Here is a 55,303-nt window from a genome sequence, read left to right as displayed (position 1 = left end):
CGGCATGATGACTGGCTGTAACACCATGGCTGGTGCCGGAAAGGACATGCAGGGTGCGGGTGACAAGGTCGAGAAGACCGCCGACAAATGCAGCGACGGTAAGTGCTAATCGGTTTTGTTTGATCTGTTTGGTTGGTCTTGATTGATCTGCGGCGACCGCCGCGTGCCTATGAAGGAGTGAGTTTATGAAGCGTGCAATTGCATTGTTGGTGCTGTCGATGTTGTCGGTTGGAATGCTGGCGGGTTGCAACACCGTCGCAGGTGCCGGCAAGGACGTGCAGGGCGCTGGCGAGAAGGTGGAAGACGCCGCGCGCAAGTGATCCACTTGCTGCATCGGTGAACAAAAACGGGCCGAAAGGCCCGTTTTTTTTGTGGATGACGCAATGGCGCGCGGCGCTATGTGCGGGTGCAGGCACCTCCGTCGCACGCCGTTGCGATGGCAACCGTTCATCGCGGTGAGTGCGCGCTCGACATCTTTTGACCTGTGCCGAACGCGGCCAGAATCAAGCTGGCACCACGGTCAATCGCGGCCGCAAGCAGCGGAGAATCGCAATGAACACTGACATCATTTCCGGCAAGTGGACCCAGCTCAAAGGCCAGATGCAGGCCAAGTGGGGCGACCTCACCGACGACGATTTCAAGGTGGCCGAAGGCAATGCGGAATACCTGCAAGGCAAGCTCCAGGAGCGCTATGGCTGGGACCGTGATCGCGCCCAGACCGAGGTGCGCGCCTTCGAGAAGTCGCTGCGCGACGACCGCTAAGGCACGCCGTGCCCGCTCGCCCATCGGCTGAGCAGCGTGTGCAAGGGACGGGCCGCACTGCGGCCCGTCTTTCGTTGTACGCGGCAACGGCGCCAGGCGCTAACGGATGCCCTGGCGCGGAACCGTTAAACTTGCAGGCTGATTCCCTGGCCTATGCAGATGACCACTCGCGTTCTTACCGGCATCACTCCCTCCGGCACACCGCACCTGGGCAACTACGTCGGTGCGATCCGCCCGGCCATCCAGGCCAGCACGGCCACCGATGCCGAGAGCTTCTACTTCCTGGCCGACCTGCACAGCCTGATCAAGGCGCAGGACCCGGCGCGGACGCAGCGCTCCACGCTGGAAATCGCAGCCAGCTGGCTGGCATGTGGCCTGGATCCGGACAAGGTGTGGTTCTACCGCCAGTCCGATGTGCCGGAGACCACCGAATTGATGTGGCTACTGACCTGCGTGGCCGGCAAGGGCATCCTCAACCGCGCGCATGCCTACAAGGCGGCGATGGACAAGAACCGCGCCGAGGGCGAGGACGAAGACGCCGGAGTCACCGCCGGATTGTTCATGTATCCGGTGCTGATGGCCGCCGATATCCTGATCTTCAATGCGCACAAGGTGCCGGTGGGGCGCGACCAGATCCAGCACATCGAGATGGCGCGCGATTTCGCGCAGCGCTTCAACCATGTGTATGGGCAGGACTATTTCACCCTGCCCGATGCGGTGATCGATGAGCAGGTGGCCACCTTGCCGGGCCTGGATGGCCGCAAGATGAGCAAGAGCTACAACAACACCATTCCGCTGTTCGCCCCGCGCGAGGAATTGCGCAAATTGGTGTTCTCGATCCTGACCGACTCGCGTGCGCCGGGCGAGGCCAAGGACACGCAGGGCTCGGCGCTGTTCCAGCTGTACCAGGCCTTCGCCACGCCGCAGGAAACCGCTGCGTTTGCACAGGCCTTTGCCGATGGCATCAGCTGGGCCGATGCCAAGCAGCAGCTGTTCGAACGCATCGATCTGGAGATCGCACCGCTGCGCGCACGCTATGAGGCATTGATGGCCGAGCCGGCCAAGATCGAGGCGACGCTGCGTGCCGGCGGTGCGCGCCTGCGTGCCCGTTATGCCACGCCGTTGCTGGCGCAACTGCGCGATGCGGTGGGCTTGCGCGATCTGTCCAGCCAGGCCAGCGCGGTGGGTCCGGCGACGGCGGTCAAGGCTGCATTACCGGTATTCAAGCAATACCGCGAGAGCGATGGCCAGTTCTATTTCAAGTTGCACGACGCGGCCGGCACCTTGCTGTTGCAGAGCGATGGCTTTGCATCGCCGCGCGAGGCGGGCCAGCTGATTGCGCGCTTGAAACAGGCCGAAGACACCACCCAGCTGCAACTGCCGGGTGTGCAGCTGCCCGCCGATGCGGCGCCGGTGCTTGCCGCATTGCGCGCGCTGCGCGAGGCGTGATTGTCGCCGCTTGACGTGGTCCACAGCGGCCCGCTGCGCACGCGTCTACACTTGAGGCTGCGCATGGCAATCGTGTGGTGGGCATGACAGAACCCGTCGAGCATGGCATCCAGACCATCGACACCGGCTTTGGCGGCGCGAACTTCGATGCCGCCTACCTGATCGTCGACGAACAACGCGGCGCATTTGTCGATTGCGGCACCAGTCTGTCGGTGCCGCACATGTTGGCGGCGTTGACTCATGGCGGGCTGACGCCGGCGCAGGTGGAGTGGTTGATCCTGACCCACGTGCACCTGGATCATGCTGGCGGCGCCGGTGCCTTGCTGCAGCACCTGCCCAATGCGCGCGTGCTGGTGCATCCGCGCGGTGCGCCGCATATGATCGATCCGGCGCGTCTGATTGCCGGCGCCACCGCCGTCTATGGCGCCGAAGCGCTGGCGCGCAGTTATGGCGAGATCCTGCCGGTGCCGGCCGAACGCGTGGTGCAGGCACCGGACGGGCACACGCTGCTGTTGGGTACACGTGCGTTGCAGTGCATCGACACGCCCGGGCATGCGCGGCATCACCTGTGCCTGTGGGATGCGCGCAGCCGCAGCTGGTTCACCGGCGACACCTTCGGTTTGTCGTATCGCCAGCTCGATAGCGCGCAGGGCGCCTTCATCCTGCCGACCTCATCGCCGGTGCAGTTCGAGCCCGACACCATGCTGCAGTCCATCGCACGGCTGATGGCAATGGCGCCAGAGGCGATGTATCTCACCCACTATGGTCGCGTGACCCATCCGCAGCGATTGGCGCAGGCGCTGGTGCAGCAGATCCATGCGATGACCGAGATCGCGCACGGCTGTGCCGAGCGTGCCGACCGCCATCGCTGCCTGGTGGCCGCATTGACCGCGCTCTACCTGGAGCGCGCACGCCAGCATGGCTGCCCATTGGACGATGCCGCGGTGGAGCACTTGCTGGCCACCGATATCGAACTCAATGCGCAGGGATTGGCCTGCTGGCTGGACCGGCCGGTGCGCGCGGGCTGAGGCAGCGTATGGCGTGTGGTTGCGCTGCAAGTGGCGGCAACCGCGTGCGAATCACTGCGCAGCACGCTTGCCCATATCACGCAGCAACACAGCGCTACGGTTTTGCGCGCGCGCTTTGTAAACTGTCGGTCATCTTTGAGTTGCAAGGCCACGCCGTGAATCCGATGCGCATCCTGCTGTTGTCCGCCTGCCTGTTTGTGGGAGGCGTGGCGCAGGCCGCCAACGATCTGCCCGGCGGCGGGATCGATGCCGAAGCGCTGTCGCGGCATGTGCGCCTGCTGGCGTCCGACGATTTTGAAGGGCGTGCACCGGCCAGCACCGGCGAGCAGCGCACCGTGGATTATTTGGTCGAGCAATTCAAGGCCGCAGGGGTGCAGCCCGGTGGCGAGCAGGGCGGGTGGACCCAGGCGGTGCCGCTGGTGCGTGCGCAGGTGGATGGGCCGGTCCGCGCGACGTTGCATGTGGGCGGCAAGGACCAATCTCTGGTCAACGGCACCGATGTGACCTTGCAGAGCCTGCGGCCGATCGACACGGTGGCATTGAAGAATGCACCGCTGGTGTTCGTGGGCTACGGCATCAGCGCGCCGGAACGGCAGTGGGACGACTACAAGGGCGTGGACCTGCGCGGCAAGATCGCGGTGGTGCTGATCAACGATGCCGACTTCGATACGCCGCAGCCGGGCGCGTTCGACGGCAAGGCGGTGACCTACTACGGCCGCTGGACCTACAAGTACGAAGAAGCCGCGCGCCGCGGCGCGGCCGGTGTGTTGATCGTGCACGAGACCGCGCCGGCCGCGTATGGCTGGGCCACGGTGCAGAGCTCCGGCCTGTCGCCGCTGTTCGATATCGAACGCAGCGATGCCGACGCCCGCGCGCAGCACGTGTCGGTACGTGGCTGGATGCAGCGTGCGTTGGCGGAATCGTTGTTCCAGCGCGCCGGCCTGGATTTCGAGCAGGCCAAGCAGCGTGCGCAGCAGCGCGACTTCGCACCGATCGCGCTGGGCGATGCGCGCCTGTCGGTAGACTTCAAGCTCAAGCGCGAGCGGGTGGTGACCCACAACGTGGTGGGCAAGCTCACCGGTAGCCAACATCCGGATGAGACGGTGATCTTCTCCGCGCACTGGGATGCGTTTGGCGTTGGCAAGGCCGATGCAAGCGGCGACACGATCCGGCGCGGTGCGGTGGACAACGCCACCGGCGTGGCCAGCGTGCTGGAACTGGCGCGCGTATTCGCCGCCGGCCCCAGACCGCAGCGCACGCTGTACTTCATTGCGTTGACTGCCGAAGAGAAGGGCCTGCTGGGTGCCAACTACTACGCGGCACATCCGCTGGCGCCGTTGGACAAGACCGTGGCGGTGCTCAACATGGAGATGTTCAGCCCGAATGGCCCGACCCGCGACATCGCCTCGTGGGGCCGTGGGCGGGTCTCGCTGGAGGGCGATCTGGAACAGGCGGCCAAGGCGCGTGGGCGCACGTATTCGCCGGACCCGAATCTGGAAGCGGGCTTCTTCTACCGCGCCGATCATTTCGCGTTTGCCCGCATGGGTGTGCCGGCGATCACCGCAGGCCCGGGCCTGGACATGCTCGACGGTGGTGTGGCTGCCGGCAAGGCGCTGCGCGATACCTACTTTGCGCAGTGCTATCACCAACCCTGCGATCGCTGGACCCCGCAATGGGATGCCAGCGGCCATGCGGCCGACACCACGCTGGCCTATGACGTGGGCGTGGCGCTGGCCAACAACCGCCAATGGCCGAGCTGGCAGGACGGTTCGGAATTCAAGGCGATCCGCAGCAAGAGTGATGCGGCGCGCAAGTAAGCGCGCAGTGGTGCGGACATTGCGCCGTCGACCAGCCGAGCGCAATTCGAATGCCCGGTGTTGCGGTCAACCCTCAGGTGTTGAATGGCTGCCGACGGACCTGCTCGAGGAGCGGCTAACAGAACGGGCTCATCGCGGAATCGTGTGGGTGTGTTCGGCGAGTTGATGCAGCCTCGGTCCTTGGAAGTAAGCACTTTGTTGCGATGTAAAGGTGACGCGCCTTGTACCGACTTGAGGGAGTAGATTCAGGCATGAAATCTGGCCGCACCCTAGGTGATCTGTTCTCCTTCTCCGTCTTTGTGGCGCCGAGCACGCTCACGGGTGTGTTCGGCGATCCGAAGGTTCGGATCGTGAGCTTGCATGACCGAGCAGGTGCGTCGGGCCGGGATGCATGCACCACAGGCCATCGGGATCGACGAAATCGCTATCCACAAGGGCCGTGACTACCGAGTGTGGTCAGCGACCTGAAACGCGGCCGGCCGATCTGGTTCGGCGGCAGCGGTCACACGGAGGCAAACATAGGCCAGTTCTTCGCCGATCTGGGGCCGAAAAATCCGCGTCCATCGGGCTGGCGGTGATGGATATTTGGCGCCCGTTCCGGGGCCTCGGTGGGCAGAACGCCTGAGGAGCGCCCATCGTGTCGATAAGTTTCACATCATGCGCCACCTGTCCGATGCGTCGGATCAGATCAGGCGCGACGAGTACAAGCGCTTGCAGGGCATGGAACGTGGCTACATCAAGGCCAGCGCTACACCCAGCCGTCGGGCCGGTAGAACCTGACCCTGGATGAGCGCGAGGCGCTGGCGAGGCTGCTGGCGGCCTACAAGTGCCTGAACACGGCGTACGGCTGAAGGGGTCGTTCGGCCAATTGTGGAGCTACCGCAGCGAACGCGGTGCCAGGGCGTTCTTTGAGCGCTGGAAGCAGGGCCTGCGCCGGAAACGACTTAGCGCTGTACCAGACGTTCGTTTGGCGGCCCGGGCTGGGTCACAGTGGGGACCAAGTGCCGTTGGATTGCTGAGCAGCACATGATTGAGATCGCCATCGTAGTGGCACCGCAATCATGAGAAAGGACGGATCTGCGTGGTCCAAGCCTTAGCGCGCAATATCATGCAAGAGAGGCCATTCTCGGCACCATCCCTGCGGCATTCCGTAAGCGCTCGGGCAGTCCCAACCGCTTGCGGCGAAGGCTGTTATTGACGCGCGGGTCCCTGCTGGGCACGTTTGAAGGCTTTGCTTTCCTCAAGGCGACGTGTTTGCTCGTCACGTTTGCGGAACAGCTCAGTCAGAGCCGATGGCGCCTCAATCCTGGCCGCAGTCAGGCAGTTGCTTCGCGTGGTGTCGAAGTACAGCGAGACGGCAGATCCCTGCAGATAGAAGCCGTAACCGACAACCGGATGCAAGTCTTCTGGGCCAGGGGATGCCACAACCTCTTTGAACTGGAACCGTTGCCGTGCCTGCTCGCGCTTCACGCAACCGCCCTCGAAGGTCAAAAGTACCGTTGGGTTCGTGTCAGATTGCGGAGTTACTGCAGTACTTAAGCGGATGTTTCCGAAAGTGCTTGTCTTTGCCGGCAAATATCCTCCCTGTGCCTTGTCAGCGGATGCCACCGACACATTTGCACCCACTTCGGCGAGCAAGACGCCTGCTCCAGCGTTTCGGGTTGCTGCCAATCTTTCAATGTAGTTAAGTGCCTGCCCCTGGGTGGAAGCCGTTGAAGCAGGACGGTCCTTGTCCACAGCTGATGCTCTGTTCTGCATGAGCAGCGCGATCACAACTGCAGCCATAACAAGTGCGTTCTTCCGCGCGGCTGGGCCGTTACCAGGGGTAGCGTGCATCGTAGTCATCCTCATAGAATTTCCTGTACGTCTTCCCGGACGAATTAGTGTTGCCATCGCAAAAGGCATTGCCGATATCAATCAGCGGCGAGTTACCGGCGATCAATGGTTCTATGACGGAGGCGTTCTGCGCGATCAGGGGCACGTCGAGGTATCCGGCTGTAGCCTGATAAATCTCGCTACTGGCCTTGAAATTGTTGGAGGCCGCTTGCGCTTCCCACACGCATAGGCGTTCAACGTACTCGGTCTTGGTGAGCGGAGGGGTTACGTTGGGAATACCCGCAGCAAAATGACCCAGCTCATGGGCCAGGATACCTGTGGTCTTCGGTGCCCCGGAATAGCTTGGTGCATCCGCGTCGCAAGAGTATGGCTCAACGTAGATTGAGAGCGATACCGGGTCTAGTCGGGATGGACTGCCGTAGTAGCGACCTTTGGTATGGCTAGCAAGCTGGCCAAGCAGAAGTTGAGAATTCCACGCCATGATGTCGATACAATCGCCCAGATTTGTTGGCGTGTATACCTGGGCATGTCCCGGGCTGGCTGTATAGCTGAGTGCAACTCCAAGCAGCAGCATCCATTTGCGCATGAGACGACTCCAGCGTTATCAAATTACAAATATCTGACACGGTGTGAATTCACTATATCCAGGAAATTTCATCATCGGATTGGTCGAATGGCCGGTTGGTGCGGCGTGTGCCGCATACGGGATTGATGCACCGAGATTAGCTAATCTCAATAATTAAAACGTAATGCGGATATTAACCGCTGTCAACTCGCACTAAAAATCCGGTGCCACCCTGCCTTCCTGCCGCCGCTACCGGAGAAAACTTTCATCGCACCCAAACTGATCCGCGAAGACCAAACAAAACGTAGCGAGCAGTCGTTAGATAGGCGTGGATGGCGCGTTCAGAACCGCAATGGACGAGTGGTACATGCCGCACCGAGCACCGGCCACGCCCGTCTGGTGGTGAGCGCAGTCGTTTTGTGAGCTGTTCTAAGGCTTGCCGGATTGCGCTGCGCGTTGCCCGCCGCACCCTTGGCGCGCGCGCCGCTGCACGGATAGCGTTTGGCCAGCGCCTGCAGGATCAGGCCCGGAGCGGGCTCTTCCAGACGCTTCAACGGCAGCGCCGCAAGATCGGCAATGATCGCCTGCAAGTCTGGCGGGCCGGCCTTGCCTGCGGGCATGCACCACTTGGTGCGATAGCCGGTGCTGGCGACGCCGAGTACGTACGCGCCAGCGCGGCTGGCCGAGACCATGACCTTGAGTTCGGGCTGCCCGGGTGCGTCGATTTCCGGTGCCAGCGAACCGTCCAGTCCGGCATCGATCAGCGTCTGCCCGGTGAGTTCCCAGGCTCGGGCGTGCGCGCCGCTGCAGTGGTGGAGAGCAGGCTCAGGGCGGCCAGAGCCAGCAAGGTGATGCGACGCTGCATAAGCATTCCATCGTGATGAGAGTCGGTAGGCACCATAACGTGCGCGGCAGGCGAGCGCATGCGGCACGAGGGCGTGTGCAGGTGCTCTAGAATTGAAGCTTCCGCTGCACTTGGCCTGTCCGATGTCTTCCTCTCACAACGCTGCCGCGCCTGCGCCTGCGCGCAACGGGTTGGTCGTTCTCGCGCTGCTGCTGGTCTACGTGGTGTGGGGCTCGACGTACCTGGTGATCCGCTTCGCCCTGGCCGGCGGCGCGCAACCGCTGACGATGGTGTCCGGCGCGCGCTTCATCGTTGCCGGCACGCTGTTGTATGCGGTGCTGCGCTGGCGTGGCGTGGCCGCACCGACGCCTGCGCAATGGAAGAATGTGGCGTTCATGGGCGCGGCGCTGTTGCTGTTGGGCAACGGCATGGTGGTGCTGGCCGAGCGCAGCGTGTCGTCGGGCCTGGCGGCGACCGCGGTGGCATCGGTGCCGTTGTGGATGGCCTTGTTCGGCGCGTTGCGCGGCCAGCACGCCAGCCGCGGCGAATGGCTGGGCATCGTGATCGGATTTCTTGGCGTGGTCTGGCTCAATGCCGGCAGCAGCCTGACCGCCACGCCGGGCGGGCTGGTGTTGTTGCTGATCGCGCCGATCGGCTGGGCATTCGGCTCGGTGTGGTCGCGCGGGCGTGATCTGCCGACCCCGTTCATGACCGCCGCCGGGCAGATGCTGTGCGGCGGCGTGTTGCTGGTGAGCACCGGCCTGTTGCTGGGCGAACGCCCGCACGCCTGGCCCACCACGCAGGGCCTGCTGGCGGTGGCCTACCTGTGCGTGTTCGGCTCGATCGTGGCGTTCACAGCGTACGTGTGGCTGTTGCATCACGTGCGCCCGGCGCTGGCCGGCAGCTATGCGTACGTCAACCCGGTGATTGCGGTGAGCCTGGGCGCCTGGCTTGGCCACGAACGTTTCAGTGCGCACGATATCGGCGCAATGGCGGTGATCCTGTGCGGCGTGCTGGTGGTGACGCTTGCCAAGGCGCGCCGATGAGCGCGGTGTCGCCGGTCGAAGCGCGCCGCGGTTTGTTGATCACCGCGTCCACCTTCGTGTTGTGGGGCGTGATTCCGCTGTACTGGCATGTGCTCAAGGCGGTGCCGTCGCTGCAGATCATTGGCCATCGCATCGTCTGGAGTGCGCTGCTGGTGGTGGCGTGGCTGGTGGCCACCTCCGGCTTGCGCTGGTGGCGCACGATCGCCGCGCAGCCGCGCGCGCTGGCGATGCTGGCCGGCAGCAGCGTGGCGATTGCCTTCAACTGGGGCCTGTATATCTGGGCAATCAACGCCGGGCATGTGATCGAGAGCAGCCTGGGCTACTTCATCAACCCGCTGCTGAGCGTGCTGCTGGGCGTGGTGGTGTTGAAGGAGCGCTTGCGGCGTCTGCAATGGGTGGCGGTGGCATGCGCGGCGCTGGGCGTGCTGTGGCTGACGCTGGATGCGGGCGCGCCGCCGTGGATCGCGTTGGGGCTGGCGAGTTCGTTCGGGTTGTATGGCTTGCTGCGCAAACTGGTGGCGGTGGATCCGGTGGCCGGCCTGGGCGTGGAAAGCGTGTATCTGTTCGTGCCGGCACTGCTGCTGGTTGGCTGGGGCGAATACGGCCACGGCGGCGGTTTTATCGGCAGCTGGAGCCTGGGCACCGATGCGATGCTGATCTTCGGCGGCGTGGTCACGGCCTTGCCGTTGATCGGGTTCGCCTACGGTGTGCGGCGTATTCCGCTGTCGCTGGTGGGCATCCTGCAATACATCGCGCCGAGTCTGCAGCTGCTGCTGGGCGTGTGGTTCTTCCATGAGCCGTTCGACCCGGGCCGTGCGATTGGATTTGCCGCGATCTGGCTGGGCTTGTTGTTGTTTGTCGGCGACAGCGTGTGGCGTGCGCGCAGGCCTGCGGCGTCGCGCTGAGCGCAACGCGTGAGGCATGCAGGTGTGAGAGTGCGCGCGGAATGTGGTCGCGTGCTTGATGTACCTGCGTGCGGGACTCGATGTGCTATCTGGTTTCGCTACGCGCGCTTGCGAGCGCCCGCGCAGTGCTCTGAAGCGACGGCCTGCCCTGCGATCAGCTACGCGGCGGCGTTGCAGCCGCCGCCGCGACAGCAAGTGTGGAGGCCGGCAGCGCCTGCGGGGCCGGGCAAGTGCCGCGGTCCTGTTGCGTTTGCGCCAGCCAGGCATCGATCGGCTGCGCCAGCAGGTCCAGGCGCAACGGCAGGCTCAGATGGTCTTCGTCGTGCAGCTCGAGGTAGTGCGCGCGCGGGCTGGCCAGGGCGAGGGCACGGCCATGCGCCACCGGAATGTGCTGATCGGCATCGCCATGCAACAGCAGCACGCAGCTGCGTGTGGCGGCCAATGCCTGAGTGACGTCGACATGGTCCAGATCCAGCTGCAATTGCGTGTCTGCCGCGGCAATCACCGCATCGATGTCCTGGCCGCCGTAGCGCCAGCGCGCATATGCCGCCACCGCCTGCCCGCGCCAGCCGTTGGGCTGGCTGGCGAGCAGGTGCGGCACCATGTCGCGAATGCCGCGCCCGGCATTGGCGAAGGATTCCATGGCCACCACGCCGGCCACGCGGTCGCCCAGTTTGTCGGCGGTGAACAGCGCGGTGGCCGCGCCGTAGGAAATCCCGAACAGATACAGCGGGCCCTGGATCTCGCCGCGCGGCTGCAGTGCATTGATCACGTCGATGACGTCGTCGGACTCGCGCGTGCCGTAGCCGGACGGGCCACCGCCGGAATGGCCGTGGTTGCGCAGGTCGATGGTGACCACGCGGTAGCCGGCCTGCGCCAACTCCAACGACCACGGCAGCAGCGAATCGCCATCCATCATCCAGCCGTGCAGCAGCACCACGGTGCCGCGCGGTGTGGCCGGCGCGGCCGCGGTGGGCGCGGTGAAGCTGAAATCCACGTCCAGCGCATGCGCCGGGTCATGCCGCTGGCCGCGGTAGCGGTAGCGCATGGCGTACTGGCCCGGGTCGATCGCGCGCCAGAAGATCGGCACCTGGTCGCGGGTGACCACGTGCCCGCTGCGGCTGGGCACGCTGGCGATGGTGGCGGCAATGCGTTCTTCGTCCAGCAACGGCGAGGTGCCGCCGGGCGCGACCAGGCGCTCGCTCAGCGAGGTGGAGGACGAGGAACAGCCGGCCAGCCAAAGGCAGGCGCAGGCCAGCAGGAGCAGGCGCGTCATGGCAATGCATCGAAGGGCGAAGCGGCCGGGCAGACTACGGCCTGCCTGGCGCGCGCATCTACCGCAGTGCGGTGACAAAACGATGACAGCCCGCCCGGCGTTCAGCCGCAGCCAGATGGTTTGCCCTGGCTGTCATGCATTCCCAATCCCCAATCCCCAATCCCCATTCCCCACTCCCGGCGGACAGCCGCCCGCCTCACACCTCGCGCAATGCCGTGGTGATCGGCAAGCGCGCCGCGCGCAATGCCGGGAACAGCCCGCCCACCAGCCCAATGCCCAGCGCCCATTTCAGCCCGCTCCACAGCAGCTCCGGCGACACCTTGAACTGGAACACCACCTGGCTGAAGTTGTTGCCCAGCGTGGAGACGGTGTAGCCGTTGAACACTGCCCAAGCGATCAGCCCGCCCAGCAGGCCGCCGAGCAGGGCGAGCAGCATGGTTTCCAGCATCAGCGCCATGATCACCGGCACCCCGCGGAAGCCGATCGCGCGCATGGTGGCGATCTCGCGCGCCCGCGTGGCCACGGCGGCATACATGGTGTTGAGCGCACCAAACACCGCGCCCACCGCCATGATCGCGCCGATCACCGTGCCCAGGATGCTGATCAACTTGTTCAAGCCGCCGCCCTGCTTGCCGTAGTACGCGCGGGTGGTGTCCACATCCAGCTTGAGCCGTGGATCGGCCGCCATGGCGGCCTTGAACTGCGCAAATCCCGGTTTGCCGGCGGTGCGCGCGGTGATCGACTGATACGCGCTGCGGTTGTAGGTGGTGGCCAGGGTCTGCGCGTCGGTCCACATCTCCGAGTCGTGCGCATCGCCGGACGCGAATACGCCCACCACCGTCCACTGTTGGCTGCCCAGGGTGAGCGTCTTGCCCAGTTCCAGCCCGCGGAACTGATTCAACGCGCCCTTGCCGACCACGATCTCGCGCAGGCCGGGCGTGAAGTGGCGGCCCTGCACCAGCTTGACCTTGGTGTGCACCGCCCAGGCCTGTTCGCCCACCCCGCGCAATTGCGCGTTGACGTCGGTGCCATCGGATTTGGAGGCGATGTTGACCACCTGCGCCAATTCCGGCGACAGCAGCGGGCGCCCGTTGGCATCGGTCGCAATGCCGGGCAGGTTGCTGATCAACGGCACCAGATCGCGGGTGATCACCGAGTTGGTCTCCGCTTGCGAGCCGCCGCGCAGCACAATGGCGGTGCTGTCGTCGCCGGTGTTGTTGAGCGTGGCCTGGAAGCCCTGGCCCATCGCCAGCATCGCCACCAGCACCCCGACCACACCGGCGATGCCGACCACGATCACCGAGCTGGAGCCCCAGCGTTGCGGCAACGTCGCAATGCCGATGCGTGCCGCCGCCAGCGACAGCCGGCCGCTGCGTGTGACCACCAACCACACCGCCAACAGCGCGGCGATCGGCAGCAACAACGTCCATGGCAAGGCGATCCACGCAGCCAGGCCGATTGCCAGCAGCACCACCGACAGCAGATTGACCAGACGGTTCTTCCATTTGCTTTGCATCTGCGTGCTCCTGTCAGCGGCCGGCGAGGGCATCGACGATCTTCAAGCGCTGCGCGCGTAACGCCGGCAGCACACCCACCACGATGCCGATCCCGGCCATCAGGCCCAGGCCGACCAACCAGGTCTGCAGCGGCACCGTCTGTGTCGGCATCAGGCCACCGCTGCGCGTGGCCACCATCGGAATCACCAACGCCGACAGCCCCATGCCGATCAACCCGCCCAGGCCAATCAGCAACACCGATTCGACCATCACCAACGTCAGCACGGTGCGGTCCTGGAATCCCAGCGTCTTGAGCGTGGCCAGTTCCGGAATGCGCTCGCGCACCGCCTGCGCCATGGTGTTGCCGGTCAGCAGCAGCAAGGTGAAGAACACCGCGGCCATGATCGAGGTGACGATCAAACCGATGTCGGCGAACTGCTTGAGAAAGGCCTGCTGGAACGCCGATTCGGTCTGCGACTTGGTTTCATGATCGGAGTTGGCCGACAACGCGTCGATCGCCAACGCCACGCGCGAGGCCTGGTCGGCACTGCGCAAGGTCACCGTGTACCAGCTCACCTGGTTCTTGATGTAGTCGTTGGATTCGTCGAAATATTTCCAGTTCATCATCAACTGGCGTTCCTGGTTGGCTGCCACGGTGCGGTCCTTCATGCGGAAGATACCGACCAGTTGCAGCGGCCAATCGTTGCTACCGCTGCGCGGGAAGATGGTGGCCTGCAGTGGAATGGTGTCGCCGATCTTCCAGCCGAATTGCTTGGCCAGCGACTCGCCGACCACCGCGCCGGTGCGCGTGGTCTGGAAGGCCTTGAGCTGGTCCTTGGGTAGCTGGTATTCGCTGTAGACATCGAAGAAGTTCGGCGCCACCGAAAAGTTCGGGAAGAAATTCTTCGGGTCCTGGTAGATGCCGCCGAACCACATCGCCGAGGTCACATCGCGCACGCCCGGCACGCTGCGAATCTGGTTTTCCAGGCGGATCGGCAGCGATTGGGTGATCGACAGCCGCGAGGCCACCACCAACCGGTCCACGCCGCTGACGTTGCCACCGGAGGTAAACGCCACGCGCACCGAATCGAGCATGCCGAACAACAGGAACGCCGCCACCACCGACAGCAGTGTCAGCAAGGTGCGCGTCTTGCTGCGGAACAGTTGCGCCCACACCAGCGAGAGATACTTCATGGCAGCGCTCCTTTACAGCGCGAGTGGCGCGTCGGCCAGCTCACCCTTGTCCAGGTGGATGGTGTGGGTGGCGTATTCGGCGGCCTTCGGGTCGTGGGTGACCATGACGATGGTCTTGCCGTGTTCGCGGTTGAGTTCCTGCAGCAGGCGCAGGATTTCCTCGGCGTTGTGGCGGTCCAGATCGCCGGTGGGTTCGTCGCAGATCAGGAAGGTGGGGTCGGACACGATCGCGCGTGCAATCGCCACGCGCTGCTGTTGGCCGCCGGACAATTCGCTGGGCTTGTGGTTGCGGCGTTCCTGCAGGCCGACCAGGGTCAGGGCGATTTCCGCATTGCGCTTGCGTTGTGCGGCGTTGAGCGAGGTGAGCAGCAACGGCAGCTCCACGTTCTTCTGCGCGGTGAGCATCGGCATCAGGTTGTAGAACTGGAATACGAAGCCGACATGATGGCTGCGCCAGGTGGCGAGCTGGCCGCCACTCATGCGGTCGATGCGCTCGCCTTCGATCTCGATCTCGCCGCCGCTGGGTGTGTCCAGCCCGCCGATCAGGTTGAGCAGGGTGGTCTTGCCGGAGCCGGAGGGCCCCATCATGGCGACGAAATCGCCGCGGGCAATTTCCATGTCGATGCCGTGCAGCACCTGCACTTTTTCCGGGCCGCGTTGGTAGGTCTTGGTGATGTTGCGCAGGGTGACAAGGGCGGTCATGACGGTTCCTGACGGGGCAATGGCGGGAATGGAACGGCAAGGCAAAGCGACAACGCATGGCAGGACGACGGTGCAACACCGCGGCTACGGGCAGCAGCCGGCCGCTATTCCGCACAGCGGCCTCGATGCAGCGCGACAACGGCAAACACGGCCACACACAGCGGGCTCCAGCAATTCAACAGCGGGCACGACACAGCAAGACACACAGCACACGACGTTCGGCAGCTGCTGATTTCGACAAACGCCGCAGCGCTGCGCTGCAATCAGGTTGCGTCTGCTTAGAGCAGCTATCAAAACGACTGCGCAGCCGCCAGGCGGGCGCGGCCGGTGATCGGAATCGGCATGTCCCCCGTACACTCCGGTTCCTCCGCGCCGTCCGCACCCACCTGACGGCTGCTCGCTACGTTTTGTTAGCCGCTCTTAGTGCAAAGGCGCCATCGCGTGCATCACTCGCTCTCGGCGGCCGCCTCGACCACCGTGTCGCCATCTTTCAACTGCGCCGGCGGCTGCAACACCACGCTGTCGCCGGCGGCGAGGCCCTTGCTGACCTGCCTGTCCTCGCCCAGGGTGACGCCGGTGGTGACGGTGTGCGCCTGCACGCGGTTTTCCGCATCGACCACGAAGGCAACCGTGGCGCCATCGCGCTCCACCAGCGCGGCGGCGGGCACGCGCACGCCTTGCGGCGTGGCCGCTTCCTGCGGTTTGGCCGGTTCCAAAAAGCTCACTCGCACGCCCATTTCCGGCACGATGCGTGGGTCCTTGACCTTCAATGCCACGCGCACCTTCACCGTGGCCTTGCCGCGATCGGCGGTGGGGATGATGGCGATCACCTCGCCGGGAATCTTCCATTCCGGGTAGGCATTGAGCACCGCTTCGACCGGCATCTTCGGCTGCACCCGGCCGATGTAGGACTCGCCCACTTCCACCTCGATTTCCAGCGATTCCATGTCGACGATGGTGCCGATACCGGTACGGGTGAAGCCGCCGCCGGCCGAAAGCGGCGAGACGATTTCGCCCGGCTGCGCCGCCTTGGCAGTAACCACACCGGCAAACGGCGCGCGCACCACGTTGAAGTCCGAGCGGATCGCCGAGATCGCCAGTTGATTGGAGGCTACCTGCACATTGCGCTGCGCATTCTGCAGCTGCGCACGCAAGGCATCGCGCTGCGCGGTGGCCTGTTCGTACTGCGAGCGCGAGACCAGTTGCGCCCCTACCAGCGATTGCAGACGCGAGGCATCGGCATTGGCCACCGCCAGCTGCGCCTGCATGTTGTCCACCTGGCTGCGTGCGGCCGACAGTTGCGAGGCGGACAAGGTGCGTTGCGCGTCGGCGTCCAGCGGATCGAGCGTGGCCATCACCTGGCCTTCTTCCACGCGCATGCCTTCTTCGATCATCACCTCGCGCACCTTGCCGGTGACCTGCGCCGACACGGTGGCCATGCGTCGTGCCACCACATAACCGGAAGCATCCAGCACCGAGGCGCTGCTGCTGCCGGCGCTGATCGCCACCACCGGTGCGGTCTGCACTTCGATGACCTGGCGCCGGTTGAACCACCACAACGCGGCGGCAACGATGACGACGAGCACGATGGCCAGGCCGATCCACAGCCCACGCCGGGACGGGGCCGGTGGCGGGGTCTGGCGGTCGATACGGAGTTGCTTGAGCAGATCGGCGGAAGTGTTCATCGTTGACCGTGACGGGGTGCTGCGCGAAATGTGACCGGCCGGGCGCCGTGCCGCAAGCTGCCGGAAGTCACCAATACGAAGGCGACCAACGGGGTGGGGTGCCGCGCAGCATGCAACTGCCGCATCGTGCCCGCCAGTGACAGCTGTCACCCGCCGCACATGACAGCGGCAACTGGGCGCAGCGGTGGCAGTACGCAATGCTGGGTGCGTGCCAGGCTGTCGCGTTCGCCAGGCATGCGGTGCCAGCGCTGCGCCCGTCGCATCGCAGGTGTACGCACTGGCGCACGCGACAAGCGGGCCGTGCCTTACAGACCGGCTGCGTGCTCAACTGTTCCAGTCCACTGCGCGCGCCACAGTGGCAGACTCCAGCTTCCTCACCGGACTCATCCAGATGCGCTTTCCGCTTCCTGCCTGGTTACGCCCCGCCGCCAATTCGCAGGTCAGCGCACGCCTTGCGCAAGGGCAGTCGCCCTGGATGGATTGCGTACACCTGCTGTGGTCGGCCTGGATCTTTGTGGTGCCGGTGTTTTCTTCGCGTGGCTACGATGCCACCTGGCTGCTGTGCACGCTGCTCTCGTATCCGGTGTTCCTGCTGTTGTACGCGCGCATGCTGCTCGCCCCGCGCGGCCAGTTGTATCGCTACGCCTGGGCCATGGGCGTGCTCAGCGCGGTCTTGCTGCCGGTGTATTCCTCCGGCATCAGCTATTTCGTGTTTGCCTGCCTGAGCCTGCGCCCCTCCACCCGGCACGCGTTGTGGCGGCACTTCGGCATGCTGGTGCTGATGAACCTGCTGTACCTGGGCTGGGCGCGCTGGCTGGGGCTGGGCTGGCAATCGCTGGTGTGGTTGCCGGTCTCGGTGCTGGGCATGGCGGCGGTCGGCGCGGTGTACAGCGTCAACGAGCGCAAGGACATGCTGCTGCGGCTGTCACAGGATGAAGTGCGGCGGCTGGCCGCCACTGCCGAGCGCGAGCGCATTGGCCGCGATCTGCACGATCTGCTCGGGCACACCTTGTCGCTGGTGGCACTCAAGTCGGATCTGGCCGCGCGCCTGATCGAGCGCGACCCGCAGGCGGCGCGCAGCGAGATCGATGCGGTGGCGCAGATCTCGCGTGATGCGCTGGCGCAGGTGCGGCGCGCGGTCACCGGCATCCGTGCGGCCGGGCTGGTGGCCGAACTGGCCTCGGCGCGGGTGTTGCTGGACCTGGACGGCATCGTGCTGGAGCAGCACCTGGAAACGCTGGCCTTGCCACCCGAACACGAGACCGCGCTCGCGCTGGTGGTGCGCGAGGCCGCGACCAATGTGCAGCGCCATGCGCAGGCCAAACGCGTGCGGGTCCGCCTGCAGGCACAGGACGCGCATGCGGTGCTGGAAATCACCGACGACGGGCGCGGTGGCGTGATCGTGCCCGGCAACGGCCTGGACGGCATGCGTACGCGCCTGCAAGGCCTGGGCGGTGCACTGGATGTGGAAGCGCTGCCGCGTGGCATGCGCTTGCGTGCCAGCGTGCCGCTGCCGCGCCCCACGCTGGCGCCGGCCACTCCGCCGCTGCCGGTGCCGCTGATGCCACAGTCGCACTGACGGCGCATCGGTCGGTGCGCGTGTCGCATACACGCCAGGCGTGCGGCTGCTATCGTGCGCAGCCGTTGCATGCATGCGAGCGCGACCGATGATCCGTGTCCTGTTGGCCGAAGACCAAGCCTTGCTGCGCGGTGCGCTGGTGGCCTTGCTCGGCCTGGAAGACGACATCACGGTGGTCGGCAGCGTCGCCGATGGCGAAAGCGCCTGGCGCGAGCTGCAACGCCTGCAGCCGGACGTGCTGGTCACCGACATCGAGATGCCGGTGCTCACCGGCCTGGAGCTGGCGCAGCGCATCCAGCGGCAGGCGTTGCCGGTGCGCGTGATCATCGTGACCACCTTTGCACGCCCCGGATTCTTGCGCCGCGCCCTGGATGCCGGCGTGGCCGGCTACCTGCTCAAGGATGCGCCGGCCGAACAACTGGTGAGCGCCTTGCGCACGGTGCAGCGCGGCGGGCGCGTGATCGACCCGCAACTGGCAATGGACGCCTGGGTGGAAGCCGACCCCTTGAGCGAGCGCGAGCGCACCGTATTGCGGCTGGCCGGCGAAGGCCGCTCGGCCAGCGAGATCGCACAACAGCTGCAGTTGTCGCACGGCACCGTGCGCAATTACCTGTCCGAATGCATCGGCAAACTGGGCGTGGCCAATCGCATCGAAGCGTATCGCCTGGCGCGGCAAAAAGGCTGGTTGTGAGCAAGTGATGCGCTGATACGCGTGCACGGCATGCGCGATGTTCCGCGGTTGCACGCGCGATGTATTGCGGTGACATCCACAGTGCAGGACACGCATGGACACCTATTCCAAAACGCAGGGAAAGGCATGCCACGCGTGCGCAGGTACACTCGTTGATGGGTGATCAACGCGAGCGCATTGCATGAAACATCTGTGGCTGTTGGGTTTGCTATTGGCGTGTGCATTCAACGCATCTGCCGAGCAATTCAAGATTCTGGTGGCGGCCATTCCCAACCAATATCACCACGACTACATTCCCGTCGCCAAGCCGCAGTTCGAAGCGATGGCGCGCAAGCATTACGTCGAACTGGTGTGGGCCTGGAATGCCAAGGCCTTCGATGGCGATCTGTCGCAGTACGCGGTGATCGTGTTGCTCAACACACCGGCCACCGATCTGGATCCCACCCAGCGCGCCAACTTTCAGAAGTACGTGCGTAACGGCGGCGGTGTGGTTGCCGTGCACAAGGCGTTTGCGATCAAGCGCGGCGACTGGGAGTGGTACGACCATTTGATCGGGCGGTCGTTCCGCACCCATCCGTACATGCAGACCGCCATGGTGGATGTGGTGGACGCCAATTTCCCCGCCACGGCCGGCTTGCCTGCGCGCTGGGTGTGGACCGATGAGTGGTACGAATACGACCCGCCTTACAGCGATGAGTTAGTGACGCTGATGACGGTGGACGAATCCAGCTACGACCCCACGCTGATCTGGCCCGGCCAGGTCGCCAAGGGCATGGGCAGGCAGCACCCGGTGGCGTGGTACCACCGCTTCGAAGGCGGCCGCGTCTTCGCCACGGCATTGGGCCATCTGGCCGAGGCCTACAACGACCCGCGCTATCTGGAGCATCTGTACGGCGGGATTTACTGGGCCGCGACGGGCAAGGGCATCGACGCATCCGCGCCAGAGGCCAAGACAAAACGCCAGCGCTAGCCCCTCTCCCGTCGGGAGAGGGGTTGGGGAGAGGGTACGCGGCAAAGCCACTCCAGACGGCGGCGAACCCGATGCTTCGCCCGTACCCGCATCCGCCCCTGCGGAGCATCTTCTCCCGGCGGGAGAAGGGAGCCCAGCCCTGAGGTTTCCCCACATTTCCTCCTGGCAAATCAATCACTTGCGACGTAATTGCCTGGAAGAAAGTGCGCGCATGGCGCAATCTTCAAGGTGACTAAGCCAGAGAAGGTTGACGACCATGCGCGCCAGCGAAGTATTGCAGAAGTGCCTGCCCAACTCACTGTCCGGGATGCATGCGTTGCGCGAACGCGCGTTGCTGCATGCGGTCGAGGCGTTGTTGCACGGACGCAGGCTGACACTGATGGACATCGCACGTTCGTGGCCGAGCGCACTGCGGGTGCGCGCGCCGCTCAAGGCAGTTGATCGCCTGTTGAGTAATCGCAATTTGCAGGTCGAGCGATCAGTGATCGACCACGAGATGGCGCACTGGCTGCTGCGCGGCGCGCAGCCGGTAATCGTCATCGACTGGAGCGATCTGAAGCCAGACAAATCGTGGTGTCTGCTGCGCGCAGCGGTGCCGGTGGGCGGCCGCACGCTTACCTTGCTGGACATGGTAGTGCCAGGAAAGCAGCAGGGATCGCCTGGTGCAGAAAGACGCTTCTTGCAACAACTGAGGGCACTGGTTCCGGACGATGTTCGCCCGATCCTGGTCACTGACGCCGGCTTCCGGACACCGTGGTTCCGCGCTGTATCGGCCATGGGCTGGTGTTGGGTTGGGCGACTGCGCGGGCGCACGCAAGTCAAGCCGCAGGACGTGCGGGATGAAGCAGATCAGTGGATCGACAGCCGGAAACTGCATGTGTTGGCGTCCAATCGTGCATGCGAGTTACCGCCGATGCAGGCCAATCGCAGCGATCCACTCGATTGCAGGTTGGTGATTTACGCCAAGGCACGGCAAGGGCGCAAACAGTGCAATCGCCGCTCACCCGCCAAAGTCTCGCGTGCGTCATCGAGTCTGAAGGCCGCAGCGCGCGAGCGCGAGCCTTGGCTCATCGTTGCATCCCCGCAGCTGCAGGCGCCCAGCGCAAAGCAGTTGGTCAATGTGTACGCACGACGGATGCAGATCGAGCTTGCATTTCGCGATCTGAAATCACATCGCTACGGCCAGGCGCTGGAAGACAGTTTGACCCGACGCGGCGAGCGACTGCAGATCCTGCTGCTGATCAATACGTTGGCTGCATTCGCCAGCTGGTTGGCGGGGCTGGGATGCGAAGCGACCGGTATCGCCCAGTGGCTGTCTCCTCGCAACAGCACACGCAAGCTTTACTCCACGCTACGCATCGGCCGAGAAGCGCTGGTCAGGCAGTGGCCGATGGAACCCGTCTCACGGTGGATAGGGCGCTTGCGCGCACTGCCTGCGGCAGTGCGCGAGCAGATGACGCTTACGGTGTAAAACGTGGGGATACCTTAGAGCCCAGCCCCCATCCATCAACGCGCGGACCGCTCCCCGCGCGCCATGCTGGAAAACACGCCATCGCGGCGTACCCAGGCATGGAACAGCGCCGCGCTCAGATGCCCCAGCACGGTGGCGAACAACAGATACGCCAGCCAGCCATGCGCACTGCGCAGCCAGGCATAGAGCGCCGGGTCATGCGGTGCGATTGGCGGTAACTGCGCGCCCGGCCACAACACGATGGGATACGCGCCGGCCGACAGCATTGCCCAACCGATCAGCGGCATGCCCAGCATCAAGGCGTACAACAGCCAGTGCGAGGCGATGGCTGCCGCCTTCTGCCAGGCCGGCAGATCGGAGGGCAGCGGCGGCGGGCGGTTGCGCAGGCGGTTGATCAACCGCAGCACGGCGAGAATCAAAATGGCGATGCCCAGCGGGCGATGCAGGTCGATCAACCACGGCCGCTGCGTCACTGAGGCCACCATGCCCACGCCGACGAACAGCATGGTCAGGATCATCGCGGCCATCAGCCAATGCAGCACGCGTGCGGGCAGATTGAAGTGGGTACGGCTGCTCATGGGTGGGCTCCCTGGCCGGTGGCGGCGCCGCCTTTACCGCTGGCGATCTCGCGCTCGCGTCGATTGAACGATTGCGAATACACCGACGAGCGCGCCGCCAGGATCGGGTCGTTGGAGGCGGCAATGCCCTTGGGCAGGATCAGCGGGTCGTAGTTGAGATCGCGGCATGGGCCGCTGGCCTGCGGCTGCGCATGGTCGAGCGACAACGTGCCGGCCACGATCTGGCGGCGGCTCGCCGGCCATGGCTGGGAGGGGTCATCCACCGGGTCGCCGGGCTCGGCGACGGTCAGCACCATGTCCCAGCGCAACGGCCCCTGCGCCAGGCGCGCATCCAGATCGGTGGCCAGAAAATCGCCATCGGCCTGTGCGCGTTGTTCCGCACTCAAGCCCTTGAACGGCGTGTGCGGGCGCATCGACCAGCGGATGTAGCGCTCGCGGCCATCGGCGGCCACCGCGCGGAAGGCGTTGACGCCGTTGTATTGGGTATTCGCCCAGCTGTCCGACCACGGCGCGGTCTTGGCCCACTGCTGGAATTTGGCCGCCTCCGGGTACTGCTTGCCGAACGCCGCCAGCTTGGCCGGATCGGGTTTGCCTGTGGCCGGGTCGGGCTTGGAGGCGACGTTGAGCGCCTGAAAGCCGGCCGGGGTGGCCACCACGAAGAACGGAAAGCTGTTCATGGCGGTGCGCCATTCCTGCCCGTCATCGCTGCGCAGTTGCAGCGCCATGCTGCGCACGCGGGCCGCACCGTCGGCACCATGCGGGTCGCCGCCGCCAATCGACATGCGGCCCAATACCGGTGTGCTGGCCTGGCTGAAAATGCGTGCTGACGACACCCAGGTGGCCTTGCCGCTGGACTGGAACTGCCCGCTCACGCACACGCCCTTGGTATGCGCACGCCGGAAGCCCGGATGCGGCGGCCCGCTGGATTCGATGGTGTCGGTCATGCGTGCGGCGGTCAGCCGGTCGCCGCCAATCCAGCCGGCGGTCCAGGCGAACGCGATGGCGATGCCGCCGGCAATCGCTGCGATACCCAGCAAGGGCACCACAGGGCTGCGTGCGCGGTGTGGCGAGGGAGGTGGCAACGACATGGCTGGCTCCGGGTGATGCGAGAGGTGATGTGGCGGTCGCCCGGGTTGGCCGCGCAGTCGCCGCGGCAGAGGACGCCTGCGCCGCATCATCCGCAGGGCGCTGCTTGTAGCGTGTGATGTTGGCAACGCGCGGGCAAGTGCCGGTGTGACCGGCGCTTGCAACGCATGCGCCCGCACTGCGTCCCGGACGTCTCAGCGCGGTATCCGACGATGCCGGGCGCGCGCCGCGCCGGCCGTGTGCCTCAGCCGCCGTAACGCTGCTGCAGCATCGCAAAGGCCGAGCGCAACGCCAGTGCTTCGCCGCCGGCGGGGCGGCCGGGGCGGTCGCTGTCGTTCCAGGCGTAGACGTCCAGATGCGCCCACGCCAGGCCCGGGGCGATAAAGCGTTCCAGATACAGCGCCGCGGTCACCGCGCCGGCCATGCGCGAGCCGGCATTGGCCATGTCGGCGACATGGCTGTTGAGATACCGCAGGTACGGGCGCCACAAGGGCATGCGCCAGACCGGGTCGCGGGTGCGTTCGCCAGCGCCCAACCAGGCCTGCGCCACTGCTTCGTCGTTGGCGAACAGCGCCGGCAGGTCCGGGCCCAGCGCAATGCGCGCCGCGCCGGTGAGCGTGGCGAAATCCAGGATCAGGTCCGGGCGTTGCTCGCTGGCGTAGCTGAGCGCATCGCACAGCACCAGGCGGCCTTCGGCATCGGTGTTGTCCACTTCCACGCTCACGCCGGCGCGGGTGATGATCACTTCGCCAGGACGGAATGCATCCGGGCCCACGGCGTTTTCCACCGCCGGAATCAGCAACGTCAGCTGCACCGGCAGCTGCTGCGCCATCACCAGCCCGGCCAGCGCCAGTGCATGCGCGGCGCCGCCCATGTCTTTTTTCATGTTGCGCATGCCGTCGGCCGGTTTCAGGTCCAGCCCACCGGTGTCGAAGCACACGCCCTTGCCGACCAGCATCAGGTGCGGGTGTTCCGGCTTGCCCCAGCGCAGCACGATCAACCGCGGCGCCCGGTGCGAGGCACGGCCCACTGCATGGATGGTGGGGAAGTTCTGCGTCAGCAACTGCTCGCCGACAATCGCCTCGACCTGTGCGCCGTGCGTCTGCGCCAAGGCGCGTGCGGCGTCTTCCAGATGCTGCGGGCCCATGTCTTCGGTGGGTGTATTGACCCAGTCGCGCACCTGCAGGCAGGCCTCGATCAGCGCGCGGGTATGCGCAGACGGCGCGGCGGCCAGTTCGGCCGGCGCACGCGGCACCTTGCGGTAGCGTGCAAAACGGTAGGCCCCCAAGCCCCAGCCCAGCTGCAGCAGCGCCTGTTCGGCTTCGTTCAACGGCGTGGCCAGCATCCAGCGGCTGGCCGGCGGCAGCGCCATCGGCGCATGCGCATACGCATACGCGTCAGCGCGGTCACCAATGCCCAGCACCGCACCGGCCAGGCCCTGCTCACCGGGCAGCAGCAGCACGCTGCCGGGTGCGGCGTCGAAGCGTTGCGCCTGCGCCCATGCCAGCACCTGGGTGGGCTGGTCGGCACACCAGCTGGCAAACCCTTCGCGGTCGAGGACATGCAGCGGCAACGCCGCCGCGCTGGGGTCGGTGAAACCGGTGAGGTGCGACATGGGAATCCTCGAATGCAGCGCGGCATGCCGCGCGAAAGCTGCGGAAAGAAGGCGCCGGGTTTAGCCGGGCACGCACACGCCAGCGTGCGCCGCCGGTGTGTGGTGCACGTCCAGCCAATCGGCCAGGCCGGTCAGGCTGTCGAACTCCAGGTCCGGCTGCTGGGTGGGGTGCGACCACTGCGCCTGCTCGCGGTTGATCCAGCACGCGCGCAGGCCGGCATCGAGCGCGCCCAGCACATCCATGCGCACGTGGTCGCCCACATGCAGCACCTGTGCGGGCGGCGCCTGCAGGCGCGCGCATGCGGCCAGGAAGATGCTCGGGTCGGGTTTTGCGCTGCCGTGTTCGCGCGAGCCAAGCTGGAAAGCGAAATGGTGCATCAGGCCGATGCGTTCCAGATCGGCATTGCCGTTGCTCAGCGCGGCCACCGGCACGTGCGCGGCGATGCGTGCCAAGGCATCGAGCGCATCCGGATAGCATTCCACCTGATTGCGCGCGGCATAGAACACTTCATACGCCGGCTCCAGCAACGCCAGATCGCCGCCGCTGTCGCGCAAGGCCATCTCCAGCGTGAGCCTGCGCAGCGCGCTCAGGTCGTGATGCAGGTGCGGGTTGTCGGCAAAGCTGCGCTCACGCAACTCGCGCATCGCCTCCACCGGGAACCGCGCTGCGGTGACCGGGCTGTGCTCGCGCATCCAGTCGTACAACACTTGATCGATGCGCGCACCGATCGGAGCGAAGGGCCACAACGTGTCGTCGAGGTCGATGGTGATGGCGCTGATTTGGAAACTCATCGCGAGATTGTAATGCCGGGAATGGGGAGTCGGGAATCGAGAATGGGTAGAGCGCAGCCACTGCTCTTGCGATTCCCGATTCCCAACTCCCGATTCCCGATTCCCGATTCCCGGCTACTCCAACAACCGCGCCCAGCGCTGCATGCCTTCCACCCGGCTGAGCACCATCTTGATGCACACCAGCAGCGGCACCGCCAGCAGCAGGCCGACCATGCCCCAGAGCCAGCCAAACAGCATCAACGCCAGGATCAACATCAGTGGCGAGATCGCCATGCGCCGGCCCAGCACGATCGGGGTGACCACCTGGCCTTCGATGGTATGCAGCGCTAGATACAGAATGGCCGGCAGCAGCGAAGACAACGTGGTGCGGAATTCCACAAAGCCCATCAGCAACATCAGCATCACGCCGATCAGCGGGCCCACGTACGGCGCGAAATTCAGCAGCGCCACCACGGTGCCCCACAGCAGCGCTTCGGGCAGCGGAATCTTGAGTACGTACAAAATGCCGGCAAATACCAGACCCACCAGCATATTGATCACGCTGATGGTGAGCACATAGCGCGAGACCTCGCGCTCGATGTCCAGCATGATTTCGGTGGTGAAGCGTTGTTGCTGACGATTGGGCAGCAAGGCAATCGCATGCCGTTGCAGGCTCTCGCCATACACCATGAAGAAGAACGTCAGCAGCACCACCGCCAGCACCGAGGCGGCGAGCTTGGGTGTGCGGGTCAGTGATTTGTACGGGTCATCCAGCTGCGTGCGCACGATCTGGATGCCGCGTGCGCCTTCACCGCCAGCGGCGCGGGCAAAATTTTCCGCCGCCTGATTGGCCTGCTGCACCGGCTTGGTGAAGTCGCGCACATCGCGGGCGATCTGGCGCATCTGCCGCGGTGCCTGCTGCACCCACTCGGCCGCCGGGCCCGCCAATTGCGCAGCCAGTGCCACGGTGCCGGCCAGGCCCAGGCACAGGATCATCAAGGCGCCGAGAAAGCGCGGGATGTACAGCTTGCGCAGACCGCGCAGGATGGGATTACCGATCAGCGCGAAAAACGCCGCCAGCATCACCGGCAGGATGATCGTTTGCGCGGCCCAGAGCGTGTAGCCCACTGCCAGCGTGGCCAACACCACCAACGAGGCGGGTGCACGCGGGCGTGGCGCCGGTGGTGGCGGAAGCGAGTCTGCCGGTTCGGCGGCATCCAGTGAGTCAACGGGGAAGTTCATGCGCGCCCTGGCAGCAGCCGGCGAGGTGCCGGCGGTGGGCCATTATCAGCAGAACGTGTCAACGCCGCGCACAGAACTGTGCGCGGGAATTCAATGCTCGGAGAGCTCGGTAGCGGCCTCTGCCGCGGGCGGTGCGCCACGCGGGTAGGTCGCCTGGGCTGGCGCCACGGTTGCCGTGGCCAGCGTGCGTTCGTCCACCGGCACCGGGCCCATGGCGGCACCTGCGCTGTTGTCGGCGGCAACTTCTTCGGCGTTGTCGGCAGCGCGTTCGGCCTGCTCGGACGCTTCCTGCGCGCGGTGCGCGGTAAACAGCGCCGAGATGGTGCTGATCATCTGCAGGATCTTGGGGATGCCGCCCAACTTGCTGGCAATGCTGCCCAGTGCAGCCTGGGGTTCGTTGCGGCCGACGACAAAGCCCAGTCCGAAACCGGCGACCAGAATCCGCACCGGTGACCAGCCACTGGTCCAGGCCTGACGCAGCTCCGCCCAATGCTGGCGGGTTTCGTCACTGCGGCCTTCGACCAGCAGTTCGGCGCGTTCAACGCGATGACGCATGGCGCCGAATTTCATGGGCGGCCTCCGGTTGTGGACGATGGCGCTGCCGGCGAGGTCGGGCCGGTCTCATCGTCATTGCCGTCATCGAAGATGCCCAGGCGCACCAGTTGTCGACGCGTGGCATTCATGCCGGTGTGATCGAAGTAGAAGAACACCCGCCATGCGGCGAGGCCAGTGACCAGCAGGCTGGCCAGCGCGGTGAAGAACATTGCCTGGAACCACGACAGCCCTGCCCGTTGCAGCAGCGCAATGATGGCACCGGCCAGCAGCAACCAGGACGAGGCGCCAAACACCACCGCCACACATGCCCAGGCCAGGCCGCGGCCAAAGGCGCTGCGTGCCAGTTGCAGGTCGGCCGACACCAGCCGGCGCAAGGCGCGACTGGTGTCTCTGGCCGATCCCAGCGTCGCCCGGCCGGCAGCACCGACCTGACGTACGCTTTCGTCCAATCCTGGCGTTTCCGGACGTGCGTCGTGCGTGTCCGGGCCGCCAGCAGTAGAGGCCTGATCGCTCACGACTTAGTTGTCGTTGCTACGGGCCAGCTTGGCGATGATCCAGCCAGCAGCAAATGCCACACCAAAGGCGGCCAGCGGACGCTCGCGGATCAGGTCGGTGGCGCTGTCGAGCAGGTCGTTGCCCTTGCTGACCAGCACGTCCATCTGTTCCTTGGCAGCGGCGCCACCGAACTCGGCAGCGGCCATGCCCGCAAGCGCGGTGTCGGACAGTTCGGCCTTGACGTTGGCACGGCCCAGCTTGAGCTCATCGCCCGCGGCGCTGGTGGCACCCTTGACCGCTTCACCTGCTGCGCTGGCGGCGGACTTCAGATGGGTGCCGGCTTCGCTCAGGTTGTCCTTCAGCTGTTCGGTATTGGTGGGGCTCATGCGATATCTCCTACGGTCGTTGAGGGCAGCCGCGAAAGCGTGCGGTCGTGCGGTAGCAATAGCATCGGCAGGGTGTAGGGGGTGTTAGGGCAGGCGCTCGCCAGTGCACGCCGGATCAACGCATGAGCGCGTCGTACTGGGCGTTTCCGCGCAGGATGCGTAGCACCAGCTGTTGCGGCTTGCGCTGGAAATTGGCCCGCCAGCTGGCCAGGTCGGCGAACTCGCCCACGCTGCTGGCCACGATCACATCGCCGCTCACCAGCCCGTTGGCAGCCGCGCGCCCGCCGCGTTTGACCTCGCTCACCATGACCCCGGTGACACCGGACTGGCGCAGCGATTCGGGCAGATCCACGAAGGTGGCGCCGCCCAGGCGCGGGTCGAGCATGTCGCCGGTGACTGTGCGGTCCTGTTCCTTCAAGGTGGCCTTGAGCTTGAGCGGCTTGCCGTCGCGGCGGATGTCCAGCGTGACCGCACTGCCTACTGCCTGCAGGCCTTCGTAGTTGTGCAGCGCCTGCGCGCTGTCCACGCGTTGATCGTTGGCTGCCACGATCACATCACCAGGTTGCACGCCAGCCGCTGCCGCGGCCGAACCCGGCAGCACGCGCGTCACCAGCGCACCGCGCAGCGAATCCACACCCAGGCCCTGCAGCATTTGCTGGGTCAGGTTCTGGGTTTCCAGGCCAAGCGTGCCGCGCACCACCACGCCCTTGGTCACCAATTGCTCGACCACGTTGCGCGCCAGGTTGGACGGGATCGCCAGGCCCAGGCCGATGTTGCCGGCCATGCTGCCTTGCGGGTTGAAGCTGGCGGTATTGATGCCGACCAACTGGCCCTGCAGATTGACCAGCGCACCGCCGGAATTGCCGGGGTTGATCGACGCATCGGTCTGGATGAAGTTCTGGTAGCCCAGCCCACGGATGCCGCTGCGGCCCACCGCCGACACGATGCCCGAGGTGACCGTCTGGGTGAAGCCGAACGGGTTACCGATCGCCACCACAAAGTCGCCGACGCGCAAGGCGTTGCTGTCAGCCAGTTTGATGTCGGTGAGGTTGTCGGCCTTGATGCGGATCAGCGCGATGTCGGTATCGGCATCGGAGCCAATGAAATCGGCCTTGACCGTGCGCCCGTCGCCGAGCGTCACCTGTACGTCGTCGGCGTTTTCGATGACGTGGTGGTTGGTCAGCACATAGCCTTTTTGCGCATCGATGATCACCCCCGAGCCCAGCGACTCGTTGATGCGGTCCTGCGGAATTTCCGGAAACAGCCGGCGCAGGATCGGATCATTGAAGAACGGGTTGCGTACCCGCACCACCTGCTTGGTGTTGACGCTCACCACTGCCGGCATGGCCTGCTGCAGCATCGGCGCCAGTGAGGGCACCGGCTGCCCGGCGACCGCCGCCGGCAACGTGGCGGCGGTGGGCAGCGTAAACGCCGCACCGGCAGTGGGCGCCGCTTCGGCGCGGTTGTCCAGCCAGGCATTGATGCCGCTGGCAGCGAAACCGCCGAACGCGGCGGCCAGCGAAAGGGACAGCAGGGTGGGCAGCGGTCGCATGCAACGGATTCCGGGTTACGCGGTGGAAGAGGAATAGGGCGTCTGACTGCGTAAATCAAGCTGAACGAAGATGCCAGTGCGCGATTTAACCGCTGGTGAAAGTCGCGCGCAGGCCTTGTGGGCATTGCGTTGACAGCCGCTTGAGCCCGGCGTAGCGTCCGCTCGAACGGCCCCACATTCAGCAATACGGCGTGCCTGTGCGCACCGCCTCGGGTTTCCACACTGACGCCCCGAAGGAGGGCTTATGAGCAATGGCAATGGTGTGACGGCAACCCTGTCCGACGCCGTCGACAGCGTGAAAAGTACGGCCACCGAACTGGGGCAGAGCATCGCCAGCACCACCAGTGACGCGTTCGCCAGCGTGCAGGACGCCGCCGATGGCGCGGTGACGCAGGTCAAGCAGCGTGTCAGCAAGGCGCGCAAGGCCGTGGTCAAGGTCGAAAAACGCGTGGTCAAGAAAGCCGGCGCCGCCGCCAGCGCGGTGAAGCGCAGCGTGGCCAAGACCCGGCAGTCGATCGAGACCGGCACGGCGGCAGCCAAGCACAAGATCGGAACCACCGCGGCCACGGCCAAGCGCAAGATCGCTGGCACCACCGCCACGGCGAAGAAGAAGATTGCCACTACCAAGGCCGCGGCCAAGCAGAAGATCGCCAGCACCAAGGCCACTACCAAGTTGAAGCTGGAAACCGCCAAGGCCAATGCCAAGGCCGAAGCGGCGGCACTGAGCACCAAGACCGCTGCCAGCAAGGCTGCGCGCAAGGCGGCGGTTGCCACGGCCGGCACGCGTTCGGCCGCCAAGAAGGCGCAGGTGAAGTCGGTAGCGGTGAAGAAGGCGATCGCCAAGAAGATCGCCAAGAAGGCGCCCGCGGCCAAGCAGACCGCCACCCGGCAGGTGGCGGTGAAAAAGGCGCCACTGAAGAAAGCCGCCACCGCCAGCGCATCGCCGGCCAAGCGCGTGGTGGCCAAGAACAGCGTTGCGCGCAAGGCCGCAGTCAAGAAGGCCCTTCCGCGCGGCACGCGCTGAAAACCACGGGCCGGCGCTGCAGTAGCGCCGGCCTGGTTTCATTGTCAATGGCGGCGGTGACAGCGGCGCACCAATTGATCGGTGTGCAAGACGCTGCGCGCACATCGGCCGCGGAGCCTAGGTAAGCGCTACGTTTGAATGCGGCACGCCACTGCATCTGCGCAGGCCGCCGTCGACGTTAGCCGCCTCGCGCTGCGCAGCGCAGCGCAGTCACGGCATCACTCACTGCAGGCCTTGCACAAACTGGTCGGCGCCTTTGCGGATGCCGGCCTTGGCGGCGTCGTATGCGCCCAGGCTGGCCTTGATGTTCAAGGCGCTTGGATATTGCTTCTCGACGTAGGCGGCCAGCAGGCGATTGCTCTGCGCATCGAAGATTTCCACCGCGTAGCTGACCGAGCCTGAAAACGCGCCTTCCTTGCCGCGTGCGGCCTGCACCGCGTTGTAGGAGCCGCCACCGATATCCACTTTCATGATGGTGCCGATCACCCGTTTGTTGGGCTTGGCACCGGTGAGGGTGATGCGGATGCGCACGGTGTCGGCCAGGGGCGTGGTGGCGCGTTGCCAGCGCTGGGTGATGGCGCCGCTGAATTCCTGTTGCATGTACTCGGCCAGCATGCGCTTGTCCTGCTCGGGTACGTCTTCGAACTGCGCATCCGGTCCGCGATAGATGCTGACCGGCTCCACGATCCCGGCGCGGTAGCGGCTCCAGTTCGCATCGCCTTGATACGCGTAGGGCATGCGGTCGCCGCGGCTCCCGTCATGCGGACGCAGATAGCTCGACGAGGGCAACTGGCTATACGGCAGTGGCCGTGTGCTGGCGCAGCTGCATAACAGCAGGACGACCGATGCCATTGCGCACCAGCGAACAACAGGAGAGCTCGACATACAGGGGTACTTGATTGGAAGGAGACAACGAATGGATCAGCAGCACCAGCGCGGCTGGCACGCGGATTCAATGCAGCAGCAACCGGCACGCAGCCATCACCAGCACACCAGTGGCCGCCAGGCACAGCAGCCCGCAGTGGCGGTGCTGCAGGCGACGCGCGTCGCGCGTGCTGCGGATGTCCGGCAGCGCACTCCAGATGTCGCGATTGCAGATGCCGGTGCGGGGGCAGCGATACGGCGGTGCCGCGTGCATGCCGGTGGTGGCGGCCGGCGCACTATCGTTGGCGGCAACTGCGGGGACGTGCAGCACCAGCGGAGCGGGAGCGGGCGGGGTAGAACGGATGGAGTGGAACATGGGCGTGCATCCTGGATGCGAGCGGTTCCAGGCACTGTAGGCAGCACTGTTTGGGACGGTATTGGTGCGCGCGCCGAGGGCGCCGTGCGTGCTTGCGTGTTCAGCGCGCAGCGGGGCCGCTGGTGGTGCCGGCGGGGAACAGCACGCGGACGCACAGACCACGGCCGTCGCCGCCTTCGTAGGTTTCAATGCGCGCCTCGTGCAGTCGTGCAATGCCGGCCACCAGCGACAACCCGATGCCACTGCCTTGCACTGCGTTGCCGGAAACACGGTAAAACCGCTCGAAAATCGCGGCGCGGGCGTCCTCTGGCACGCCGGGGCCATCGTCGCTGACCTGCACAAACGGATGCAGCTGATCTGCGCGCAGGCAATACCCGCAACTCACTTCCACCGTGCCGTGCAGGCGCCCGTAGCGGATGGCGTTGTCGACCAGGTTGCGGATCAGGATGCCTACCGCGTCCACGTCGCAGCGCAGCACGCACGGTGCGGCTTCCACCTGAAGATTGATATGGCGTGCCTCGGCCTGCACGCTGAATTCGTCCAGTACATGCGTGATGAGTTCGGCCATTTCCACCTGGTGATACGCCGCCGAGCTGATGCCGGCATCCAGCCGGGCCAGATCCAGCAGTTGTTCGGCCAGGCGATTACTGCGGCGTGCGGTTTCCAGCAGGCGCTGCAGCGCGGCGTCCTTGCTTTCCAGCGTGGTGGCGCGCAGGGCGACCTCGGCGTAGGCGTGCAGTGCGGAGAGTGGTGTGCGCAGCTCATGTGCGGCGTCGGCAACGAAATCGCGTTCGGCTTGCACGGCCTTTTCCACGCGTGCCAGCAACGTGTTGAACGATGTCACGAGTGGGCGGATTTCATCGGGCACCTGCTGCAAGGGCAGCGGCTCCATGTCCAGGCCCTTGCGTTGGGCGATGGCGTGCGAGATGGCGCGCAGCGGGCGCAGCGAGGTGCGCACCGCCAGCCACATCAGCAGGCCCAGGATCGCCAGCTGGCTGGTATTGAGCACGATCGCGGTGAGCGTGCGTTCCAGTTCGGCGCGGGGCGATTCGGCATCGGCGGCAGCTTGGTCATGGGTGCGGGCATTGCGCCTGGCACGCAGATGCGCTGCATCGACAGTGGCGATCTGGCGTTCGATCGGGTCCGGCAGCGCCGCCAGCAGCTGCGCACCGAAATGGGTGAGTTCGTGTTCGAGTGCGCTGTCCTTGCCATGGAACATCAGCGCCACGATGATCCAGATCGAGGCTGCCCAGCTCAGCACCACGATTGCCCCCAGCGTCGCCAGCATGCGCGCCTGCAGGGAGCTCATTCGGGCGCCTGGCCGATCATGTAGCCCTGGCCATAGATGGTGCTGATGACCTCGTCGCCGAGCTTGCGCCGCAGCTGGTGCACGTAGACCGCGATCATGTTGCTGCCGCCTTCGGACGGGCCGCCATACACGCCTTCTTCGAGCTGGTCCTTGGTGACCACGCGCCCGGCGCGCTCCATCAAGGCCAGCAGCAGGCGGTATTCGTGCGCGCTCAATGCGACCCACTTGCCGTTGCGGGTGACCTTGCGGCTGCTCGGGTCCACCGACACTTCGCCCTGGGTGAGCAACGGCACCACGCGGCCCTGGCTGCGCCGGGCGATGGCGCGCACGCGTGCCATCAGTTCATCGAACTGGAACGGCTTGACCAGGTAGTCGTCTGCGCCGGCATCCAGCCCGCGGATGCGGTCGGTGAGCTGGCCGCGCGCTGTCAGCGCGATCACCGGGGTAGCATCGTAATGGCCACGCATGTAGCGGATCACCGTGAGCCCGGAATCGCCCGGCAGGCCGATGTCCAGCAACACCGCGGTGTAGTGGTGTTCCACCAGCGCGGTCCTGGCCGCAGCGGCGGTGCCGACATGGTCGATGGTCCAGGACTGCTGGCGGACGCCGTCGTAGATGGCGTCGGCAAGCATGGTGTCGTCTTCAACAAGGAGCAGGTGCATGGTGGGTCCGCCGGGCACTGGGGCCAGTCCGATCTCCGCAGCACTGTCGGTTGTGGTCGTTAGGCAAATATTAGTGCATCGCCACCGCGGGCAACCCGGGCAGCCGACCAGGGGCGGCCCGGCCAGTGGTATCGACGTGCGCAGTAACGGGCTCAGCCGCAAGGGAGGGCGCCTGGGCTGCCTATACTCGCGGCGATCGCGGCCGTGTCCGAGCCTGGCTCGCCCCGACGCGGCATCCCGCTGATTTCACGAGGAGTGGTTGCATGGACCTTCTCCCTGCTGCGTGGTTGCTGGGTGTGGTGGCCGGGCTGCGCGCGATGCTGGCGCCCGCCCTGCTCAGTTGGGCCGCGGCCCTGGGCCACGTGCACCTGGCCGGGACGCCGCTGGGCTGGCTGGGCTGGCGCTACACCCCCTGGGTCGTCTCGTTGCTGGCGCTGGGTGAGCTGATCACCGACCAATTGCCCAACACACCCAGCCGCAAGGTCCCGGTGCAGTTCCTGACCCGGCTGCTGAGCGGTGCGCTGTGCGGCGGGGCGATTGGCCTGCAGGCCGGGCAGTGGATGCTCGGCGCAGCGGCCGGTGTGATTGGTGCGGTGCTGGGCACCTATGGCGGCGCTGCGGCACGCGCCGCCGTGGCACAGCGGCTGGGGCGCGACCGTCCCGCCGGGCTGCTCGAAGACGGCTTCGCGCTGCTGCTGGGCGGTGTGGCCCTGGTGCTGCTGCCATGACCGCCACGCGCTACGACGCCATCGTGGTGGGCGCGGGCCAGGCCGGCCCGTCGCTGGCGGTACGCCTGGCCGAACGGGGCCAGCGGGTGGCGGTGATCGAGCGGCACCTGGTGGGCGGCACCTGCGTCAATACCGGCTGCATGCCGACCAAGACCCTGGTGGCGAGCGCGCGCGTGGCGCACCTGGCCCGGCGCGCGGGGGATTATGGCGTGCGCATTGCCGGCCCGGTGGAGGTCGACCTGCCGCAGGTGATGGCGCGTGCGCACGCGATCAGCGATGCGGCGCGCACCGGCGTGGAGCAGTGGCTGGCGCAGACGCCGGGTGTGCAGCTGATCCGTGGCCATGCCCGCTTTGTCGCGCCGGATCGGCTGCGCGTGGGCGCGCAAGAACTCGGTGCACCGCGCATCTTCCTCAACGTGGGCGGACGCGCACGCACCCCGGAGCTGCCCGGGCTTGATCAGATCAGTCCGTTGAACAACACCTCGATCCTGCAGCTGCGCACGTTGCCGCAGCATCTGGTGGTGATCGGCGGCAGCTACATCGGCCTGGAATTTGCGCAGATCTTTCGCCGCCTGGGGGCGCAGGTCACGGTGGTGGAGCAGCACGCGCACCTGATCGGGCGCGAGGATGCCGACATCTCCGAGGCCATCGCCCAGATGTTGCAAGACGAGGGCATCGCGGTGCGCACCGACGCGCGCTGCATCGCCTTCGCGGCGCATGCCGACGGTGCGGCCGTGCAACTGGAGTGCGCGCAGGGCGCGCCGCAGATCGTGGCCAGCCACGTGCTGCTGGCCCTCGGGCGGCAGCCCAACACCGACGATCTGGGCCTGGAGGCCGCCGGCATCGCCACCGATGCGCAAGGCTATGTGCAGGTCGACATGCAACTGGCCACCAACGTGCCCGGCGTGTGGGCGATGGGCGACTGCAACGGCCGCGGCGCGTTCACGCACACCGCCTACAACGATTACGAGATCCTGGCCGCCAATCTGCTCGACGGTGCCGAGCGCCGGCTCAGCCAGCGGGTGCCGGCCTATGCGCTGTTCACCGACCCGCCGTTGGGCCGGGTGGGCATGAGCGAAACCCAGGCGCGTGCCAGCGGGCGGCCCTTGCTGGTGGCGCAGCGCCCGATGCAGCAGGTGGGGCGTGCGCGCGAGAACGGGGAAACCATCGGCATGATGAAACTGGTCGCCGATGCGCAGACCCGGCGCGTGCTGGGCGCCGCAATTCTGGGTCTGCACGGCGATGAAGCCATCCACGGCATCATCGACCTGATCAACGCCGACCAGCCGATCGACACCCTGGAATGGGCGGTGCCGATCCACCCAACAGTCTCCGAGCTCTGGCCGACCCTGGCGCGCGCGCTGGCCCCTGCGCAGTAACGCGCGACGCCCACTGCTGGGTGCCGCGTGTGGCCGCGTACGCGCGCTCAGTGCTGCAGGATGGCGCGCAAGGCCGCGTCCAGGCGCACGTACTGGAACTGAAAGCCCGCATCGAGCGCGCGTTGCGGCAGCACGCGCTGGCTGACCAGCAGCAGATCGGCCATTTCGCCAAAGCCCAGTCGCAACACACCGGCCGGCAACGCCAGCAGCGCGGGGCGGTGCAGCGTGCTTGCCAGCTTGCGCGCGAATTCTGCGTTGGTCACCGGCGTCGGTGCGGTGGCGTTGTAGGCGCCGGCCTGGCCGTGCTCCAGCAGCCATTGCAGCAGGCCCACCATGTCGGCGCGATGGATCCAGCTCATCCAGTGCCGCCCCTTGCCGAACGGCCCGCCGCCGCCCAGCTGGAATGCCGGCAGCATGCGCGCCAGCGCGCCGCCATCGCGGTCCAGGACAATGCCGGTGCGCACGCAGCTCACGCGTGGGCCCAGCGCGGCAATCACCATGGCCGCGGCTTCCCAGTCGCGGCAGAGCGCTGCAGAAAAGTCATCGCCCGGCCCATCGGCCTCGGTCAGTACCGCGTCGCCGCGTTCGCCGTAATAGCCCACCGCCGAGCCGGACACCAGCACGTGCGGGCGTTGTTCGGCCGGCTGCTGGGCGATCCAGGTGTGTAGCTGCTCGGTGGTGCCGATCCGCGATGCACGAAAGCGCTGCTTGCGCGCGTCGGTCCAGCGCCCGGCGGCCAGCGGTTCGCCGGCCAGGTTGATCACCGCATCGGCGCGCAAGCTGTTGCTGAGCGTGGCGACCGTGGTCACGCCGGGGAGTGTGCGCGCCGCGCGCGTCGGGTCGCGGGTCAGCACGCTGACCTGGTGGCCGGCCTCCAGCAGCGCCGGACACAGTGCCTGGCCGATGAAACCGGTGCCGCCAGTGATGAGCAGATGCATTGCCAGGCTCCAGTGCGCCGTATCGATGCCGCACCATAGGCGATGGCGGGCGCGAGTGGAGTGAAGCCGTGCGGGGGCGTGTTTGTGACTGCGGCTGCGCGCTGCACGAGAAACGCTGCACGCCTGAAACGCAAACGCGCCGGACAAGCCGGCGCGTCGTGATGCAGGTACCGCCTGGCGCGTCAGCGCGAAGACGACACCGAATGCGCCCGCTCGAAATGCGCCGAAACCACGCGGCGGGTTTCTTCCAGGTGCGCCTTGACCGGGTCGGTCTCCGCGGCCGGGATCAGCTCCGCATCCAGGATCTTGATGGTGTCGGCGTGGTCGGTGACCATCGTGCGCATGAAGGCGTTGCGGTACGCGTCCTTGCCGTCCGGCAGGGTGAGCGTCTTTTCCAGTGCGTCTACCGCGGCCTTGCCTTTGGCGCGCATTGCATCGGCGCGCGGCGAATCGGTTGCGCCCAGGGCCTTGGTCTTTTCCAGATTGGCCTCGTGGTCGTGCAGCATCTGCTTGGCGAATTCGTCGTTGGCGCCGCCCAGATCCTGTGCGATGGCCTGCTTGGCCAATGCGATTTCGTTCTCGTCGATCGCCGCAAGCACGCCCAGCGCGCCGCCGTCGCCCTTGGCCAACTCGGTTGCGCCAGTGCCGCTCACCGGGGCAGCCGTGGGTTCGGGCGAAACGGCCGGCGCGGTCCGCGAGGCGTCGCCACCGGGGCGATCACAGGCGCTGAGGGAGAGCATGGCCAACAACGAAGCAGCAATAAGCGTGAGTTTCATGAAAGTCCTGGAAGCGGGGGAATGGCGGCGGCCGTCGATGGGCCTATAAGAGCGGCTGCCCAGTAGTTTTGATAGCTGCTCTAAATGCAAAGGAGCCGCTGAGCGGCTCCGGTGTCGCATGGATCAGGCCCACTGCGGCTGGGCGACGGGTTGCATGCCCAGAGGTCGTACAGGTGCACGTGCTGCAGCCTGCCCGGTCCGGCACATCCGCGCCATGTGCGCGGTGCGCTCACGGATCAGCGCGTGTTCGCTTGCCGGTGCACTGCCCAACAAACTGGCTACATGGAAGCCAAGGATCTCCTCCGCGCGGTCGCCCTGGTCGCTGATGATGTGCGGCACCAGCCGCTCCAGTCGTTCCAGCTCCTGCTGCACTTGATACGGGGTTTTCATGACGATCTCCATTGGATTACAGGTCTTGCTCAACGATTGCGATCAACTTGTGCGATTGCCCAGACGCTGCCAGCAGTCAGTGGCCAACTGTTCGTAGTTCGACTGCGTGCTCGACGAAATGAAGTGATGTTCCAGACGGTCGCGAAACAGCCTCAAACGTTCCTGGTCGCTGGAACGCGGTGCCTGCAGATAGATGTCGCAGGCCATCTTCACAACCGGCGACAATTCGCTGAACTTGCCGGCGCCGAGATTGCCTTGGGCATGCCGCGCCTGCCAATGCGCGATTTCGGCTTGTACATCGATGACGGAGGGATCTCTGCTCATGACTTGCATGTTCCGGGTTAAACAAACTTGACGCGCAGAGTAACTGCAGGTATGTCAACAAATGATCATCGAACGCGACAATTCAGCGCTGCGTTTGCCAGGGTTTGCTTAATTAGTCAGCTTTTTGCGCCGCGCCTGCACAGCGTGCCAACGCAACTCACCTGCGAACACCTTGCGTGCACATGTGCCGCACCTTCCACCAGGCACTGCGGCGTTTCAGTGCCGATTGCAGCCACGTTACGGCGCATCGCTGAACTGCGCACTGCGCGCGGTGGAGCAACAGCGTCGGGTTGCCTGCATTGATTGTGCGAAATGGCGCGCGCACTGCGTCATTTCACGGAAGATTCTGAACCGCTCCACACCTGTGTAACGTCTGATCGTTAAGGTGGACGCTTGGAGCGATGGAGAGAGCACTCAGGATGCAGGACAGCGATAACCGCAGTTCAAAGCCGCATCACGCAAGCGGCACCCCCGAAGCACGCGTCTGGTGGCACGCCCTGTTGGAGCTACGTGGCGGGCGCATGTTGGTCAGCCTGGTCGTTGTCCTGCTGATCGTGTTCGGGTTCTACCTGCTGCTGAAGTAGCAGACACGGCGCGGTAGACAGCGGGGCATGGCATGCGATGCGTGCATCACGCCAGTGACAACCTGCCATGAGGGGAATGCCATGCAACACACGCACTACCGGCAGGTGCTGGGGCACACGCTGCGCGACGTACCTCACGATGGTCACGAGCGTGCCACCCATGCCTGGGTGTGCGCGGAAGTGGCGCGTCTGCTGGGCGTGCGCAACGTGCACGCAGAGAGCAATGAGCGCGTTCAGAAGGATGGCCGCGAGCAGCCATCTACGCTGCATATCCCCGACGAAACCCTGACCATTGCACAAGCACGCACGCTGGGCATCCAGGACACGCGTGACGTATTGGGCGGCGTGGTGCCTTACCCCTTTCTGGCCACCAAGGTCATCGGCCATCCGTTGATTACCGAGGCGGCGCAGCGTGTGGACGGTTGGAATCAAGCCCTGGCCATGGCCTTGATGCCCGCCACGTTGCCGGGGTACACGGTGTTCTCGCGTGCAGATGCCACGCAGGCAGCAGCGGCGTTGCGTAAAGGTGGTGGCGTGCGATTGAAACTTCCCACCGGTGTGGGTGGCAACGGCCAGTGGCGGATCGACGATGCCGCGCAGCTGGATGCCGCATTGGACGCCTTGCCGCCTGCGTATCTCGCCACCCATGGCGCGGTGCTGGAGCGCAACGTGGTGCAGCCGCACACCCATAGCGTGGGCGAGCTGTGCATCGGCGGCATCCAGATCGCCTACTACGGCACTCAATGCAGCGTGCGCGATGGCAATGGTGCAGAGGTGTATGGCGGTTCCAGCTTGCGCGTCTACCGCGGCTCGCTCGAAGCGCTTGCCGCCAGCGCGTTGCCCCCGCTTGAAAAACAGGTGGTCGCGCAGGCCTGCATGTACGATCGATTCATCACTGCCGCGTATCCTGCGTTGCAGATCTCGCGTCGCAATTACGATGTGGTGAGTGGACAGGACGCGCAGGCCGGCCCGGTCTGTGGTGTGCTGGAGCAATCCTGGCGCGTCGGTGGGGCCACGCCGGCAGAGCTCGCTGCCATTGCCAGCTTTCAGCAGGACCCGGCGCTGCAGTGGGTGACCGCCTCCACGCATGAACTGTATGAGGGCGACGCGCCGGACGATGCACAGATCTACTACCGCGCGCAGCGGCCCGGGCCCGGGCCGCGCATCAAATACCGGAGGGTGTCTACGGACTGATGGAAGCCAAACTATCCAGCATCGAAATCCCCGTTGGCCAGGATGAACTCAGTGGCACCTTGCTCACGCCCACCGGCATGCCGGGCGTGTTGTTCGTGCACGGGTGGGGTGGCAGCCAGCATCACAGCCTGGTGCGCGCGCGCGAAGCCGTGGGCCTGGGCTGCATCTGCATGACCTTCGATCTACGCGGCCACGAAGGCTATGCCTCGATGCGCCAGAGCGTGACGCGTGCGCAGAACCTGGACGATATCAAGGCCGCCTACGATCAGCTGGCAAGCCTGCCGTATGTGGATGCGCATTCGATTGCGGTGGTGGGCTTGAGCTATGGGGGGTATCTCTCGGCCTTGCTCACGCGCGAGCGCCCGGTGGAATGGCTGGCGCTGCGCTCGCCTGCGCTCTACAAGGATGCGCATTGGGATCAGCCGAAAGTGAGCCTGAATGCCGACCCGGACTTGATGGACTATCGCCGGCGTGCGCTTGCGCCCGGCGACAATCTGGCGCTTGCCGCGTGCGCGCAATACAAGGGCGACGTGTTGCTGGTGGAGGCCGAGAACGATGTGATCGTGCCGCATCCGGTGATGCGCAACTATGCAGATGCCTTCACCAATGCGCGCTCGCTGACCTCGCGTGTCATTGCCGGTGCCGATCATGCGTTGAGCGTGAAAGAGCATCAGCAGGAATACACCCGTGCATTGATCGATTGGCTGACCGAGATGGTGGTGGGGCGTCGCATCGCACTGGCCAAGGAAGTGGTGGCCGCACGCAAGCAGTTGCTCAAGGAACAGCAGGGCGATGCGGTGTCGTTGCCGGGGCAGGGTTCGCGCGAATTTCGTGGCGATATTCGTGCGGTGGAAAAGACGTCGGCATAAGAGCAGCTATCAAAACGACTGCGCAGCCGTCAGGCGGGCGCGGCCGGTGCTCGGAATCGGCATGTACCCACGTACATTCCGGTTCCTCCGCGCCGTGCGCACCCACCTGACGACTGCTCGCTACGTTTTGTTAGCCGCTCTAAGCTGCACTTGCCGAGGCGGGTCAAAACACGCGCGTTGCCGCGCAGCAAGACAGGCTCGCAAGACTTGAAAACAATAACGGGCCCACTGGGCCCGTTGTTGTTAGCCATCCGCGTGCAACGCATTGCGCTACACGTAGCGCGCTCCCTTAGAGACGGGTGTCATCGGTGTGCCGCACCGAGCCGTCGTGACGATCCGAGTCGAAGGCCTCGCGCACGGCATGCTTGGCTTTTTCCCAGCTCAGGCGCGAATCCGCCTTGAAGCGGTCCCAGCCGTCGCCCAGGTCGCGTTCCAGATGGTCATCCCATTGGCGGCCGGCGTGTTGCTGGCGCGCCTGCATGCCATAGCGGTACGCAGGGCGATAGTCATCGTAGGAGTAATCGGCTTCGCGGTAACCCACGCTGTCGAAGCGGCTCTGGTAGTGGGTGTCGTTGTCGCGATACACGGTGTGAGTGCGATCCGCACGGTCCCAGGCATCACGCGAGGCCAAACGGGCTTCGTCCCACTCCAGACGCGATTCACCGCGGTTGCGCGGCCATTCGCCTGCCAGCGTGGCTTCGGTCTCTTCCCAGGTGCTGGTGGGGCGGGTTTCGCGCGCCTGCAGGCCGAATCCGTAAACGGTGGCGTAGTCGCGATCGTAGTCGGTGCCTTCCTTGTAGTAAGGGCGGTTGCGATGCTCCTGGCGCCAGTATTCGGTTTCCACCGTGGGGTCTAGCCGTTCGGCGACGCCCTTGCCGGCGGCAGCGCCAGCCACCACACCTGCTGCGGCGCCGATCAGCGTGCCCAGCGGGCCAAACACCGTGCCCGCCAGCGCGCCTGCGGCCGCACCACCGGCAATGCCGCCCACGCCCACGCCCACCGGATGGGAGCCGGGCGTGCCGGAGATCGGGTCGCGGTTGAGATCTTGCGCTTCTGCCTTGCGTTCCTGCTTGTCGTAGCTGTGCATGTCGCCTCCGGGTTGCTTCAAGGACGCGTCCTGATACTGCAGGTCCGCGAATGTGGCGTCACGATGGCGTCGCAGGAGTGAAACGTGTGTGCGTGGATGTGAGTGCGGCCACGACATGACTGAACTGTGCACGCGCAGACCCGGATGAGTTCGCTGCCTTCGCGCGCGCAATGAAAAAGGGCCGCTTGCGCGGCCCTCGCTCACCCCTTGATGCACACCACCTGGCGCAGTGTGTGCAGCACTTCCACCAGATCCTGCTGCGCGGCCATCACGGCGTCGATCGACTTGTACGCCGCCGGCGATTCGTCGATGACCGCCGCATCCTTGCGGCATTCCACATGCGCAGTTGCTTCGCGGTGCTGCGCCAGCGTGATCTGCTGACGCGCGGCGGTCCGGCTCATGACCCGGCCCGCACCATGGCTGCAGCTGTGGAAGCTCTCCGCGTTGCCGAGCCCGCGCACGATGTAGCTACGCGTACCCATGCTGCCGGGAATGATGCCCAGCTCGCCGGTGCGCGCACTGACTGCGCCCTTGCGGGTGATCAACAGTTCCTCGCCGCCGTGCGTTTCCTTCTGCACGTAGTTGTGGTGACAGTTCACCGCCAGCTTTTCCAGCTGGAACTTCGGCAGGCGGTGGCGCATTTCCGCCAATACCCGCGCCATCATCGCCTCGCGGTTTTCGCGGGCGTAATCCTGCGCCCACGACACCGCTTCCACGTACTCATCGAACAACGGCTCGCCTTGCATGAAGAATGCGAGGTCCTTGTCGGGCAAATGAAAGCCCAGCACGCGGTTGGCCAGCTGCTCACGCGCCCGCTCGATGAAATAGGTGCCGATCAGGTTGCCGGTGCCACGCGAGCCGCTGTGCAGCATCACCCAGACCGCATCGGTTTCGTCCAGGCAGATCTCGATGAAGTGATTGCCACCGCCCAACGTGCCGATCTGGCACTCCAGCTTGTCGGTACGGATGCGCCGATGGGTCTGCTTGATCGCCTCCAGGCGCTGCACCAGCCCGGACTGTGCAATGCGCGTGGCGATGCTGTCCGGAAGGTTACGGTGTTCGCCACCACGGCCATTGCCCACCGGCACGCTGCGCTCGATGCTGGAGCGCAGCTGGGCCAGGTTGTCGGGCAGATCCTTGGCACGCAGCGTGGTGCGCACTGCGGCCATGCCACAGCCGATGTCCACCCCGACCGCAGCCGGGATGATGGCGCCGCGGGTCGGGATCACCGAGCCCACGGTTGCGCCCTTGCCCAGGTGCACGTCGGGCATCACCGCCACCCACGGCCCGACAAAGGGTACGGCGGCGATGTTGCGCAGCTGTGCAAGCGCCTGTTCTTCCAGCGGTACGCCGCGCACCCAGCCCTTGATCGGCGTGGAGGTGCCATCGGCATGCAGAAATTCGTAGGTGTGTGTGTTCATTGTTCTCATTCCTTTGGGGCCGTGCGCGGCGGATCCGTCCACCGCACACGACGATCATCAGCGCAGCGTCACCAGCTGCTTCAGCACGCCATCCAGGCCGCCGAACACGGTGAGCGTGTCGATCTTTTCGGTGACCTTTTCCAAGGCCTCCAGTTCCTTCAACCGCATCAGCACGCTGCTTTCCTCGATCAACTTTGCAGTGTTGAGCAGTGAACGCGTGGCATTGGCTTCTTCGCGCCGGCGGATCACATTGGCTTGCGCCTGCTTCTCTGCCTGCACCACGGCATTGAGGATGGCGCGCATCTCGCCGGGCAGGATCACGTCCTTGACGCCCACGCCCAGCACTTCGATGCCGAAGCCGTGCACGCTGCTACGCACATGCGCCACGATGTCGGCGTCCAGCGATGCCTTGTCGCCCAGCAACTCGTCCAGCGTCTTGCTGGCCACCGCACGGCGCAGCCCGTATTGCAGTTCGCGATACAGCAAATCACCGGCCTTGGCCACGCGGGTGCGCATGGCCACCGCATCGGTGATGCGCATGCTGGCAGCCAGGTTGACCCGCAACGACACCTTGTCGCGGGTCAGCAGCTCCTGGCCGGAGACTTCGACCGATTGCACGCGCAGGTCGACCACTTCGGTCACCACGGTGTTCTGGAAATTCCAGAACGCATACGCCCCGGGTGGCAGCGGTGGTGCGAGCGTGCCATCCACCGAGACCAGGCCGACCGAATCGGCCGGCACCTCAACGCAGCTCGCCACCTTCGACAGTGTGCCGAGCTGGCGCAGCCGGCGCTGCACATCCGTTGGCACCTGCAGCCCATCGCTGAGCGGCAGCACCTGCACGGACACGGGGGTGGCCCCACGCCAGTACAGCGTGCGCGAACCCGGCGGCAGTACGCCGTCGAGGACGCCGTTGCGCAGCAGCAGGCCGACCTGGTGCGCACCGATGTCGGCGAGCACGCAGTGCGTCTCCAGCTGCGGGCCCAGCGCCTCGATCAGCCGCTCGGCCTCGGCCCCTACCGGGGCGCCATTGCCCACCGCATGCAGCGTGATGGTCAGGCGATGCAACGGGTCGAACAGGCGATAAACGCCGGGCATGAGCAGGCGCGCAAAGCGCCGGTCGCGATACACCAGGCCGCGGTCGCCGTCACCGATCACGACCTTCTTGGTCCAGAACATGGCATGTCTCCTTGGGTTGGCTCTGGTGATCCGATCCGGGCACACACGCACGCCTCGTTCCCCGGATCGGAACCGGGACGAAGCCATTGCCGATGCAACGCGGCGCAAGCAAGAAAAAGAAGGAAACGCCCGTGACAGCGCGGTGGCGGAGCACGGTGGGCTGGCGCTGCCGCCGCACCGCGCATGACCAACACGGCGAACCGCACAGCCAGGCGCACTGCAGGGAAGGCAGCGTCAGGCCACAGGCCCGGCGACAGCGCCGCTGTCTGGTGGCCGCGCACGGGTGTGCGCTTACACCAGGCAAGGGCGTTTCCTGGAGTTGGGACATGCGTCCCGTGGTGCATGACGTGAAAGGTCATGGTGGAGCGGGATTCGAACCCGCGACTCACGGAGGTGAATCCGCTGCTCTACCCAACTGAGCTATCCAGTGGTGGATGTGCCGGAATCGAACCGACCCTGTGGCTGACGCCACCGCTCCTACCAGGAGCCGACATCCGGTGTCAGAAACTGCATCGGGGTTTCCGGTATATGCCACGGCACGCCGCGCACACCAGCTGGAATAAACTCCAGACCGCTGGAAACCGTTCTGCATCGTTTCTGATTACCGTTCTTTAGGAACGATAATCCATGTGTACGCATGATCGTCTGCCGCCCGTGCCCGACACCTGGGCACAGCGCTTGCGCGCCTCGCAGCACTGCAACTTCCGTGTTGCCGGGCGTTCCCTGCCCGGGTGTCTTTGGCGATCAGCCGCACGAACCTGTTGAGCGAACGCATAACGAAAAAACCCCCGGATGCAGCATCCGAGGGCGTTCGCAAGCCTCGGAGATCGGGTGACCGATCTCCTGTGGCTGAAGATCAATCGAAGGTGTGCATCCGCGCTGCCAGCACGGCGACACGCGTCTGCGGAACGCGGTTGGCGCGTTGCAGTCGGTCCTGTTTGCTGGGGAGATGAATGGTCATCTGCGCGGGAATCCAAAAAGTGCAGGACGTACCTGCCGAGGGCGCGAACATTACCCGTGTTGTTTTTATTGTGCAAGGACTTTATGCAAAAAAATAATCGAGCCGATTATCTCCGGGCATCATCGGAGGTTATCCAGTGCGGCCGCGACCTGGGCCAGATCCTCTCGCAGCAGCGCGCGCGTGGCGGTGCGATCGGGCTCACGCATGCGCAGGATGGCGGACGGGTGCCAGCTTGCCAGCGCAGTGGTGCGGCCATCCAGCGCGCGCCATTGCCCGCGTTCGGTGGTCAATCGAAACGCGTTACCGAACAGGGTTTGCGCCGCCATCGCGCCCAGCGCCAGCACAATGCGTGGGCGTACCCGCAACAGTTCGGCGGCCAACCATGGCCGGCACGCGGCCTGTTCGCCGGCAGTGGCGCGCTGATGCAGCCGGCGTTTGCCGCGCGGGACGAACTTGAAATGCTTGACCGTGTTGGTGACGTAGGCCATCGCCGGATCCAGGCCCGCGTCGGCCATCAGCGTGCCCAGCAACTGGCCGGCCGGGCCCACGAACGGGCGGCCCTGCTGGTCTTCCTGGTCCCCGGGCTGTTCGCCAATGATCATCAACGGCGCGCGGGCAGGGCCGGCGCCAAATACAACCTGAGTGGCCGGCTTCCAGAGATCGCAGCGACGGCAGTCCTGTGCCTGCGCTCGCAGCGCGGTCAAGGTGCCGCTGGGCACGGTGTCCACCGGTTTGGCCAATGGAGTGGTGGGCGCAGAAGGGATGCGGTGCGCAGGCATGGGCAGCGGCAAGGCAAGCGGGTAGCCGACGCTAGGGCGCGGCCCGCCGAGACGCCGTGAATCACGCAGTGGTATGTGCGGGCATGCTCACTGGGTGGCGACGGTGCGCATGCGTGTTTGGCCATTGATGCAACGGCGACCTCGGCAGGCGTGCGAGAGACGCGCTGGGCGCGCGCTCAACGCAGCCCAATCGCGACAGCTGGTCGCACTGTGAGCAACGCGTCGCGGTGCCGCTTGAATGCATGCACCAGTACGCATCAACGGTTTGTAGGCGACTAAGCACGCAGTCGCGCAGGGATACCCGTGGCGCACCACAGCGGCAATGGCGCACGCACTCCAGCGTGCCGACAAGGAATCACCCGCCGTCCCGCAAACTCAGTGGCCGTGCGAGCCCAGCGTGCGTGCGCCGGTGAGGATCATGCGCAGCATCTGCGAGATCTGTTCGACCAGCTCGGGATCTTTCTCCGGCGGCAGGTCCATCGCCGTGGCGCCCATCGCAAACACCAGCCGGGTGATCGCCTTGGAGACCAGCGCCGGCGCATGCAGCGTGGCGCCATCGGCAGCGGCCAGGCGGATCAGGTCCACGCGCAGCTCGTCTTCGAAATAGCTGAGCTCGCGTTCCACCGCCTGCTTGAAGGCATCCGAGCCCACCGCACCCTCGCGCAGCAGCACATGCAGCAGCTTGTCGTCGGCGCGCAGCTGTTCCATGAAGGTTTCCACCGACACCCGGATCACGCTGCGGTCGGTGGAGGTCGCCCGCCGCCGTGCCTGGCCGATGATGGTGCGCAGCGAGCGCCCGGCCAGATCGATCAGCGCCACGGCGAGCTCGTCCATGTCGCGGAACTGGCGGTAGAAGCTGTTCGGCGCGATGCCGGCCTCACGGGCCACTTCGCGCAGGCTCAGCGTGGACAGGCTGCGGTGCGGGCCAATCAATGACAACGCCGCGGCGATCAGGTCCTCGCGTGAAATCGCCGGCTTGCGTGACGGCGGCGCGTCGTGGGATGGCAGGGCGATGGAGGTCATGAGGCAGCAGCCGGGCGTGGGCCTGAATCATAGCCCCTCTGGTCGATATACAACTGTATACACGTCTGTGCATGCGTGCGTATAGTGCACCCCATGAACTCGGCTCCTGCTCGCATGCCCAAGTCCCCGCTGCCCACGCGCCTGGCGCGCCGGCTGGTGTCGCCCCAGCTGTTCGACTTCTGGGCGACCCGGATCAACCCGTTGTGGACCCTGGAGCGCCCGATGGCGCGGCTGGTCGCACGCACGCCAGCCAGCCGGGATGCAGTGACCTTGCTGTTCCAGCCCAATGGGCATTGGCAGGGCCTGCAGGCCGGCCAGCACGTCAGCATCGGCGTGGAAATCGACGGCCGCCGCCTGCTGCGCAGCTACAGCCCCACGGTGCTGGCCGACGGCCGCCTGGCGATCACCGTCAAGGCGATCACCGGCGGGCTGGTCAGCACGTATCTGGCCGGTGAGGCGCCGCTGGGTGCGGTGGTCTCGCTGGATCCGGCCTTCGGCGACATGCTGCTGCCCACAACGCCCGCACCTCTGTTGCTGTTGGCAGCTGGCAGCGGCATCACGCCGATGCGCGCGCTGCTGCAGGCCGCCGCTGCGGCAGGCATGCCGATGGACGTGGACCTGCTGTATTGGGTGCGCCAGCGCGACGAGGCCTGCTTTCTGGACGAATTCGAAGCGCTGGCGGCCGCGCATCCACGCCTGCGCGCGCAACTGCTCACCACCCGCGAAGGCGCCGCACCTGCGCCGCGGATCGACAGCTTCCCGCTGGAGCAGGTCACCGCCCTGCAGGACCGGCATGTGATGGCCTGCGGGCCGGGCGGTTTCGTGCAGGCCGCGCGCGCGCGCTTGCAGGACCGTGTTGCCCGATTCCAGGCCGAAGCCTTCAGCGTGCCGGTACTGGACGACGGCGAAGCCGGCCAAGTGCAGGTCCAGCTGTCACGCAGCGGCCGTACGCTGACCCTTTCGCGCGGCCAGTCGCTGCTGGAAGGGCTGGAAGCCCAGGGCCTGCGTCCCAAACACGGCTGCCGCATGGGCATCTGCAACAGCTGCGCGTGTGCGCGCCAGTCCGGCACCACGCGGCACCTGCTGACCGGCGAGCGCAGCAGCGAACCCACCGCACAGGTACGCCTGTGCATCAGCGCCGCCAGCACCGACCTGATCCTGGATCTGTAAGGAACCCTCATGAGCCGAGTCCATAACCGCGCCCTGTCCGCCGCCGAATTGCAGTCCTTCGGCGACGAGCTCGATGCCGTCCGTGCCCGCGTGCTGACCCAGGTCGGCGCCGCCGACGCGCGCTACATCCGCCGCATCGTCGCGGCCGTGCGCTGGACCGGCGTGGCCGGCCGGGCGCTGCTGTTCCTGGGCGCCTTCGTACACAGCGTGTTGATCCCGGCGTGGATCGTCGGCGTGGTGCTGCTGACCCTGTCCAAGATCCTGGAGAACATGGAGTTGGGCCACAACGTCATGCACGGCCAGTACGACTGGATGGGCGACCCGCAGCTCAACGGCAACACCTACGAGTGGGACATCGTTGCCACCGGCGACAACTGGCGCAAGACCCACAACTTCAAGCACCACACCTATACCAACGTGCGTGGCATGGATGACGACATCGGCTACGGCCTGTTGCGCATCTTCCCCGAGCAGCGCTGGCGCCCGTTCTACCTGCTGCAGCCGTTCATCGCGGTGGTGTTCGCGCTGCTGTTCGAATGGGGCGTGGCGATCCAGGACCTGCGCCTGGGCCGCTGGTTCGCCGGCAAGATGAAGGCCGCCGAATTGCGCGCGTCGTTCCTGCCGGTCGGCCGCAAGATGGGCCGCCAGATGCTCAAGGACTACATCGTGTTTCCGTTGCTGGCCGGCCCGTTCTTCCTGACCGTGCTGCTGGGCAACCTGGCCGCGAACATGCTGCGCAGCATCTGGACCTTCGTGATCATCTTCTGCGGCCACTTCACCGCCGATGCGGAAGTGTTCCCGAAAGAATCGATCCGCAACGAGTCGCGTGGTCACTGGTATCTGCGTCAGCTGCGTGGTTCGTCCAACCTTACCGGCGGCAAGCTGATGAATGTGCTGTCGGGCAACTTGAGCCATCAAATCGAACACCACTTCTATCCCGACCTGCCGGCCAATCGCTATGCGCAGATCGCGGTCGAAGTGAAGCAGATCTGCGCGCGCTACGGCCAGCACTACAACACCGGCTCGCTGCCGCGTCAGTTCGGCCAGGTGATGTGGCGGATCGTGCGGCACGCCTTCCCGAGCCGCCCGGCACCGGTACGCCAGAGCGACGGCGCACTGCAACGCGCCTGAGGCTTGCGACCTGATGCAGATGATCGGCCTGTCGCGCGTGCGGCAGGCCGATCATGTTTGTGGGGTGCGCAACTGTTTGGCTGACCGTATTGAGGAGCAGCTGCGCTCGTTGGCACGTACAACAGAAACAGGTGTGGCAGGGCTCGCGCCATCGCTGTCGGCTTTGCTTGGAACCGCGATGTGATGCGATGTCGCCGGGACGGAAGGGCGGTTGCGTTGGAGTGCATGCGGTAATGCGTAACAACTGTTGCGTCGCTATTTCAGCGCGCAGCATGTCCGCTGATCGCGACCTAACGATCCAACGATCCAACTAGCCGAATAGCCGAATAGCCGAATAGCCGATTAGCGCTACAGCGATCAGCCAGTCCGCTGCAGTGCATTGCGGTAGGCGATGAATCCGCCGCCGGCAATGCGCGCGCGAACAGCCAGCCCTGCGCCGTCACCGTCATCTGGTGACTGGCTGGAAGCGACGGCGTGATGGGTATGGCGAGGCACGAACCGATGCTTGCGGAGCGCATGCAAGTGCATGAGACGCACGAGGTAGTTTTGCAGCGCGCAGCCTGTCTGCTGATTGGCGACCCAACGACCCAACGACCCAACGACCCAACGACCCAACGACTCAACGACTCAACGACTCAACTAGCAGATCAGCGATCCGACGCTCAGCCAGTCCGCCGCAGCGCATTGCGATAGGCGATGAACCCCGCAGCCGGCAAGGCGCGCGAGAACAGCCAGCCCTGCGCCAGGTCCACGCCGTGGGCGCGCAGATAATCCAGTTGCTCCTGCCGCTCCACGCCTTCGGCGATGGTGCGCAACTGCAGGGTCTTGGCCATTTCGATGATGTGCGAGGTCACCGCGCTGGTGGCCGAGTGCGTGCCGATGGTGTCCACGAAGGATTTGTCGATCTTCAACGCGTCCAGCGGCAACCCCTGCAGGTATTGCAGGCTCGAATAGCCGGTGCCGAAGTCGTCGATGGACACGGTGTGGCCGGCGCCGCGCAGATGCATGATCGTGGTGCGCGCCGCATCGATATCCATGAGGCTGCGCTCGGTCGCTTCTACCCACAGTTGCCCGCTGTCCACGCCGGTGCCGGCCAATGCATCGGCCAGCACGCTCTGCACGCGGCCGCTCTTGATATCGCCGGCCGAGACATTGATGGCCACGTGCAGGGAGCGGTCGGCCGCCAGCATCGGGCCGAGGTCGCGGATGACTTCGGCCACCACCAGGTCGGTGATCGGCAGGATCAACCCACTGTGCTCGGCCAACGGGATGAAGTCATCCGGCGGCACCAGCGCGCCGCCGGGCTGCTGCCAGCGCACCAGGGCTTCGGCGCCCACGCAGTCGCCGCTGTCCAGCGCGATGATCGGTTGGTAGTGCACCACGAACTCGCCACGCTGCACGGCGATCTCCAGCCGCGCCAGCGGGGACAGGCGCCGCCGCGACACCCACACCACCGCGCCCACCAGCAACAGCGCCACCAGGATGCCGACCGGCAGCAGCTGCAGGCGCAAGGCCGCCAGCGGCCCGCGCAGATAGGCGGCCGGCTCGGTGACCACGGCCACCCAATCGCCGCGCCGCGCCCGCCCGGACAGCACTTCCGAGGCCGGTGCGGCATGCGAGGTGGCCGCCAGCGCCTGCCCCTGCAGCAACTGTTCGGCGGCGGTGCCGGTGCTGCTGAGGATCTGCCCGGCCGGCGTGCCGATCGCCAACTGCAGGCCGGGCGGAACATTGATGTCGGTGAGCGTGGAGGGGTTGATCAGGACGTTGTAGTCGCCCAGGTGCAGGGCCATCACCGGGTGCTGCGGGCTGGCCAGCGTGAGCAGGCGGGTGGTTACGGCGATCCCGCGCGCGACCGTGAAGTCCGCAGGCGTCTGTGGCACTGCCGCGTCCAGCGTGCCCCACGAGGTGCAGCGCAGCTGACCTTGCTGGAAATGGCCGAGTTCAACGATGTGGTGGCTGCTCAGCACCAGCGCGCGCATCTGCGCCAGGTGCGCGGGCGAACAGGAGGGCAGCGTCGATGCGGCCATGCTCAGCAGCGCGCCATGCGCCTCGTCGAAGGCGGTGTCGGTGCGGCGGATCGACAATTCGGCCAGCCGGCTCAACTCGGCCTGCTCGCGCGTGAGCGCCAACCGCCACGCCAGGTAATACGACACGCCGGTGGGAAGCGCCGCACACAGCAGGGCAAGCAGCACGGTGACGCTGATGATGCGGTGCCGCTTCACTTCAGATCCTGACATGGGTGGCCAGCATTGCCGGCTGGCCGATGGCAGGGTGGGCAGCCGCGCACGGCGCGCTCGAGAGTGGTCTGCGCTGTGGCGTATGTTCGGCCACGCAGCACCGCCGCATGGGGACGGAGATGGCGGGCGGCGGTGACAGATGAGGCTGCACGTCACGAATGTACGACACACACGTGCATTGCGGGCAGCGTTTCGGCGAAGCGGTCGCGTTTTTATGCTCGCGGCCGCTTGTGTCGGTGTTGAAAGGTCCGGCCCTGTTAGGTTCACGCACCCGCGTCGGGGCAGCGGGTAGGGTCAGGTCGTCGGCAGTGCTGCACTGATCCGACACCTCGGCGCCATGCTGGCGCCCTCGATGGAGAACGACCCATGACCCAACAGAAAGAACGCGTCGGCGGCACCGATGCAGTGCCGATCTTCAAGATGCAGGAGGCCACCCGCGACGGCGAGGTGACCAAGTACGTGGTGGGCGACACCGGCGTCGCCTTCGACAGCCTGGAGGGCGCGCAGGCCGCCGCCAAGGACCTGGGCACCCTCAACAACTAGCGGTGCCGCGCTACGGGAGCGGCTGCTCGGTCAGCCGCCCCGTATGCGGGGTGTGGATCAGCGGCGCCAGATCGAAGCCCTGCTCGCGTGCATGGGCCAGATAGGTCTGCGCGATGTTTTCGTCCAGCTGCGGCAAGCGCGCCAGCAGCCACAGGTATTTGCGATCCGGGCTGCCAACCAGCGCAGCGGTGTAGTCGCTATCGATGCGCATCACCCAGTAGTCGCCTTTGGTGAAGGGAATCCAGCGCAAGCCTTCCGGCAAAAAGGTGACTTCAAGGCGTGCGCCCGTTTCATCGATCGCGCGTGCCTGCCCAACCGCTTCCTCGAGCTCGCCCTTGGCGGTGAAGCAGCGGTTCTGCACGCGGATGCCGCCGTCGGCGTCCAGCGAATAATGCGCAGATACATCGGTGCAATCGGCATCCTCGAAACGGATCGGCAGGCGGGCGATCTCGTACCAGGTGCCGAGATAACGGCTCAGGTCCAATGATGCGACGGTGGACAGGTCGGGATGTCGGCTCATGGCGGCCTCTGTGCAGTGGGATCGCCGCAGTTGTACGCGCACCGCCATGAATCGGGTGTCGGCATGTGGTGCGGGGTGGCGTTACGCGCTGGTTGTGGGCTCCTGCGATTGACCACAGCGGGCTGTTTCGAGCAGGCGCCGCGCAGTGCGCGTGCCGAGCAGATTAACGCAGCCAGGTGCAACGCAGGCGTGCGGCCACGCAGCGCACGGCACACGCAGTGTGTTGATCGAGCAGCGCAGAGCAGCCTGGCTACGAGTCCTGCGGTGACACCACAGCGGCCATGTGTCTTGCCTGCACCATGACCCCCGCATGCGTCTGCCGCAGGTTGCGTTGCCAGAGCCGTCAACCAAGACCCGTTATAAGCCATCAACCAAGACCCTTCATGCGGCGCTGGAGGTATCAAGGGCACGGTCGAGTTTGCGGTAGCCGATGGCTTCGGTGAGGTGACGGGTGGCGATGTCGGCGCTGTCGTCGAGATCGGCGATGGTGCGCGAAACGCGCAGGATGCGGTGCATCGACCGTGCGGACAGCTGCAGATGTTCGATGGCGCGTTCCAGCAGCAGCTGATCGTCATTGCCCAACCGGCAGTGGCGGTCGGTGGCGGCCTGGTCCAGCCGGGCATTGGGCACCTGCGCACGTACCTGCTGGCGTTCGCGTGCGGCGGCAACGCGTGCACGCACGCTGGCACTGTCCTCGCCGGTCGCACCGCTGCGCAGTGCCTGCGGCGGCAGGCGCGGCACGTCGACGTGCAGGTCGATGCGATCCAGCAGCGGCCCGGAGATGCGGCTGCGATACCGGCGGATGGCGTCACCACTGCAGCGGCATCGCCCGCTGGCGTCGCCGGCCCAGCCGCACGGGCAGGGATTCATTGCGGCGACCAACTGGAACCGCGCCGGGAAGTCCATGCTGCGCGCGGCCCGCGAGATGGTGACCACGCCGGACTCCAGTGGCTCGCGCAGCACTTCCAGGGTCTGCCGCTGCCATTCGGGTAGCTCGTCCAGGAACAGTACCCCGTTGTGCGCCAATGAGATCTCACCCGGGCGCGGATGGGTGCCACCGCCCACCAGCGCCACCGCGCTGGCGGTATGGTGCGGGGCGCGATAAGGACGTTGCCGCCAGCGCGCCAGGTCCAGGCCGCGTCCGCTGATGGAGGTGATGGCGGCGGTTTCCAGCGCCTCGGCCTCGCTGGCGTCCGGCAACAGACTGGGCAGGCGCGAGGCCAGCAAGGTCTTGCCGCAGCCAGGGCTGCCGACCAGCAACAGGTGATGGCCGCCGGCCGCGGCGATCTCCAGCGCCCGGCGCGCATGCGGTTGCCCGCGCACGTCGGCCATGTCCGGTAGCGCGCGGGCGCCGAGCGCCACGATCGCCAGTTCGGCGGGCGGTGGCGGCTGGGTGCCGTTAAGTGCGGCGCACACTTCCAGCAAGGTGCGCGCGGTAAAGGCCTGCACATGTCCGGCGATGGCCGCCTCGGCGCCGTTGGCCAGCGGCACGATCAGGCGCCGCCCGGCCTGCGCGGCGGCCAGGGCCGCAGGCAGCACCCCATCGATGCCGCGCAGCTCGCCGGTGAGGGCCAGCTCGCCGAGGAATTCGTAGTCGGCCAGGGCCTGGCGGTCGATCTGCCCGCTGGCCGCAAGGATGCCGAGCGCGATCGGCAGGTCGAAGCGGCCGCCGTCCTTGGGCAGATCCGCCGGCGCCAGGTTGATGGTGATGCGGCGTGCGGGGAATTCGAACTGTGCGCACAGCAAGGCGGCACGGACCCGTTCGCGTGACTCGCGCACCGCGGCCTCGGGCAGGCCCACGATCTGGGTGGAAGGCAGGCCGCCGGAGAGATGCACTTCCACCCGGACTTCAGGCGCGTGCACTCCCACGCGGGCACGGCTGTGCACCAGCGCCAGACTCATGGGGGCGGCCTTGGGTCAGGGGGTTGGAGAGGTGGGCGGCGCGTTGCCGCTGCGCGCTTCCAGCGCCGCGACCGTCTGCTCCAGCGCGTCGAGTTTTTCGCGTGTGCGCAGCAGCACCGCGCGCTGCACATCGAACTCTTCGCGGGTGACCAGGTCCAGCTTGCCCAGGCCAGCCTGCAGCGCGCCCTTGAAGGTGCTCTGCAGTTCTTCGCGCGACTGGCGCAGGCCCGGCGGCACCAGGTCGCTGAGGCGGCGGGCAAGGTCGTCGAGTTGATTGAAATCGATCATGGCAGTTCTCCGCAGGTCCGTAGGAAGCCTAGTGCAGGCCGGACATACG

55 protein-coding genes, 1 tRNA gene, 3 other RNA genes and 2 pseudogenes (1 of these 61 cut by a window edge) are annotated in these 55,303 nt (G+C 65.8%); 25 read left to right on the top strand and 36 right to left on the bottom strand.

The window, feature by feature from the left end; genetic code table 11:
- From XCC_RS20345 to XCC_RS20315, 7 genes are all read left to right on the top strand, one after another.
- Window positions 1-109: the 3' portion of an entericidin A/B family lipoprotein gene (locus XCC_RS20345; RefSeq protein WP_011038999.1), read on the top strand. The gene continues 44 nt to the left of window position 1, outside the view; only the last 109 of its 153 coding nucleotides appear in the window; the start codon falls outside the window, past its left edge; the stop codon is at window positions 107-109.
- A 76-nt stretch (window positions 110-185) separates the two neighbouring features.
- Window positions 186-320, top strand: a complete 135-nt coding sequence (locus XCC_RS20340; RefSeq protein WP_011270059.1) for an entericidin A/B family lipoprotein — start codon at window positions 186-188, stop codon at window positions 318-320.
- A 232-nt stretch (window positions 321-552) separates the two neighbouring features.
- Window positions 553-762 (top strand): CsbD family protein, encoded by a 210-nt coding sequence (locus XCC_RS20335; RefSeq protein WP_011038998.1) that lies wholly within the window; start codon window positions 553-555, stop codon window positions 760-762.
- Between the two features lie 159 nt (window positions 763-921).
- Window positions 922-2,211 carry a tryptophan--tRNA ligase gene (locus XCC_RS20330; protein ID WP_029629069.1) on the top strand — a complete coding sequence of 430 codons (1,290 nt, stop codon included), beginning with the start codon at window positions 922-924 and terminating at the stop codon, window positions 2,209-2,211.
- An 83-nt stretch (window positions 2,212-2,294) separates the two neighbouring features.
- The gene (locus XCC_RS20325) at window positions 2,295-3,239 is read left to right on the top strand and encodes an MBL fold metallo-hydrolase (RefSeq protein WP_043877842.1); all 945 of its coding nucleotides are present in this window, start codon (window positions 2,295-2,297) and stop codon (window positions 3,237-3,239) included.
- A gap of 164 nt (window positions 3,240-3,403) precedes the next feature.
- Window positions 3,404-5,056 (top strand): M28 family metallopeptidase, encoded by a 1,653-nt coding sequence (locus tag XCC_RS20320; RefSeq protein ID WP_043877841.1) that lies wholly within the window; start codon window positions 3,404-3,406, stop codon window positions 5,054-5,056.
- A gap of 657 nt (window positions 5,057-5,713) precedes the next feature.
- Complete coding sequence (locus XCC_RS20315) at window positions 5,714-5,836, top strand: hypothetical protein (protein WP_019238067.1); 123 nt, start codon at window positions 5,714-5,716, stop codon at window positions 5,834-5,836.
- Between the two features lie 411 nt (window positions 5,837-6,247).
- On the opposite strand, the gene XCC_RS20310 is transcribed toward XCC_RS20315, so the two are convergent.
- From XCC_RS20310 to XCC_RS20295, 4 genes and pseudogenes are all read right to left on the bottom strand, one after another.
- Window positions 6,248-6,892 carry a hypothetical protein gene (locus XCC_RS20310; RefSeq protein ID WP_228422657.1) on the bottom strand — a complete coding sequence of 215 codons (645 nt, stop codon included), beginning with the start codon at window positions 6,890-6,892 and terminating at the stop codon, window positions 6,248-6,250.
- Window positions 6,873-7,478 carry a hypothetical protein gene (locus XCC_RS20305; protein WP_011038993.1) on the bottom strand — a complete coding sequence of 202 codons (606 nt, stop codon included), beginning with the start codon at window positions 7,476-7,478 and terminating at the stop codon, window positions 6,873-6,875. The genes XCC_RS20310 and XCC_RS20305 overlap by 20 nt, the downstream gene beginning before the upstream one ends.
- A gap of 271 nt (window positions 7,479-7,749) precedes the next feature.
- A non-coding RNA gene (locus XCC_RS20300) (sX9 sRNA) lies at window positions 7,750-7,826 on the bottom strand.
- Between the two features lie 86 nt (window positions 7,827-7,912).
- Window positions 7,913-8,322, bottom strand: a pseudogene (locus XCC_RS20295) (Rap1a/Tai family immunity protein); the annotation flags it as partial.
- Between the two features lie 122 nt (window positions 8,323-8,444).
- Here XCC_RS20295 and yedA point away from each other — a divergent pair.
- Entirely contained in the window at window positions 8,445-9,347 is a 903-nt protein-coding gene (gene yedA, locus XCC_RS20290) for a drug/metabolite exporter YedA (protein WP_011038991.1), read from the top strand.
- Window positions 9,344-10,252, top strand: coding sequence for an EamA family transporter RarD (gene rarD, locus XCC_RS20285; RefSeq protein WP_011038990.1), 909 nt, complete (start codon window positions 9,344-9,346; stop codon window positions 10,250-10,252). The genes yedA and rarD overlap by 4 nt, the downstream gene beginning before the upstream one ends.
- A gap of 154 nt (window positions 10,253-10,406) precedes the next feature.
- Here the strand turns inward: rarD and XCC_RS20280 are convergent, their stop codons facing one another.
- The 4 genes from XCC_RS20280 to XCC_RS20265 all read right to left on the bottom strand — a co-directional run bounded on the left by XCC_RS20280 (window position 10,407) and on the right by XCC_RS20265 (window position 14,920).
- The gene (locus XCC_RS20280) at window positions 10,407-11,528 is read right to left on the bottom strand and encodes an alpha/beta hydrolase family protein (protein ID WP_011038989.1); all 1,122 of its coding nucleotides are present in this window, start codon (window positions 11,526-11,528) and stop codon (window positions 10,407-10,409) included.
- Window positions 11,529-11,724: 196 nt separating this feature from the next.
- Window positions 11,725-13,044, bottom strand: coding sequence for an ABC transporter permease (locus tag XCC_RS20275; RefSeq protein ID WP_012439496.1), 1,320 nt, complete (start codon window positions 13,042-13,044; stop codon window positions 11,725-11,727).
- Window positions 13,045-13,057: 13 nt separating this feature from the next.
- The gene (locus XCC_RS20270) at window positions 13,058-14,218 is read right to left on the bottom strand and encodes an ABC transporter permease (RefSeq protein WP_011038987.1); all 1,161 of its coding nucleotides are present in this window, start codon (window positions 14,216-14,218) and stop codon (window positions 13,058-13,060) included.
- A 12-nt stretch (window positions 14,219-14,230) separates the two neighbouring features.
- Window positions 14,231-14,920 carry an ABC transporter ATP-binding protein gene (locus tag XCC_RS20265; protein WP_011038986.1) on the bottom strand — a complete coding sequence of 230 codons (690 nt, stop codon included), beginning with the start codon at window positions 14,918-14,920 and terminating at the stop codon, window positions 14,231-14,233.
- Between the two features lie 342 nt (window positions 14,921-15,262).
- Between XCC_RS20265 and XCC_RS20260 the strand changes: the two genes are divergently transcribed.
- Window positions 15,263-15,336: non-coding RNA, sX9 sRNA (locus tag XCC_RS20260), on the top strand.
- Window positions 15,337-15,366: 30 nt separating this feature from the next.
- Here XCC_RS20260 and XCC_RS20255 read toward each other — a convergent pair.
- The gene (locus XCC_RS20255; RefSeq protein WP_019238069.1) at window positions 15,367-16,605 is read right to left on the bottom strand and encodes an efflux RND transporter periplasmic adaptor subunit; all 1,239 of its coding nucleotides are present in this window, start codon (window positions 16,603-16,605) and stop codon (window positions 15,367-15,369) included.
- A gap of 391 nt (window positions 16,606-16,996) precedes the next feature.
- Between XCC_RS20255 and XCC_RS20250 the strand changes: the two genes are divergently transcribed.
- The 4 genes from XCC_RS20250 (at window position 16,997) to XCC_RS20235 (ending at window position 21,316) form a co-directional block, all read left to right on the top strand.
- Window positions 16,997-18,184 carry a sensor histidine kinase gene (locus XCC_RS20250; protein WP_019238070.1) on the top strand — a complete coding sequence of 396 codons (1,188 nt, stop codon included), beginning with the start codon at window positions 16,997-16,999 and terminating at the stop codon, window positions 18,182-18,184.
- Window positions 18,185-18,272: 88 nt separating this feature from the next.
- On the top strand, window positions 18,273-18,875 hold the full coding sequence (locus XCC_RS20245; RefSeq protein WP_011038983.1) for a response regulator transcription factor: 603 nt from the start codon (window positions 18,273-18,275) through the stop codon (window positions 18,873-18,875).
- 181 nt (window positions 18,876-19,056) lie between these two features.
- Entirely contained in the window at window positions 19,057-19,845 is a 789-nt protein-coding gene (locus tag XCC_RS20240) for a ThuA domain-containing protein (protein ID WP_011038982.1), read from the top strand.
- Window positions 19,846-20,101: 256 nt separating this feature from the next.
- On the top strand, window positions 20,102-21,316 hold the full coding sequence (locus tag XCC_RS20235) for an IS4-like element IS1481A family transposase (protein WP_011035386.1): 1,215 nt from the start codon (window positions 20,102-20,104) through the stop codon (window positions 21,314-21,316).
- A gap of 35 nt (window positions 21,317-21,351) precedes the next feature.
- On the opposite strand, the gene XCC_RS20230 is transcribed toward XCC_RS20235, so the two are convergent.
- The 9 genes and pseudogenes from XCC_RS20230 to XCC_RS20190 form a co-directional block, all read right to left on the bottom strand.
- A complete protein-coding gene (locus XCC_RS20230; RefSeq protein WP_011038981.1) occupies window positions 21,352-21,894 on the bottom strand; it encodes a cytochrome b in 543 nt (180 codons plus the stop codon).
- Entirely contained in the window at window positions 21,891-22,982 is a 1,092-nt protein-coding gene (locus tag XCC_RS20225; RefSeq protein WP_011038980.1) for a catalase family peroxidase, read from the bottom strand. Before XCC_RS20225 ends, XCC_RS20230 begins: the two co-directional genes overlap by 4 nt.
- Before the next feature lie 242 nt (window positions 22,983-23,224).
- Window positions 23,225-24,595, bottom strand: coding sequence for a leucyl aminopeptidase family protein (locus XCC_RS20220; RefSeq protein ID WP_011038979.1), 1,371 nt, complete (start codon window positions 24,593-24,595; stop codon window positions 23,225-23,227).
- A gap of 60 nt (window positions 24,596-24,655) precedes the next feature.
- Entirely contained in the window at window positions 24,656-25,387 is a 732-nt protein-coding gene (locus XCC_RS20215) for an HAD family hydrolase (protein ID WP_011038978.1), read from the bottom strand.
- Window positions 25,388-25,501: 114 nt separating this feature from the next.
- Window positions 25,502-26,608: an AI-2E family transporter gene (locus tag XCC_RS20210; RefSeq protein ID WP_011038977.1), complete on the bottom strand. Its 1,107-nt coding sequence runs from the start codon at window positions 26,606-26,608 to the stop codon at window positions 25,502-25,504.
- Window positions 26,609-26,800: 192 nt separating this feature from the next.
- Window positions 26,801-27,178, bottom strand: a pseudogene (locus XCC_RS20205) (hypothetical protein); the annotation flags it as partial.
- Window positions 27,175-27,678 (bottom strand): phage holin family protein, encoded by a 504-nt coding sequence (locus tag XCC_RS20200; protein ID WP_011038975.1) that lies wholly within the window; start codon window positions 27,676-27,678, stop codon window positions 27,175-27,177. The pseudogene XCC_RS20205 and the gene XCC_RS20200, both read right to left, overlap by 4 nt.
- A gap of 3 nt (window positions 27,679-27,681) precedes the next feature.
- A complete protein-coding gene (locus tag XCC_RS20195) occupies window positions 27,682-28,044 on the bottom strand; it encodes a hypothetical protein (protein WP_011038974.1) in 363 nt (120 codons plus the stop codon).
- A 115-nt stretch (window positions 28,045-28,159) separates the two neighbouring features.
- The gene (locus XCC_RS20190; protein ID WP_011038973.1) at window positions 28,160-29,596 is read right to left on the bottom strand and encodes a Do family serine endopeptidase; all 1,437 of its coding nucleotides are present in this window, start codon (window positions 29,594-29,596) and stop codon (window positions 28,160-28,162) included.
- A gap of 244 nt (window positions 29,597-29,840) precedes the next feature.
- Between XCC_RS20190 and XCC_RS20185 the strand changes: the two genes are divergently transcribed.
- Entirely contained in the window at window positions 29,841-30,620 is a 780-nt protein-coding gene (locus XCC_RS20185; RefSeq protein WP_011038972.1) for a histidine biosynthesis protein HisIE, read from the top strand.
- Between the two features lie 222 nt (window positions 30,621-30,842).
- Here XCC_RS20185 and XCC_RS20180 read toward each other — a convergent pair whose 3' ends face one another.
- The 4 genes from XCC_RS20180 to XCC_RS20165 form a co-directional block, all read right to left on the bottom strand.
- Entirely contained in the window at window positions 30,843-31,505 is a 663-nt protein-coding gene (locus XCC_RS20180) for a DUF3313 domain-containing protein (protein WP_011038971.1), read from the bottom strand.
- 67 nt (window positions 31,506-31,572) lie between these two features.
- Window positions 31,573-31,860: a hypothetical protein gene (locus XCC_RS20175; protein WP_011038970.1), complete on the bottom strand. Its 288-nt coding sequence runs from the start codon at window positions 31,858-31,860 to the stop codon at window positions 31,573-31,575.
- 100 nt (window positions 31,861-31,960) lie between these two features.
- Window positions 31,961-33,169: a sensor histidine kinase gene (locus XCC_RS20170; protein ID WP_043877839.1), complete on the bottom strand. Its 1,209-nt coding sequence runs from the start codon at window positions 33,167-33,169 to the stop codon at window positions 31,961-31,963.
- Window positions 33,166-33,831, bottom strand: coding sequence for a response regulator transcription factor (locus XCC_RS20165; protein WP_011038968.1), 666 nt, complete (start codon window positions 33,829-33,831; stop codon window positions 33,166-33,168). Before XCC_RS20165 ends, XCC_RS20170 begins: the two co-directional genes overlap by 4 nt.
- Window positions 33,832-34,094: 263 nt before the next feature.
- Here XCC_RS20165 and XCC_RS20160 point away from each other — a divergent pair, with 263 nt between their 5' ends.
- Entirely contained in the window at window positions 34,095-34,559 is a 465-nt protein-coding gene (locus tag XCC_RS20160; protein ID WP_011038967.1) for a DUF4126 family protein, read from the top strand.
- Window positions 34,556-35,938: an FAD-containing oxidoreductase gene (locus tag XCC_RS20155; protein ID WP_011038966.1), complete on the top strand. Its 1,383-nt coding sequence runs from the start codon at window positions 34,556-34,558 to the stop codon at window positions 35,936-35,938. The genes XCC_RS20160 and XCC_RS20155 overlap by 4 nt, the downstream gene beginning before the upstream one ends.
- 47 nt (window positions 35,939-35,985) lie before the next feature.
- On the opposite strand, the gene XCC_RS20150 is transcribed toward XCC_RS20155, so the two are convergent.
- The 4 genes from XCC_RS20150 to XCC_RS20135 all read right to left on the bottom strand — a co-directional run bounded on the left by XCC_RS20150 (window position 35,986) and on the right by XCC_RS20135 (window position 38,366).
- The gene (locus XCC_RS20150) at window positions 35,986-36,876 is read right to left on the bottom strand and encodes a TIGR01777 family oxidoreductase (protein ID WP_011038965.1); all 891 of its coding nucleotides are present in this window, start codon (window positions 36,874-36,876) and stop codon (window positions 35,986-35,988) included.
- Window positions 36,877-37,058: 182 nt separating this feature from the next.
- Window positions 37,059-37,652, bottom strand: a complete 594-nt coding sequence (locus XCC_RS20145; protein WP_011038964.1) for a DUF4142 domain-containing protein — start codon at window positions 37,650-37,652, stop codon at window positions 37,059-37,061.
- A 123-nt stretch (window positions 37,653-37,775) separates the two neighbouring features.
- Window positions 37,776-38,042, bottom strand: coding sequence for a hypothetical protein (locus tag XCC_RS20140; RefSeq protein ID WP_029217015.1), 267 nt, complete (start codon window positions 38,040-38,042; stop codon window positions 37,776-37,778).
- 42 nt (window positions 38,043-38,084) lie between these two features.
- Window positions 38,085-38,366 carry a hypothetical protein gene (locus tag XCC_RS20135; protein WP_014506262.1) on the bottom strand — a complete coding sequence of 94 codons (282 nt, stop codon included), beginning with the start codon at window positions 38,364-38,366 and terminating at the stop codon, window positions 38,085-38,087.
- Window positions 38,367-38,785: 419 nt separating this feature from the next.
- Between XCC_RS20135 and XCC_RS22170 the strand changes: the two genes are divergently transcribed.
- The 4 genes from XCC_RS22170 to XCC_RS20120 all read left to right on the top strand — a co-directional run bounded on the left by XCC_RS22170 (window position 38,786) and on the right by XCC_RS20120 (window position 41,149).
- Window positions 38,786-38,950, top strand: a complete 165-nt coding sequence (locus XCC_RS22170; protein ID WP_012439478.1) for a hypothetical protein — start codon at window positions 38,786-38,788, stop codon at window positions 38,948-38,950.
- A gap of 81 nt (window positions 38,951-39,031) precedes the next feature.
- Window positions 39,032-40,144 carry a DUF3182 family protein gene (locus XCC_RS20130; RefSeq protein WP_016944609.1) on the top strand — a complete coding sequence of 371 codons (1,113 nt, stop codon included), beginning with the start codon at window positions 39,032-39,034 and terminating at the stop codon, window positions 40,142-40,144.
- Window positions 40,144-41,013 (top strand): alpha/beta hydrolase family protein, encoded by an 870-nt coding sequence (locus XCC_RS20125; RefSeq protein ID WP_011038960.1) that lies wholly within the window; start codon window positions 40,144-40,146, stop codon window positions 41,011-41,013. Before XCC_RS20130 ends, XCC_RS20125 begins: the two co-directional genes overlap by 1 nt.
- A gap of 61 nt (window positions 41,014-41,074) precedes the next feature.
- Window positions 41,075-41,149: non-coding RNA, sX9 sRNA (locus XCC_RS20120), on the top strand.
- A gap of 153 nt (window positions 41,150-41,302) precedes the next feature.
- Here the strand turns inward: XCC_RS20120 and XCC_RS20115 are convergent.
- From XCC_RS20115 to fabR, 6 genes are all read right to left on the bottom strand, one after another.
- Entirely contained in the window at window positions 41,303-42,100 is a 798-nt protein-coding gene (locus tag XCC_RS20115; protein ID WP_011038959.1) for a hypothetical protein, read from the bottom strand.
- Window positions 42,101-42,300: 200 nt separating this feature from the next.
- Window positions 42,301-43,521 carry an RtcB family protein gene (locus tag XCC_RS20110; protein WP_043877838.1) on the bottom strand — a complete coding sequence of 407 codons (1,221 nt, stop codon included), beginning with the start codon at window positions 43,519-43,521 and terminating at the stop codon, window positions 42,301-42,303.
- 57 nt (window positions 43,522-43,578) lie between these two features.
- Window positions 43,579-44,700: a slipin family protein gene (locus XCC_RS20105; RefSeq protein ID WP_011038957.1), complete on the bottom strand. Its 1,122-nt coding sequence runs from the start codon at window positions 44,698-44,700 to the stop codon at window positions 43,579-43,581.
- Between the two features lie 358 nt (window positions 44,701-45,058).
- Window positions 45,059-45,126 (bottom strand) — tRNA-OTHER (locus XCC_RS20100).
- A gap of 654 nt (window positions 45,127-45,780) precedes the next feature.
- Window positions 45,781-46,440, bottom strand: a complete 660-nt coding sequence (locus XCC_RS20095) for a UdgX family uracil-DNA binding protein (RefSeq protein ID WP_011038956.1) — start codon at window positions 46,438-46,440, stop codon at window positions 45,781-45,783.
- 375 nt (window positions 46,441-46,815) lie between these two features.
- A complete protein-coding gene (gene fabR, locus XCC_RS20090) occupies window positions 46,816-47,463 on the bottom strand; it encodes an HTH-type transcriptional repressor FabR (RefSeq protein WP_011038955.1) in 648 nt (215 codons plus the stop codon).
- Window positions 47,464-47,556: 93 nt separating this feature from the next.
- On the opposite strand from fabR, the gene XCC_RS20085 reads away from it, so the two are divergent.
- Genes XCC_RS20085 through XCC_RS20075 form a run of 3 tightly spaced genes read left to right on the top strand, consistent with a single transcriptional unit; the run spans window position 47,557 to window position 49,948 of the window.
- Entirely contained in the window at window positions 47,557-48,633 is a 1,077-nt protein-coding gene (locus XCC_RS20085; RefSeq protein ID WP_029629068.1) for a ferredoxin reductase, read from the top strand.
- A 9-nt stretch (window positions 48,634-48,642) separates the two neighbouring features.
- A complete protein-coding gene (locus XCC_RS20080) occupies window positions 48,643-49,764 on the top strand; it encodes a fatty acid desaturase family protein (RefSeq protein WP_011038953.1) in 1,122 nt (373 codons plus the stop codon).
- A 13-nt stretch (window positions 49,765-49,777) separates the two neighbouring features.
- The gene (locus XCC_RS20075) at window positions 49,778-49,948 is read left to right on the top strand and encodes a hypothetical protein (protein WP_154727132.1); all 171 of its coding nucleotides are present in this window, start codon (window positions 49,778-49,780) and stop codon (window positions 49,946-49,948) included.
- A 478-nt stretch (window positions 49,949-50,426) separates the two neighbouring features.
- Here XCC_RS20075 and XCC_RS20070 read toward each other — a convergent pair whose 3' ends face one another.
- Window positions 50,427-51,986, bottom strand: a complete 1,560-nt coding sequence (locus tag XCC_RS20070) for an EAL domain-containing protein (RefSeq protein WP_011038952.1) — start codon at window positions 51,984-51,986, stop codon at window positions 50,427-50,429.
- Window positions 51,987-52,367: 381 nt separating this feature from the next.
- On the opposite strand from XCC_RS20070, the gene XCC_RS22165 reads away from it, so the two are divergent.
- On the top strand, window positions 52,368-52,544 hold the full coding sequence (locus tag XCC_RS22165; protein ID WP_012439469.1) for a hypothetical protein: 177 nt from the start codon (window positions 52,368-52,370) through the stop codon (window positions 52,542-52,544).
- A 10-nt stretch (window positions 52,545-52,554) separates the two neighbouring features.
- Here the strand turns inward: XCC_RS22165 and XCC_RS20065 are convergent, their stop codons facing one another.
- The 3 genes from XCC_RS20065 to ubiK form a co-directional block, all read right to left on the bottom strand.
- Entirely contained in the window at window positions 52,555-53,064 is a 510-nt protein-coding gene (locus XCC_RS20065; protein WP_019238055.1) for a lipocalin family protein, read from the bottom strand.
- A gap of 381 nt (window positions 53,065-53,445) precedes the next feature.
- Window positions 53,446-54,966, bottom strand: coding sequence for a YifB family Mg chelatase-like AAA ATPase (locus tag XCC_RS20060; protein ID WP_011038949.1), 1,521 nt, complete (start codon window positions 54,964-54,966; stop codon window positions 53,446-53,448).
- A gap of 15 nt (window positions 54,967-54,981) precedes the next feature.
- Window positions 54,982-55,254, bottom strand: a complete 273-nt coding sequence (gene ubiK, locus XCC_RS20055; RefSeq protein WP_011038948.1) for a ubiquinone biosynthesis accessory factor UbiK — start codon at window positions 55,252-55,254, stop codon at window positions 54,982-54,984.
- Between the last annotated feature and the right edge of the window lie 49 nt (window positions 55,255-55,303).

This window comes from Xanthomonas campestris pv. campestris str. ATCC 33913 (assembly GCF_000007145.1).
Taxonomy (GTDB): Bacteria; Pseudomonadota; Gammaproteobacteria; order Xanthomonadales; family Xanthomonadaceae; genus Xanthomonas; species Xanthomonas campestris.
This window is presented reverse-complemented; position numbering and strand designations above follow the sequence as displayed.

Coding starts and splice junctions, on each gene's coding strand:
- XCC_RS20340 (WP_011270059.1), top strand. CDS start 186: ATGAAGCGTGCAATTGCATTGTTGGTGCTGTCGATGTTGTCGGTTGGA.
- XCC_RS20335 (WP_011038998.1), top strand. CDS start 553: ATGAACACTGACATCATTTCCGGCAAGTGGACCCAGCTCAAAGGCCAG.
- XCC_RS20330 (WP_029629069.1), top strand. CDS start 922: ATGACCACTCGCGTTCTTACCGGCATCACTCCCTCCGGCACACCGCAC.
- XCC_RS20325 (WP_043877842.1), top strand. CDS start 2,295: ATGACAGAACCCGTCGAGCATGGCATCCAGACCATCGACACCGGCTTT.
- XCC_RS20320 (WP_043877841.1), top strand. CDS start 3,404: ATGCGCATCCTGCTGTTGTCCGCCTGCCTGTTTGTGGGAGGCGTGGCG.
- XCC_RS20315 (WP_019238067.1), top strand. CDS start 5,714: ATGCGCCACCTGTCCGATGCGTCGGATCAGATCAGGCGCGACGAGTAC.
- XCC_RS20310 (WP_228422657.1), bottom strand. CDS start 6,892: ATGCACGCTACCCCTGGTAACGGCCCAGCCGCGCGGAAGAACGCACTT.
- XCC_RS20305 (WP_011038993.1), bottom strand. CDS start 7,478: ATGCGCAAATGGATGCTGCTGCTTGGAGTTGCACTCAGCTATACAGCC.
- yedA (WP_011038991.1), top strand. CDS start 8,445: ATGTCTTCCTCTCACAACGCTGCCGCGCCTGCGCCTGCGCGCAACGGG.
- rarD (WP_011038990.1), top strand. CDS start 9,344: ATGAGCGCGGTGTCGCCGGTCGAAGCGCGCCGCGGTTTGTTGATCACC.
- XCC_RS20280 (WP_011038989.1), bottom strand. CDS start 11,528: ATGACGCGCCTGCTCCTGCTGGCCTGCGCCTGCCTTTGGCTGGCCGGC.
- XCC_RS20275 (WP_012439496.1), bottom strand. CDS start 13,044: ATGCAAAGCAAATGGAAGAACCGTCTGGTCAATCTGCTGTCGGTGGTG.
- XCC_RS20270 (WP_011038987.1), bottom strand. CDS start 14,218: ATGAAGTATCTCTCGCTGGTGTGGGCGCAACTGTTCCGCAGCAAGACG.
- XCC_RS20265 (WP_011038986.1), bottom strand. CDS start 14,920: ATGACCGCCCTTGTCACCCTGCGCAACATCACCAAGACCTACCAACGC.
- XCC_RS20255 (WP_019238069.1), bottom strand. CDS start 16,605: ATGAACACTTCCGCCGATCTGCTCAAGCAACTCCGTATCGACCGCCAG.
- XCC_RS20250 (WP_019238070.1), top strand. CDS start 16,997: ATGCGCTTTCCGCTTCCTGCCTGGTTACGCCCCGCCGCCAATTCGCAG.
- XCC_RS20245 (WP_011038983.1), top strand. CDS start 18,273: ATGATCCGTGTCCTGTTGGCCGAAGACCAAGCCTTGCTGCGCGGTGCG.
- XCC_RS20240 (WP_011038982.1), top strand. CDS start 19,057: ATGAAACATCTGTGGCTGTTGGGTTTGCTATTGGCGTGTGCATTCAAC.
- XCC_RS20235 (WP_011035386.1), top strand. CDS start 20,102: ATGCGCGCCAGCGAAGTATTGCAGAAGTGCCTGCCCAACTCACTGTCC.
- XCC_RS20230 (WP_011038981.1), bottom strand. CDS start 21,894: ATGAGCAGCCGTACCCACTTCAATCTGCCCGCACGCGTGCTGCATTGG.
- XCC_RS20225 (WP_011038980.1), bottom strand. CDS start 22,982: ATGTCGTTGCCACCTCCCTCGCCACACCGCGCACGCAGCCCTGTGGTG.
- XCC_RS20220 (WP_011038979.1), bottom strand. CDS start 24,595: ATGTCGCACCTCACCGGTTTCACCGACCCCAGCGCGGCGGCGTTGCCG.
- XCC_RS20215 (WP_011038978.1), bottom strand. CDS start 25,387: ATGAGTTTCCAAATCAGCGCCATCACCATCGACCTCGACGACACGTTG.
- XCC_RS20210 (WP_011038977.1), bottom strand. CDS start 26,608: ATGAACTTCCCCGTTGACTCACTGGATGCCGCCGAACCGGCAGACTCG.
- XCC_RS20195 (WP_011038974.1), bottom strand. CDS start 28,044: ATGAGCCCCACCAATACCGAACAGCTGAAGGACAACCTGAGCGAAGCC.
- XCC_RS20190 (WP_011038973.1), bottom strand. CDS start 29,596: ATGCGACCGCTGCCCACCCTGCTGTCCCTTTCGCTGGCCGCCGCGTTC.
- XCC_RS20185 (WP_011038972.1), top strand. CDS start 29,841: ATGAGCAATGGCAATGGTGTGACGGCAACCCTGTCCGACGCCGTCGAC.
- XCC_RS20180 (WP_011038971.1), bottom strand. CDS start 31,505: ATGTCGAGCTCTCCTGTTGTTCGCTGGTGCGCAATGGCATCGGTCGTC.
- XCC_RS20175 (WP_011038970.1), bottom strand. CDS start 31,860: ATGTTCCACTCCATCCGTTCTACCCCGCCCGCTCCCGCTCCGCTGGTG.
- XCC_RS20170 (WP_043877839.1), bottom strand. CDS start 33,169: ATGAGCTCCCTGCAGGCGCGCATGCTGGCGACGCTGGGGGCAATCGTG.
- XCC_RS20165 (WP_011038968.1), bottom strand. CDS start 33,831: ATGCACCTGCTCCTTGTTGAAGACGACACCATGCTTGCCGACGCCATC.
- XCC_RS20160 (WP_011038967.1), top strand. CDS start 34,095: ATGGACCTTCTCCCTGCTGCGTGGTTGCTGGGTGTGGTGGCCGGGCTG.
- XCC_RS20155 (WP_011038966.1), top strand. CDS start 34,556: ATGACCGCCACGCGCTACGACGCCATCGTGGTGGGCGCGGGCCAGGCC.
- XCC_RS20150 (WP_011038965.1), bottom strand. CDS start 36,876: ATGCATCTGCTCATCACTGGCGGCACCGGTTTCATCGGCCAGGCACTG.
- XCC_RS20145 (WP_011038964.1), bottom strand. CDS start 37,652: ATGAAACTCACGCTTATTGCTGCTTCGTTGTTGGCCATGCTCTCCCTC.
- XCC_RS20140 (WP_029217015.1), bottom strand. CDS start 38,042: ATGAAAACCCCGTATCAAGTGCAGCAGGAGCTGGAACGACTGGAGCGG.
- XCC_RS20135 (WP_014506262.1), bottom strand. CDS start 38,366: ATGAGCAGAGATCCCTCCGTCATCGATGTACAAGCCGAAATCGCGCAT.
- XCC_RS22170 (WP_012439478.1), top strand. CDS start 38,786: ATGCAGGACAGCGATAACCGCAGTTCAAAGCCGCATCACGCAAGCGGC.
- XCC_RS20130 (WP_016944609.1), top strand. CDS start 39,032: ATGCAACACACGCACTACCGGCAGGTGCTGGGGCACACGCTGCGCGAC.
- XCC_RS20125 (WP_011038960.1), top strand. CDS start 40,144: ATGGAAGCCAAACTATCCAGCATCGAAATCCCCGTTGGCCAGGATGAA.
- XCC_RS20115 (WP_011038959.1), bottom strand. CDS start 42,100: ATGCACAGCTACGACAAGCAGGAACGCAAGGCAGAAGCGCAAGATCTC.
- XCC_RS20110 (WP_043877838.1), bottom strand. CDS start 43,521: ATGAACACACACACCTACGAATTTCTGCATGCCGATGGCACCTCCACG.
- XCC_RS20105 (WP_011038957.1), bottom strand. CDS start 44,700: ATGTTCTGGACCAAGAAGGTCGTGATCGGTGACGGCGACCGCGGCCTG.
- XCC_RS20095 (WP_011038956.1), bottom strand. CDS start 46,440: ATGCCTGCGCACCGCATCCCTTCTGCGCCCACCACTCCATTGGCCAAA.
- fabR (WP_011038955.1), bottom strand. CDS start 47,463: ATGACCTCCATCGCCCTGCCATCCCACGACGCGCCGCCGTCACGCAAG.
- XCC_RS20085 (WP_029629068.1), top strand. CDS start 47,557: ATGAACTCGGCTCCTGCTCGCATGCCCAAGTCCCCGCTGCCCACGCGC.
- XCC_RS20080 (WP_011038953.1), top strand. CDS start 48,643: ATGAGCCGAGTCCATAACCGCGCCCTGTCCGCCGCCGAATTGCAGTCC.
- XCC_RS20075 (WP_154727132.1), top strand. CDS start 49,778: ATGCAGATGATCGGCCTGTCGCGCGTGCGGCAGGCCGATCATGTTTGT.
- XCC_RS22165 (WP_012439469.1), top strand. CDS start 52,368: ATGACCCAACAGAAAGAACGCGTCGGCGGCACCGATGCAGTGCCGATC.
- XCC_RS20065 (WP_019238055.1), bottom strand. CDS start 53,064: ATGAGCCGACATCCCGACCTGTCCACCGTCGCATCATTGGACCTGAGC.
- XCC_RS20060 (WP_011038949.1), bottom strand. CDS start 54,966: ATGAGTCTGGCGCTGGTGCACAGCCGTGCCCGCGTGGGAGTGCACGCG.
- ubiK (WP_011038948.1), bottom strand. CDS start 55,254: ATGATCGATTTCAATCAACTCGACGACCTTGCCCGCCGCCTCAGCGAC.